This is a genomic window from Psychroserpens sp. S379A, assembly GCF_049800755.1.
In the GTDB taxonomy this organism is placed as follows: Bacteria; Bacteroidota; Bacteroidia; order Flavobacteriales; family Flavobacteriaceae; genus Psychroserpens.
In genome coordinates, this window is the sequence record NZ_JBNAFQ010000003.1 from 1 (window position 1) to 57671 (window position 57671).

The 57671-nt window shown below is 32.5% G+C and carries 62 protein-coding genes (1 of these 62 running past the window's edge); 34 read left to right on the forward strand and 28 right to left on the reverse strand.

Annotated elements, in window-relative coordinates:
- From ACP15M_RS09065 to ACP15M_RS09105, 9 genes are all read left to right on the forward strand, one after another.
- Positions 1 to 492 (forward strand): hypothetical protein (locus ACP15M_RS09065; protein ID WP_425076889.1); only part of this gene is annotated, 492 nt, incomplete at its 5' end.
- Between the two features lie 160 nt (positions 493 to 652).
- Positions 653 to 1573, forward strand: a complete 921-nt coding sequence (locus ACP15M_RS09070) for an MrcB family domain-containing protein (protein WP_425076890.1) — start codon at positions 653 to 655, stop codon at positions 1571 to 1573.
- Positions 1574 to 1713: 140 nt separating this feature from the next.
- Positions 1714 to 2106, forward strand: coding sequence for an SMI1/KNR4 family protein (locus ACP15M_RS09075; RefSeq protein ID WP_425076891.1), 393 nt, complete (start codon positions 1714 to 1716; stop codon positions 2104 to 2106).
- 9 nt (positions 2107 to 2115) lie between these two features.
- Positions 2116 to 2439, forward strand: a complete 324-nt coding sequence (locus ACP15M_RS09080; protein WP_425076892.1) for an HNH endonuclease — start codon at positions 2116 to 2118, stop codon at positions 2437 to 2439.
- Positions 2440 to 2604: 165 nt separating this feature from the next.
- Positions 2605 to 3177, forward strand: coding sequence for a hypothetical protein (locus ACP15M_RS09085; RefSeq protein WP_425076893.1), 573 nt, complete (start codon positions 2605 to 2607; stop codon positions 3175 to 3177).
- A 249-nt stretch (positions 3178 to 3426) separates the two neighbouring features.
- Entirely contained in the window at positions 3427 to 4869 is a 1443-nt protein-coding gene (locus ACP15M_RS09090) for a DUF6794 domain-containing protein (protein ID WP_425076894.1), read from the forward strand.
- Positions 4870 to 5175: 306 nt separating this feature from the next.
- On the forward strand, positions 5176 to 5901 hold the full coding sequence (locus ACP15M_RS09095) for an NAD(P)-dependent oxidoreductase (protein WP_425076895.1): 726 nt from the start codon (positions 5176 to 5178) through the stop codon (positions 5899 to 5901).
- Positions 5902 to 5944: 43 nt separating this feature from the next.
- Positions 5945 to 6325 (forward strand): Rid family detoxifying hydrolase, encoded by a 381-nt coding sequence (locus tag ACP15M_RS09100; protein ID WP_425076896.1) that lies wholly within the window; start codon positions 5945 to 5947, stop codon positions 6323 to 6325.
- A 12-nt stretch (positions 6326 to 6337) separates the two neighbouring features.
- On the forward strand, positions 6338 to 7120 hold the full coding sequence (locus tag ACP15M_RS09105; RefSeq protein ID WP_425076897.1) for a TIGR02757 family protein: 783 nt from the start codon (positions 6338 to 6340) through the stop codon (positions 7118 to 7120).
- A gap of 55 nt (positions 7121 to 7175) precedes the next feature.
- On the opposite strand, the gene ACP15M_RS09110 is transcribed toward ACP15M_RS09105, so the two are convergent.
- Positions 7176 to 9080 carry a peptidase M61 gene (locus ACP15M_RS09110; protein WP_425076898.1) on the reverse strand — a complete coding sequence of 635 codons (1905 nt, stop codon included), beginning with the start codon at positions 9078 to 9080 and terminating at the stop codon, positions 7176 to 7178.
- Positions 9081 to 9180: 100 nt separating this feature from the next.
- Here ACP15M_RS09110 and ACP15M_RS09115 point away from each other — a divergent pair, with 100 nt between their 5' ends.
- The 5 genes from ACP15M_RS09115 (at position 9181) to ACP15M_RS09135 (ending at position 18850) form a co-directional block, all read left to right on the forward strand.
- Positions 9181 to 10188 carry a glycosyltransferase family 2 protein gene (locus ACP15M_RS09115; protein WP_425076899.1) on the forward strand — a complete coding sequence of 336 codons (1008 nt, stop codon included), beginning with the start codon at positions 9181 to 9183 and terminating at the stop codon, positions 10186 to 10188.
- A gap of 66 nt (positions 10189 to 10254) precedes the next feature.
- Positions 10255 to 12540 carry a gliding motility-associated C-terminal domain-containing protein gene (locus ACP15M_RS09120; RefSeq protein ID WP_425076900.1) on the forward strand — a complete coding sequence of 762 codons (2286 nt, stop codon included), beginning with the start codon at positions 10255 to 10257 and terminating at the stop codon, positions 12538 to 12540.
- A gap of 23 nt (positions 12541 to 12563) precedes the next feature.
- Positions 12564 to 16370, forward strand: coding sequence for a T9SS type B sorting domain-containing protein (locus tag ACP15M_RS09125; protein ID WP_425076901.1), 3807 nt, complete (start codon positions 12564 to 12566; stop codon positions 16368 to 16370).
- Between the two features lie 35 nt (positions 16371 to 16405).
- Positions 16406 to 18412, forward strand: a complete 2007-nt coding sequence (uvrB, locus tag ACP15M_RS09130) for an excinuclease ABC subunit UvrB (RefSeq protein ID WP_425076902.1) — start codon at positions 16406 to 16408, stop codon at positions 18410 to 18412.
- Positions 18413 to 18850: an SRPBCC family protein gene (locus ACP15M_RS09135; protein WP_425076903.1), complete on the forward strand. Its 438-nt coding sequence runs from the start codon at positions 18413 to 18415 to the stop codon at positions 18848 to 18850.
- 84 nt (positions 18851 to 18934) lie between these two features.
- On the opposite strand, the gene ACP15M_RS09140 is transcribed toward ACP15M_RS09135, so the two are convergent.
- On the reverse strand, positions 18935 to 19336 hold the full coding sequence (locus ACP15M_RS09140) for a TerB family tellurite resistance protein (RefSeq protein ID WP_425076904.1): 402 nt from the start codon (positions 19334 to 19336) through the stop codon (positions 18935 to 18937).
- A 274-nt stretch (positions 19337 to 19610) separates the two neighbouring features.
- On the opposite strand from ACP15M_RS09140, the gene ACP15M_RS09145 reads away from it, so the two are divergent.
- Both ACP15M_RS09145 and ACP15M_RS09150 read left to right on the forward strand, forming a co-directional pair.
- Complete coding sequence (locus ACP15M_RS09145; RefSeq protein ID WP_425076905.1) at positions 19611 to 19877, forward strand: DUF1456 family protein; 267 nt, start codon at positions 19611 to 19613, stop codon at positions 19875 to 19877.
- Between the two features lie 70 nt (positions 19878 to 19947).
- Positions 19948 to 20649: a phosphoadenylyl-sulfate reductase gene (locus ACP15M_RS09150; protein WP_425076906.1), complete on the forward strand. Its 702-nt coding sequence runs from the start codon at positions 19948 to 19950 to the stop codon at positions 20647 to 20649.
- Between the two features lie 227 nt (positions 20650 to 20876).
- Here the strand turns inward: ACP15M_RS09150 and sucC are convergent, their stop codons facing one another.
- A complete protein-coding gene (sucC, locus tag ACP15M_RS09155) occupies positions 20877 to 22067 on the reverse strand; it encodes an ADP-forming succinate--CoA ligase subunit beta (RefSeq protein WP_425076907.1) in 1191 nt (396 codons plus the stop codon).
- A gap of 245 nt (positions 22068 to 22312) precedes the next feature.
- On the opposite strand from sucC, the gene ACP15M_RS09160 reads away from it, so the two are divergent.
- The 8 genes from ACP15M_RS09160 (at position 22313) to ACP15M_RS09195 (ending at position 29330) form a co-directional block, all read left to right on the forward strand.
- The gene (locus ACP15M_RS09160; RefSeq protein ID WP_425076908.1) at positions 22313 to 24196 is read left to right on the forward strand and encodes a histidine kinase dimerization/phosphoacceptor domain -containing protein; all 1884 of its coding nucleotides are present in this window, start codon (positions 22313 to 22315) and stop codon (positions 24194 to 24196) included.
- Positions 24196 to 24945 carry a LytR/AlgR family response regulator transcription factor gene (locus tag ACP15M_RS09165; protein WP_425076909.1) on the forward strand — a complete coding sequence of 250 codons (750 nt, stop codon included), beginning with the start codon at positions 24196 to 24198 and terminating at the stop codon, positions 24943 to 24945. The genes ACP15M_RS09160 and ACP15M_RS09165 overlap by 1 nt, the downstream gene beginning before the upstream one ends.
- A gap of 138 nt (positions 24946 to 25083) precedes the next feature.
- Entirely contained in the window at positions 25084 to 25824 is a 741-nt protein-coding gene (locus ACP15M_RS09170) for a hypothetical protein (protein WP_425076910.1), read from the forward strand.
- A gap of 23 nt (positions 25825 to 25847) precedes the next feature.
- Positions 25848 to 26387 (forward strand): nuclear transport factor 2 family protein, encoded by a 540-nt coding sequence (locus ACP15M_RS09175; RefSeq protein ID WP_425076911.1) that lies wholly within the window; start codon positions 25848 to 25850, stop codon positions 26385 to 26387.
- Between the two features lie 157 nt (positions 26388 to 26544).
- Positions 26545 to 26805, forward strand: a complete 261-nt coding sequence (locus tag ACP15M_RS09180) for a lactate/malate family dehydrogenase (RefSeq protein WP_425076912.1) — start codon at positions 26545 to 26547, stop codon at positions 26803 to 26805.
- A gap of 74 nt (positions 26806 to 26879) precedes the next feature.
- Entirely contained in the window at positions 26880 to 27422 is a 543-nt protein-coding gene (locus ACP15M_RS09185) for an acyl-CoA thioesterase (protein WP_425076913.1), read from the forward strand.
- A 140-nt stretch (positions 27423 to 27562) separates the two neighbouring features.
- Positions 27563 to 28960 (forward strand): short-chain fatty acid transporter, encoded by a 1398-nt coding sequence (locus tag ACP15M_RS09190; RefSeq protein ID WP_425076914.1) that lies wholly within the window; start codon positions 27563 to 27565, stop codon positions 28958 to 28960.
- A gap of 1 nt (position 28961) precedes the next feature.
- The gene (locus ACP15M_RS09195; protein WP_425076915.1) at positions 28962 to 29330 is read left to right on the forward strand and encodes a cupin domain-containing protein; all 369 of its coding nucleotides are present in this window, start codon (positions 28962 to 28964) and stop codon (positions 29328 to 29330) included.
- Between the two features lie 17 nt (positions 29331 to 29347).
- Here the strand turns inward: ACP15M_RS09195 and ACP15M_RS09200 are convergent, their stop codons facing one another.
- Positions 29348 to 29731, reverse strand: coding sequence for a VOC family protein (locus ACP15M_RS09200; protein ID WP_425076916.1), 384 nt, complete (start codon positions 29729 to 29731; stop codon positions 29348 to 29350).
- A gap of 55 nt (positions 29732 to 29786) precedes the next feature.
- Here ACP15M_RS09200 and ACP15M_RS09205 point away from each other — a divergent pair, with 55 nt between their 5' ends.
- Positions 29787 to 30596 carry a M23 family metallopeptidase gene (locus tag ACP15M_RS09205; RefSeq protein ID WP_425076917.1) on the forward strand — a complete coding sequence of 270 codons (810 nt, stop codon included), beginning with the start codon at positions 29787 to 29789 and terminating at the stop codon, positions 30594 to 30596.
- On the opposite strand, the gene ACP15M_RS09210 is transcribed toward ACP15M_RS09205, so the two are convergent.
- The 10 genes from ACP15M_RS09210 to ACP15M_RS09255 form a co-directional block, all read right to left on the reverse strand.
- Positions 30597 to 31163 carry a hypothetical protein gene (locus ACP15M_RS09210; RefSeq protein ID WP_425076918.1) on the reverse strand — a complete coding sequence of 189 codons (567 nt, stop codon included), beginning with the start codon at positions 31161 to 31163 and terminating at the stop codon, positions 30597 to 30599. It lies immediately after the preceding gene.
- 1 nt (position 31164) lies between these two features.
- The gene (locus ACP15M_RS09215) at positions 31165 to 31488 is read right to left on the reverse strand and encodes a hypothetical protein (protein WP_425076919.1); all 324 of its coding nucleotides are present in this window, start codon (positions 31486 to 31488) and stop codon (positions 31165 to 31167) included.
- Between the two features lie 9 nt (positions 31489 to 31497).
- The gene (locus ACP15M_RS09220; RefSeq protein WP_425076920.1) at positions 31498 to 32901 is read right to left on the reverse strand and encodes a M20/M25/M40 family metallo-hydrolase; all 1404 of its coding nucleotides are present in this window, start codon (positions 32899 to 32901) and stop codon (positions 31498 to 31500) included.
- Between the two features lie 72 nt (positions 32902 to 32973).
- Positions 32974 to 33852, reverse strand: a complete 879-nt coding sequence (locus ACP15M_RS09225; protein ID WP_425076921.1) for a PPK2 family polyphosphate kinase — start codon at positions 33850 to 33852, stop codon at positions 32974 to 32976.
- Positions 33853 to 33858: 6 nt separating this feature from the next.
- A complete protein-coding gene (locus ACP15M_RS09230) occupies positions 33859 to 35022 on the reverse strand; it encodes a sigma-54-dependent transcriptional regulator (RefSeq protein ID WP_425076922.1) in 1164 nt (387 codons plus the stop codon).
- A gap of 25 nt (positions 35023 to 35047) precedes the next feature.
- Positions 35048 to 35923, reverse strand: a complete 876-nt coding sequence (locus ACP15M_RS09235; RefSeq protein ID WP_425077189.1) for a mechanosensitive ion channel family protein — start codon at positions 35921 to 35923, stop codon at positions 35048 to 35050.
- 5 nt (positions 35924 to 35928) lie between these two features.
- Positions 35929 to 37242 (reverse strand): ABC transporter permease, encoded by a 1314-nt coding sequence (locus tag ACP15M_RS09240; RefSeq protein ID WP_425076923.1) that lies wholly within the window; start codon positions 37240 to 37242, stop codon positions 35929 to 35931.
- Position 37243: 1 nt separating this feature from the next.
- On the reverse strand, positions 37244 to 38170 hold the full coding sequence (locus ACP15M_RS09245; RefSeq protein WP_425076924.1) for an ABC transporter ATP-binding protein: 927 nt from the start codon (positions 38168 to 38170) through the stop codon (positions 37244 to 37246).
- 277 nt (positions 38171 to 38447) lie between these two features.
- The gene (gene dnaJ, locus ACP15M_RS09250) at positions 38448 to 39575 is read right to left on the reverse strand and encodes a molecular chaperone DnaJ (RefSeq protein ID WP_425076925.1); all 1128 of its coding nucleotides are present in this window, start codon (positions 39573 to 39575) and stop codon (positions 38448 to 38450) included.
- A gap of 48 nt (positions 39576 to 39623) precedes the next feature.
- Complete coding sequence (locus ACP15M_RS09255; protein WP_425076926.1) at positions 39624 to 40160, reverse strand: nucleotide exchange factor GrpE; 537 nt, start codon at positions 40158 to 40160, stop codon at positions 39624 to 39626.
- 154 nt (positions 40161 to 40314) lie between these two features.
- On the opposite strand from ACP15M_RS09255, the gene ACP15M_RS09260 reads away from it, so the two are divergent.
- A complete protein-coding gene (locus ACP15M_RS09260; protein ID WP_425076927.1) occupies positions 40315 to 40986 on the forward strand; it encodes a YceI family protein in 672 nt (223 codons plus the stop codon).
- 52 nt (positions 40987 to 41038) lie between these two features.
- On the opposite strand, the gene ACP15M_RS09265 is transcribed toward ACP15M_RS09260, so the two are convergent.
- Genes ACP15M_RS09265 through ACP15M_RS09280 form a run of 4 tightly spaced genes read right to left on the reverse strand, consistent with a single transcriptional unit; the run spans position 41039 to position 43654 of the window.
- Entirely contained in the window at positions 41039 to 41947 is a 909-nt protein-coding gene (locus tag ACP15M_RS09265; RefSeq protein WP_425076928.1) for a TIGR01777 family oxidoreductase, read from the reverse strand.
- A gap of 53 nt (positions 41948 to 42000) precedes the next feature.
- Positions 42001 to 42669, reverse strand: coding sequence for a tRNA (5-methylaminomethyl-2-thiouridine)(34)-methyltransferase MnmD (mnmD, locus tag ACP15M_RS09270; RefSeq protein WP_425076929.1), 669 nt, complete (start codon positions 42667 to 42669; stop codon positions 42001 to 42003).
- A 2-nt stretch (positions 42670 to 42671) separates the two neighbouring features.
- Positions 42672 to 43130 (reverse strand): hypothetical protein, encoded by a 459-nt coding sequence (locus ACP15M_RS09275; RefSeq protein ID WP_425076930.1) that lies wholly within the window; start codon positions 43128 to 43130, stop codon positions 42672 to 42674.
- Positions 43130 to 43654, reverse strand: coding sequence for a DUF4920 domain-containing protein (locus ACP15M_RS09280; RefSeq protein WP_425076931.1), 525 nt, complete (start codon positions 43652 to 43654; stop codon positions 43130 to 43132). Before ACP15M_RS09280 ends, ACP15M_RS09275 begins: the two co-directional genes overlap by 1 nt.
- 119 nt (positions 43655 to 43773) lie before the next feature.
- Here ACP15M_RS09280 and ACP15M_RS09285 point away from each other — a divergent pair, with 119 nt between their 5' ends.
- Positions 43774 to 44847: a branched-chain amino acid aminotransferase gene (locus tag ACP15M_RS09285; protein WP_425076932.1), complete on the forward strand. Its 1074-nt coding sequence runs from the start codon at positions 43774 to 43776 to the stop codon at positions 44845 to 44847.
- A 29-nt stretch (positions 44848 to 44876) separates the two neighbouring features.
- On the opposite strand, the gene ACP15M_RS09290 is transcribed toward ACP15M_RS09285, so the two are convergent.
- On the reverse strand, positions 44877 to 45263 hold the full coding sequence (locus tag ACP15M_RS09290) for a hypothetical protein (protein ID WP_425076933.1): 387 nt from the start codon (positions 45261 to 45263) through the stop codon (positions 44877 to 44879).
- Between the two features lie 413 nt (positions 45264 to 45676).
- On the opposite strand from ACP15M_RS09290, the gene ACP15M_RS09295 reads away from it, so the two are divergent.
- The 4 genes from ACP15M_RS09295 (at position 45677) to ACP15M_RS09310 (ending at position 49733) form a co-directional block, all read left to right on the forward strand.
- A complete protein-coding gene (locus tag ACP15M_RS09295; RefSeq protein WP_425076934.1) occupies positions 45677 to 46696 on the forward strand; it encodes an SRPBCC family protein in 1020 nt (339 codons plus the stop codon).
- Complete coding sequence (gene crcB / locus ACP15M_RS09300) at positions 46696 to 47064, forward strand: fluoride efflux transporter CrcB (protein ID WP_425076935.1); 369 nt, start codon at positions 46696 to 46698, stop codon at positions 47062 to 47064. Before ACP15M_RS09295 ends, crcB begins: the two co-directional genes overlap by 1 nt.
- A gap of 90 nt (positions 47065 to 47154) precedes the next feature.
- Complete coding sequence (locus tag ACP15M_RS09305) at positions 47155 to 48255, forward strand: hypothetical protein (RefSeq protein WP_425076936.1); 1101 nt, start codon at positions 47155 to 47157, stop codon at positions 48253 to 48255.
- Positions 48256 to 48275: 20 nt separating this feature from the next.
- Complete coding sequence (locus tag ACP15M_RS09310; RefSeq protein WP_425076937.1) at positions 48276 to 49733, forward strand: T9SS type A sorting domain-containing protein; 1458 nt, start codon at positions 48276 to 48278, stop codon at positions 49731 to 49733.
- A gap of 31 nt (positions 49734 to 49764) precedes the next feature.
- On the opposite strand, the gene ACP15M_RS09315 is transcribed toward ACP15M_RS09310, so the two are convergent.
- Positions 49765 to 50364: a DUF1684 domain-containing protein gene (locus ACP15M_RS09315; RefSeq protein ID WP_425076938.1), complete on the reverse strand. Its 600-nt coding sequence runs from the start codon at positions 50362 to 50364 to the stop codon at positions 49765 to 49767.
- A 227-nt stretch (positions 50365 to 50591) separates the two neighbouring features.
- Here ACP15M_RS09315 and ACP15M_RS09320 point away from each other — a divergent pair, with 227 nt between their 5' ends.
- Entirely contained in the window at positions 50592 to 51803 is a 1212-nt protein-coding gene (locus tag ACP15M_RS09320; RefSeq protein ID WP_425076939.1) for an MDR family MFS transporter, read from the forward strand.
- 50 nt (positions 51804 to 51853) lie between these two features.
- The gene (locus ACP15M_RS09325; RefSeq protein ID WP_425076940.1) at positions 51854 to 52636 is read left to right on the forward strand and encodes a DJ-1/PfpI family protein; all 783 of its coding nucleotides are present in this window, start codon (positions 51854 to 51856) and stop codon (positions 52634 to 52636) included.
- Here the strand turns inward: ACP15M_RS09325 and ACP15M_RS09330 are convergent, their stop codons facing one another.
- Positions 52637 to 53080: an Lrp/AsnC family transcriptional regulator gene (locus ACP15M_RS09330; RefSeq protein ID WP_425076941.1), complete on the reverse strand. Its 444-nt coding sequence runs from the start codon at positions 53078 to 53080 to the stop codon at positions 52637 to 52639.
- A gap of 116 nt (positions 53081 to 53196) precedes the next feature.
- On the opposite strand from ACP15M_RS09330, the gene ACP15M_RS09335 reads away from it, so the two are divergent.
- Positions 53197 to 53592 (forward strand): hypothetical protein, encoded by a 396-nt coding sequence (locus ACP15M_RS09335; RefSeq protein WP_425076942.1) that lies wholly within the window; start codon positions 53197 to 53199, stop codon positions 53590 to 53592.
- A gap of 3 nt (positions 53593 to 53595) precedes the next feature.
- Here ACP15M_RS09335 and ACP15M_RS09340 read toward each other — a convergent pair whose 3' ends face one another.
- From ACP15M_RS09340 to ACP15M_RS09370, 7 genes are all read right to left on the reverse strand, one after another.
- Entirely contained in the window at positions 53596 to 54138 is a 543-nt protein-coding gene (locus ACP15M_RS09340) for a sigma-70 family RNA polymerase sigma factor (protein WP_425076943.1), read from the reverse strand.
- A gap of 305 nt (positions 54139 to 54443) precedes the next feature.
- Positions 54444 to 54974 (reverse strand): NADPH-dependent FMN reductase, encoded by a 531-nt coding sequence (locus ACP15M_RS09345; protein ID WP_425076944.1) that lies wholly within the window; start codon positions 54972 to 54974, stop codon positions 54444 to 54446.
- A gap of 2 nt (positions 54975 to 54976) precedes the next feature.
- Positions 54977 to 55432 carry a DoxX family protein gene (locus ACP15M_RS09350; RefSeq protein WP_425076945.1) on the reverse strand — a complete coding sequence of 152 codons (456 nt, stop codon included), beginning with the start codon at positions 55430 to 55432 and terminating at the stop codon, positions 54977 to 54979.
- Between the two features lie 21 nt (positions 55433 to 55453).
- Positions 55454 to 56098, reverse strand: coding sequence for a hypothetical protein (locus ACP15M_RS09355; RefSeq protein ID WP_425076946.1), 645 nt, complete (start codon positions 56096 to 56098; stop codon positions 55454 to 55456).
- Positions 56099 to 56151: 53 nt separating this feature from the next.
- Entirely contained in the window at positions 56152 to 56772 is a 621-nt protein-coding gene (locus tag ACP15M_RS09360) for a Crp/Fnr family transcriptional regulator (RefSeq protein ID WP_425076947.1), read from the reverse strand.
- Positions 56773 to 56833: 61 nt separating this feature from the next.
- Entirely contained in the window at positions 56834 to 57286 is a 453-nt protein-coding gene (locus ACP15M_RS09365; RefSeq protein ID WP_425076948.1) for a DoxX family protein, read from the reverse strand.
- 63 nt (positions 57287 to 57349) lie between these two features.
- Positions 57350 to 57671, reverse strand: the 3' portion of a protein-coding gene (locus tag ACP15M_RS09370; protein WP_425076949.1) for a Crp/Fnr family transcriptional regulator. 245 nt of this gene lie beyond the right edge of the window; the window shows 322 of its 567 coding nt (coding positions 246–567); the start codon falls outside the window, past its right edge; it ends in the stop codon at positions 57350 to 57352.

The following is a 57671-nucleotide window of genomic DNA, read 5'->3' on the forward strand; positions in this document are numbered from 1 at the left end:
CGTTGTACCCAATTTGAGAAAATGAACGAACTAACATTTCATATTAATTCTAACGAGGAAATTTGGGAACTTTTTGACAAAGAACTGAATACCATTTTCATTCACAAGTTTGTGCCAAATGAAATCATTGAATGGTGGAAAACGGATTTAAAAACTCAAAGCGGAACCGAATTCAAAAACATGTCTGTTCGACAAATGGAAATGGATATTCAAACAGATTTGAACGGATTGAAAAAAATACTCGAACTTAACACAAAACAATTAAGAATATATCAATTCAATAAACCGATTTCGGATACACTCGAAATTGACAGATTACCTAAAAATAATAGAAAACAGATTTTAATGCAAAACGGATTAAAACACTACTTTTTTGTAAACTTTGAGTTTATAACGATTGGAAGCTTTGAATCTGAATTTATAAGCGGAATTGGATCAAATCCAAAATTTGAAAAACGAATTACGGAAAGAAAACAAAAATTATCTGAATAAAAAACTGGGTACAACACCGTGTATAATTCATTGTTCGATTCGTGTGTACTCGGAAAATTCCTGTGGAATTTTCCTCTGGTTTGGTTTCTTTTTGTTAACTTAGTCCTTGCCAACACAACGTAATCATACACAAACACGTTGTGTACAATTTAAAAACTGAATGGAAAATATTTTAAACGAACCAATTGAAAGCTATTTAAATGAAAAGTCAAAAAACTTTGGCGGAAATGAATTAGCTGGAAAATTCCGAAATGATTTCCCATCAGAAATTGACAAACTTCTAATTGATAAAGCTAGATATAAAACTATTGGCTCACCAGGTAAAGGAAATTGGACAGATTGTCCTTGGATTGCAATCCTTGACACTTTAATAACAGAAACACCTCAGAAAGGATATTATCCAGTCTTTCTATTCAAATCTGATATGACTGGAGTTTATTTATCGTTAAACCAAGGAGTAACTGATGTAATTGAAAATTACAAAAGAAATGCAAAAGAAGTTTTAAAATTAAGAGCAGAAGATTTTAGAGCAAAAATCAACTATAAATCTTCTGAATTTCTAACTAAAATAAAACTAGAATCTAATACTAAAAATGCAAAACATTATGAAGCTGGAAATATAATTGCCAAATACTACCCAAGTGATAATCTTCCAAGTTCATTTGACCTAAAATCAGACATAACAAAATTTCTTAATTTATATGAAAGTTTAGCTTATTCAGACAATTCTTTCAGTGATCATACAGAAAAAAACCATTTTGAAACTAAACAAATCAGACTTCATTGGAGAATAGAAAGAAATACAAGTTTAGGAAATAAAGTAAAAAAATTAAAAGGTTATACTTGCGAAGCTTGTGATATGAGCTTCAAAGAAAAATATGGAGTTTTAGGAGAAAAATTTATTGAGGCACATCATTTAAAGCCAATTTCGGAATTAGGTATCGGAAAATTTAAAGTGGATTTGGAAAATGATTTTGCTGTTTTATGTAGTAATTGCCATAGTATGATACATAAATTAGAAGATCCAAGCGATTTGAATAAACTAAGAAAAATAATAAAAACTGTACACAACAATGTATAACTGCAATTACGGCGGATTCGACTACGTCCGAATCCACTCGGAATTGCTAAGGCTAGTGTTTAATCCGAAAATAATCGCTAATTTAACCCGTAACTGACGGTTATACGAGACCGTTGTGCATAATTTAACCAACCTGCAAAATGCCATTTCCATTAGACGAAAAATATATAAAAGAAACTGAATCAGAATTGAACGTAAAATTCCCTACTGAATTTAAAAACCGTATGATTAAATCAAATGGTGGCGAATTGGTTACGGACGAATTTGAATTTGAACTTTTTCCTTTTTTTGATAAATCTGACCGAAAAAGAATAAGTCGCACTTGTAATCACATCGGACTTGAAACAAAAAATTCTTGTAATTGGATTGGATTTCCAGAAAACGGAATTGCAATTGGTTCTGACGGATTTGGAAATTTAATAATCTTGACTCACAATGGAGACGGAATTTTAACTGACGAAATTTACTTTTGGAATCACGAAATTGGAGAAACGGAAAAAATAGCGGAATCTATAATCGAATTGGATGAATAAATAGGAATTATGGCAAACAAATGGGGAATTCCGATTGAAGTTGAAAATTTAGTATTATCAAGAGATAAATCCTGTGTTTATTGCGGAGTGATTTTTAATCAAAATGACAATTCAAGAAAAACAAAACAATCTTGGGAGCATATAGTAAATGACATTAGAATAAATGGAGCTGACAATATTGCTCTTTGTTGTATGTCCTGCAATGCGAGCAAAGGTGCTAAATTATTAGAAATATGGCTCGAAAGTAAGTATTGCAAAGACAAGGGAATTACAAAAGATACAGTTGCTTTAGTTGTTAAAGAAGCGATTGAAAATAAACCTAAACTGAGATAAAAAACTATGCACAACAATGTATAACCGCAATTACGGCGGATTCGACTACGTCCGAATCCACTCGAAATTGCTAACGTCAGTTCCTAACCGAAAATTATTAACTTTAATCCCATAACTGACGGTTATACGAGACCGTTAGCTACAATTTAAACCAAACTTTACGAAATGAAAAAATTAAACTTACTATTTGGAATCTTAATCGGATTAATCATTTTTTCTTGCTCATCTGATGATGATAATCAAAATGACACGCCACAAGCAGAATCTGAATTCACTATTAACGGAACTGAATATTCTATTTCTAACGGGTTTATTTTATCAGCATTTGACGGAACAAACAATAGTCGACACGCTATTTATTTGCTCAATGGAACAATACTAAATAACGAATGGTTTGGAGAAGGATGTGATTTCTCAAATAATTTAACACAAGGAGTGATTTTTAACATCACGTCAAGCTCTATTTCTGAATTAGCAAATGGAACTTATACGTATGAATTGTTTACCAATGAGCCATCCTTGAACGAAACAAACATTTCAACCAATGTTGTTGTGGAAAACAACTGTGTGACGAGTTCTAACGACATTGATGAAGACCAAATAAACTCTGGTAGTCTGACAATCGAAAGTGCAAATAATATTTATACTTTGAATTTCTCATTTGAAACGAATGATTTCGGAACAGTCAGCGGAAGTTATGTTGGAGAACTACAATTAACTCAAGATTTATCTGACTAAAAAACTGTTTGTAACACCGTATATAATTTATTGCTAGTTCTAGTCTACTTACGAAAATCCTCGCGGATTTTCTATTCGGTTTTTATTTGTTAAATTAGGTGCTTAAACCACGCAACAAACCATATACAAACACGTTGGCTGTAATTATGGAGTCGCTAACTCAATCAGACAATTATTTTACTAATTAGACATTTTCAAACATTAACAAATGAAATATATTCGGCAAAAACAGTTATTAATCAATTTCAAATGCTAAGAAAATTAATCTACTTATTACCTATCATTTTTTGGAATATTGGTTACGCACAAATTTTAACTCAAAGAGTACCAATCTCTGAAACCTATTCTTATAATGGTAAGTTCAAATTAAAGTCAATTTCCTTCGACGATGAATTCCCAAATACAAAAGGTGAATCTCAAGTCTCATATAATAAAAAATATGAAAGTTTTGGAGTGAAAAAAAAGTTCTATAAAATAAATCGCTCTTTTGATTTATATGATGGCTACCCTTTTTTTGTCGCAATTAGTAACGATGGAAAGAAAATTATTTACATAAAAGACAAAGTATATTACGATGGCAAAGAACACCAAAATGTAACCTACTATATTAATGGAGAACTAAAGAAAGTATTCAACACAGATGAGTTTATCAATTGTGACAGCGATAAAGAAAAATGTCATATGTTTTATAATAATCAATATAAAGTTTATGAAAGGACAACACCAACTTTAAAAAAATACAAAAAAGACATAACCGAAAAGGATAAATTTTTAAGACATAATTTTGTTTTTAATAATAACGACACTATTTATGTCATAGATTCAAGAAAAAAAGTCACCTTGTTTGACTTGAATAAAGGAGAAATCTTAAAATCAAAAATCGATTTTGATTCAATTTATCCAAGGATTAAAAGATTTGAATCGGTTAAAAGCAATATCGATTACTATGATTATCCTTATAAATATGTCATCGACATTGAAAATTCAATTTCAAACGAAAAATTATCCAAGAGTATAAGTAATTTATCCAATCTTAAATTTATTTCTATTGGAGATTCAACTTTTCATAAATACAAACTTTTTAGAATAGATTTGACAGGTTATCTCGATAGAAATGGAACATTTGAAATTGAAAAATTTAAGCTTGACGAGAATTTTGACAAGGAAAAAATCAAGGACTATCTATTAAACACAAAATTCAAAACTGACTTCATTCCTCGTCAAGTTGATAAAATATATTTAGACAATTTTTTTGGTGGCTACAGAAGTTTTAATGATAGTATTGCTCAGCAAGAAACTTTAAAAGAAAAAGAAAGACGAGCTGAAGAATATAAAAAACGTCTGACCTTGTCTGAAATAGATGGGATTTTTATTCCAAAAAATCTTTACGAATGTATGGTCGAATTAGACAAAAAACTAAACTTCGAGAACAAAAAACAACTTCGAGAAGCCAAAAACAGTTGGGAATTTAATTCTCATATGGGTGGACTTGGAATGTGGATAAGAAATAATTGGGGAATTAATGGTGGTTCAAGGTTGCTAAAATATTTTTATGATAGAGATTTCGGAAATGAGATGTTTGGAAGAGATGAAATTTCAGGTTTAATTATTGACCACTACATTGAATGGTTAAATGGAAATAAAAAAGAATGGGAAAAATGGGAAAGGAAAAACCCAATCAAAAATAAATAACTACAGCCAACAACGTGTATAATTCATTGTTCAATTTGTGCATACTCGGAAAATTCCTGCGGAATTGTTCTCTGGTTCGTTTTATTTTTGCTAACTTAGTCCTAGCCAACACAACGAAATTATACCAGACATGATGAAAATACATTGATTAAAGGCAAGCTTTAATCTGTCGCTTCGGAGACAAAACATCTTAAAGTAAATGTGTTCTCATCTCAAGTTTAACAATGATTTACAAATAAGTTAGTGTAGTTGTAACATATAAACTTATATATCGTCTACTAAATATCAATTTCTTAAAAAAAATATATGACAGTATTAGTAGTAGGTGCAAGTGGAGCAACAGGAAGACAGTTAGTTGAACAGCTTTTATTTCAAGGAAATAATGTTAAAGCAGTGGTTAGGAATCCTGAAAAATTGCCAGAATCATGGAAAAGTAATAAGTGTATTGAAATTATCTCTGCAAGTCTTTTAGATTTAAGTGATATTGAAATGAAGGAATTGACATATGGCTGCCATTCAATCGCCTCTTGCCTTGGTCATAATTTGAATTGGAAAGGAATTTATGGACATCCTAGAAGACTAGTAACTGATGCTGTTCGTAGACTATGTAATGCGATTGAAACAAACAAACCTGAAAGCACCATTAAATTTGTTTTAATGAATACTACAGGCAATCAAAATCGTGATTTAAACGAATCTATTTCGTTTGCTCAAAAATGTGTCATTGGACTTTTAAGGCTTCTCTTACCTCCTCACGTTGATAATGAAAAAGCTGCAGATTATTTACGAACCCAAGTTGGAAAGGATAATAAATTTATTGAATGGGCTGCTGTTAGACCAGACAGTTTAATTAATAATGATAAAGTAACCGATTACGAAATACATCCATCTCCAATTAGAAGCGCAATCTTTAATTCTGGTAAAACTAGCCGTATAAATGTAGGTCATTTCATGGCTAACCTAATTAACGATGGTGATTTATGGAATAAATGGAAAGGACAAATGCCTGTAATTTATAATAAGTCTCAATAGTTTTAACTAATTTCGCTTCATTAAGATTTAAACCTATACTACTTTGAAAACAATCATAAACACATCTAAAGCACCTGCTCCTATTGGACCTTATAATCAAGCTGTTTTAACTGGAAACACTTTATACACTTCTGGTCAAATTGCTTTAAATGTTGATACAGGAGAATTGGTTATGGATTCAATTCAAACTGAAACCAAACAGGTCATGGAAAATTTAAAAGCAGTTTTAGAAGCTGCTGAAATGACATTTAGCAACGTAATTAAAACGTCAATCTTTATTAGTGATATGCACAATTTTTCACAAATTAATGACGTATATGCTACATATTTTGATGCCAACTCTGCTCCTGCTCGTGAAACGGTTGAAGTTGCTAATCTTCCAAAATTTGTCAATGTAGAAATTAGCATGATTGCTGTAAAATAAGTCCAGCTAGTGTTGTCTAAAGCATTACAATTTTCAAAAAAAGAGCTTAAAGAATTTCTTGATACTAAGGTCGAACAATACAATCATCCTAGATTTATTGAAAGTGATCCCATTCAAGTACCACATCTGTTTTCAAAAAAAGAAGACATTGAAATTGCTGGATTTTTAACAGCGACTATTGCTTGGGGAAATCGAAAAAGCATCATTAAAAATGCGCATAAAATGATGCAATTGCTTGACCATTCGCCTTATGATTTTGTTTGTAATCATCAAGCATCCGATTTAGAAAGCCTATCTGATTTTGTACATCGTACGTTTAACGGACAAGATTTTATTCAGTTTATTAAAAGTTTACATCATATATACAATCATCATAACGGATTAGAAGCTGTGTTTTCAACATATAGTAAAACGCAAACACTTCAATATGCTATTCATCAATTTAAAAATCACTTTTTCGAAATTGAACATTTATCAAGAACTCAAAAACACGTGAGTGATCCTTTAAAAAATTCAGCAGCAAAGCGATTAAATATGATGCTTAGATGGTTTGTTCGTCATGATAATTCTGGTGTAGATTTTGGGATTTGGAAAACTATTAGTCCTTCCCTACTATCGTGTCCCTTAGATGTACATTCTGGAAATGTTGCTCGCAAATTGGGATTATTAAAACGTAAACAAAATGACAGTAAAGCTTTAACCGAATTAGATAAAGCTCTCAGAAAATTAGATGCTAACGATCCTGTAAAATACGATTTTGCTTTATTTGGCTTAGGTGTCTTTGAAGGCTTTTAAATAAAAAAGCTGCTTGAAAACACAAACAGCTTTTTAATTAACACTCTATCAATTATTAGGATTCATCACTAATATTTAACCAAGCTTTACGTAATTTTATTTGAGCTGAAGTTGCATTCTCATCTTCTACAATTGATTTTACTTTAGTATAAGCTTGAGCATACTTTGTTTTGACAACAACCTCTTCTCCATTACGCTCTAATACAACGTGAACATCATCTCCTATTTTAGCACTATACATTTGCATTAAAATAGCTCTTGCATTGGCAATCGTTGCTTCAGTTCCATTTACAGATTTAATAATGTCGTTTGGTAGCACACCATTATCTGTCCAAAAACTATTATCTTTTACATTATTCGAAAAGAAAACAATATCCTTAGCTTCATCTGCTTCAAATATTGAGCCTTTACCAGATTGTATAAATCCTGTTTCGATACGAGTTTCTTTAAATATCAATCCTACTTTTTGGAAAAACTCGCTGTAATTTATTGGAGTTTCACCTATAACATGCGTATTTAAAAATTCACCTACTGAAGGATAAGTCATTCCTACAATTTCTTCAATTAACGATTCATCTTCAAATGGTTTATGCACTCCATATTTACTAGATAACTCCTTCATTAAACTCAACATACTTCTATGTCCATCACTTTCTTCACGCAATAAGATATCAACACACATACCTATTAAAGCACCTTTTTGATACACATTGGCATAGTTTTCTTTAAACGGACTTTCTAAAACGTTCTCACTCATTTCTGTAAAGCTCATCGCATCATTGTAATAATTTTGAGAAATTAGTATCTGTCTATTAATCGCTTCATAATAGTCTTCAGTAGTAACTAATCCTTCATAAACTTGAAAATGTTGTGCAAAATATTCAGTTACACCTTCATACATCCATAAATGCTTTGAAAATGTTGGCTGATTGTAATCAAAGTAATGCACATCTTCAGAATGAACAGTTAATGGTGTTACTATATGAAAAAACTCATGAGCAATGACATCTGTAATCGATTTTGAAAGTCGCTCAAGACTACTAGATTCGCTCAAAACAGCTACAGTAGATGTATGATGCTCTAATGCGCCTAAACCTTTCGGTTCACCTTCGCCTCGAGTAGTTAAATAAAGATAAATATCGTAACGTGGTGTACTATTTATATCTCCTAAGTATGCTTTTTGAGCTTCCATCATTTTATACACAACATCTTTTAAAGTAGATGCTTTATGCTTTTTATTTGGTGAATAGACACTTAATACAATTTTAATATCACCAACCATAAACTCTTCAACATCTAATTTACCATACATCATTGGGTTATCTGTAATATCAAAATAACGAGGAGCAAAATAGCTTGTTGTAATTTTTGTCCCATCAGGACTCGACTTCATATTTGTATTTTGTAATGCAGATGTACGTTCAAAATTTGCAGGAGCAGTAACGTCTAAGGTATATTGTGCGTTTTTAAGTGAATCAAAATATCCAATAAACCCATGTAAATTTAACACGTAATTTTCAGGAGAAATATTTGTTCCTCCAGGAGAAAAAGGAATCTCTTCTCCAATTCCGCCTTGAACCTCCAGATCAAAAGTGTCATTCACATAATACTCTAATTTATCTAACTGCTTTGCATTAGTAATTTGCCAAGTATTGTCATCTAATTTAGATACAGGAAGTAAGTTTCCATTGTAATCAAGAGCTTTTAGGTTGTCAATATACTTACCAAAATCATTTACAGCATAACTACCTTGAATAATTCTTGGTAGTCTGTAAATAACTGTATCTTCTGTAAAACGACCTGGATTTATAACAACTGGTGCTTTATCATCTACAACTTGAGTTAAATCAATTGCAGTTGCTATTGGGTTTGCTGATGCTAAATCGTTTACACCATTTTTTGAGGCTCCACAAGCAAAAAGCAAAGCACTTAATACTGTAATAGAAAGGATTTGTTTCATAATAAAAATTTAATTTCCTTTTAAAAGACGCACAAAACTACAATTGGTTACATATAATTTAGCAAAGGTTTTGTTAAAATAGATGTTGTATTTTTGTCTTATGTCTCAAGCATTGATTAGTATTCTTACGCCTTTTAAAAATACATCTGAGTTTTTACCAGAATGCTTAGATTCAATCATTCAACAAAGCTATACACATTGGGAATTATTAATTATAGACGATCATTCTTCAGATAATAGCTATGCGATTGTTAATGAATATGCTCAAAACGATGCTCGCATTAAGCTATTTAAAAATTCAGGCTCAGGAATTATCAATGCTTTGCGATTAGCTTTTGAAAAAAGTTCTGGAACTTACATTACGAGGATGGATAGCGATGATATTATGCATCCTAAAAAGTTAGAATTCATGCTGAATGACTTACAGACTCATGGAAAGCAACATATTGCTTTAGGACATGTAAAATACTTTAGCAAAACAGGTATTGGTGATGGTTATGCTAAATACGAAACATGGTTAAATAAACTGACTTCTAAAGGCAAAAACTATTCTGAAATTTATAAAGAATGTGTGATTCCTTCACCTTGCTGGATGATACATCGAGAGGATTTAATGACTTGCGAAGCGTTTCAACCAAATCGTTATCCTGAAGATTACGACCTTACATTTCGGTTTTACAAGCACCATATAAAATGTATTCCGAGTAATCATCTGTTACATTATTGGAGAGATTACAGTACCAGAGCCTCTCGAACAGATAGTAACTATGCTGAAAATCATTTTTTAGATATAAAACTGCACTATTTTTTAGAACTTAATTATAATCCGTCAAGACCTCTTACAATTTGGGGAGCTGGAAAAAAAGGAAAAACCATAGCAAAGCTTTTACAAGAAAAAAATATCGATTTTATATGGATTTGTGATAACCCAAAAAAAATAGGCAAGCACATTTATAATGTTAAACTATTTAACTTCAATCATTTAAAAACGCTTAAAAATCCGCAAAGTATTATTACAGTTGCCAACTCAAAAGAGCAGCAAATCATCAAATCATATTTTAAGTCTATTGATATGATAGTTATGAAAGATTTCTTTTTCTTTTGTTAATTAAAGTAACACTTCCATAACATGTAGAATAATAATATTTGTTTAATTTGCACCACATTTATAATTATGAAGACACCTATTTACATCTTATTTTTAATAAGTTTTTTTTTGCCATTTAAAGACGTTAATGCTAAAGTAGCGTTAAACAATACAGTTACACTTTGTCCTGCTCCAATCGTCTCATCCTTTTCACCATTATCTGGACCTAAAAACACTATTGTAACAATCGTTGGATCTAATTTTTTAGATGTTACCACTGCTCAAATGAATGGTGTTACAGTAAACTTTAATACGATTAGTGATACAGAATTAACAGTAACCATTCCAACCAATTTAAGTTCTGATTCTCAAATAACACTTATTAGTTCTGGAGGTTGCTCTGAAACATCAGCACAAACATTTTCACTAATTACTTCTGAATGTGATGCGGTTTCAGATGAAATATTTATTTCAGAAGTGTACGATTCTGATGGTGGAAGCTATGGTATTATAGAACTTTACAATCCTACAAATACAGCAATTAACTTAGATGGTATCTACGAGATAGAACGTTATGGAGATATTGGAAATCCGACTCCAAGTGCTACAATTCCATTAACAGGAACAATAAACCCTTCTCAAACGTATATAATCGAAATGGGAAGCACAGGAAACACCTGTAATAACTTTACTCCTAATATTAATATTGGATCTGGTATTAATGAGAATGATGAAATTGTACTTCTAAAAAACACCAATCGTATAGATGTTTTACATACAGATATTAATATTGGTTACACATTTATAAGAAATGCTGATGCAAATGCACCATCAACTACTTTTGATATTAATGATTGGATGTTTTCAGACATTGAAAATTGTTCAGACATTGGAATGCATACCTCTAATGGAGGCTCTACTCCAAACATCACTCAGCCAATATCTCAAAATATTTGCGAAAATGATTCTACAAGTTTTTCTGTTTCAGTCGATACTGGAACCTATACTTATCAATGGAAAATTCTTGACAATTCTGGTAATTGGATTAATGTGACTGATGATGCGATCTATTCTGGAGCCACAACCAATACACTCTCATTAAATAATGTTCCATTTAGTTTTAACAATAATCAATACTATTGTGAAATGGTATCTGCAACCTGTAACCTAACAAGTGACACAGTTCAATTGCAAGTTAATATTACTGAAGTAGATACTTTAACAGATCAAAATACTTGTGATAATTATACATTACCAACTTTAACAAACGGATTATACTTTACTGGTCCAAATGGTACTGGTTCTCTACTTAATCCAGGAAATGTGATTACAGCATCTCAAACTATTTATATTTTTAATAGTGTAGGTACTTGTACTAACGAGTCTAGTTTTACTGTAACAATTACAGATAGTCCACTTGTAGATGTATTACAAAATCAAACTGCTTGTACTGAATTTACATTACCAACACTAACTAATGGTAATTACTTCACTGCTTCTGGTGGCAACGGAACTGCTTTAAATGCTGGAGACATCATAACAACATCACAAACGATTTTTATTTATAATGAAGTAAATACTAGTACTCTAAGTTGTTCTAATGAAAGTAGCTTTGAAATCACCATTTCTGGAACGCCTTCTGTTGATACTTTAAGTAATCAAGCCGAATGTTCTGAATTTATTTTACCTGCTTTAACTAACGGAAATTATTTTACTGGATCTAATGGTACTGGAACACAACTAAATGCTAATGATAGCATTTCAACATCACAAACGATTTTTATCTACAATGAAGTTGGAACTGCTCCTGATATTTGTACTAACGAATCTAGTTTTTTAGTTACAATTTATCCTGCTATTGATTTTTCACTAACAGATAATAATATTTCTATAAGTGAAAACAATGTAACAGTTACTATGAGTGACACTTCAATAAACTATATTTACGCTATTGATAATCAAGATTTTCAAACCAACAACATATTTTCAAACCTTTCAAATGGTACACATACATTATATGTAAGTGATGACAATGGCTGTGTTGTTAAATCATTACTTTTCAATATTTCACTTATTGCTCAAGAATTAGTTATTCCTAATGGATTTTCACCAAATGATGATGGAAAAAACGACTGGTTTAACATTCAAGGATTATATGATGTTTTTCCTAACCACAAATTAGAAATCTATAATAGATATGGAACATTAGTATTTCAAGGAAATAATAACAAAAAATGGTATGGTAAAGCCAATAAAGGATTACTAAAAACAAGTAACACACTACCTGTTGGTACTTATTTTTATGTTCTAAATCTTAACGATAACAATACAAGTAAACAATCTTATTCAGGTTGGGTTTATCTTAATAAATAAAATTAGTACAACTCATTATTGCTTTGAAACAGTTTAAACTTATAATTACGTTAACATGCATATTTTTAATATGTTATAAAAGCATTGCTCTAACAAGCAATTACAGAGCATGTCCTGCTCCTATACTTACAAGTTTCAATCCATCAAGTGGTCCTGAAAACACCTTGATAACAATTACTGGTAATAATTTCAACGATGCCTCAATAGTAGAGTTTAATGGCATCAATGCTGCGTTTACTATCGTAAACGATAATGAAATTACTGTTTTGGTTCCGTCAGGTATTATGGTTTCAACTGCTAATATTTCAATTACATCTAATGGTGGATGCTCAGGTAATTCTGCAACAGATTTCATTTATATTATTTCCGAATGTAATACTAGTACAAATAATGAAATTTACATTTCAGAAGTTTACGATTCAGATGGTGGAAGTTATGGTGTTATCGAACTTTACAATCCAACCAATAATGTAATTACTTTAGATGGTGTTTATCAAATAGATCGTTATGGTGATATAGGAAACGTTACACCTAGTTATTCAATATTACTAACAGGTTCAATAAACCCATTAGACACATTTATTATAGAAATGGGAAGCACAGGAAACACTTGTAGTGGTTTGTCTAGCGATTTAAATCAAGGTGCTGGAATTAATGCTAATGATGAAATTGTACTCCTTAAAAATTCCTCAGCTATTGATGTCATGCATACTGATGTAAATATAGGTTACACTTTTACGAGAAATTCTGATGCTGTTGCACCTTCAACTACATTTGATATTAGTGAATGGATGTTTTCAGATACTGAAGACTGTTCGGACTTAGATATGCATTCTGAAGACACCATTATGCCTCCTAATATTACACAACCTAATCCTCAAATTGTTTGCGAAAATTCTACTACAACCTTTTCTGTTTCAGTAGATACAGGAACTTACAACTATCAATGGAACGTTCTAGATGCTTCAGGCAATTGGATGAATATTACAAATGATGCAATCTATTCAGGAGCAACCACGAACACATTAACGCTAAACAACATTCCTGCAAATTTTAATGAAAATCAATATTATTGTGAAATCACGTCTACCTCTTGCGATCTGACAAGTATTGCTGTTCAGCTTCAAGTTCTAAGTCCTGAAGTTGACACTATTGCTAATCAAACGGTTTGTTCAGACTATACCTTACCTGCTTTAACTAACGGAAACTATTTTACAAGTACGAATGGTAGCGGAACACAACTAAATGCTGGTGATATCATTTCAACATCACAAACCATTTTTATTTACAATGAAGTCGGAACTCCTCCTGATACTTGTTCTAATGAATCTAGTTTTACGGTAACTGTATCTGGAACACCTCCTGTAGATACCATTGCTAACCAAACGGTTTGTTCAGATTATACCTTACCTACTTTAACTAACGGAAACTATTTCACTGGAACCAATGGTAGTGGAACACAACTTAATGCTGGTGATATTATTTCAACATCACAAACGATTTTTATTTACAATGAAGTCGGAACTGCACCTGATACTTGTTCTAATGAGTCTAGTTTTTCAGTGACTGTATCTGGAACACCTCCTGTAGATACCATTGCTAATCAAACGGTTTGTTCAGATTATACCTTACTTGCTTTGACCAACGGAAACTATTTTACGGGAACTAATGGTAGTGGTACACAACTAAATGCTGGTGATATTATTTCAACATCGCAAACCATTTTTATCTATAATGAAGTCGGAACTGCGCCTAATATTTGTTCTAACGAATCTAGTTTTACAGTAACCGTTTCAGGAACACCTCCTGTAGATACCATTGCTAATCAAACCGTTTGTTCAGATTATACCTTACCGGCTTTAACCAACGGAAACTATTTTACGGGAACTAATGGTAGTGGAACACAACTAAATGCTGGTGAAGTTATTTCGGCTACGCAAACTATTTTTATCTATAATGAAGTCGGAATTGCTCCTGATACTTGTTCGAATGAATCTAGTTTTACAGTAACCGTTTCAGGAACGCCTTTAGTTGATACGATTGCTAACCAAACGGTTTGTTCAGATTACACCTTACCTGCTTTAACCAACGGAAACTATTTTACGGGAACCAATGGTAGTGGAACACAACTAAATGCTGGTGAAGTTATTTCGGCTACGCAAACGATTTTTATCTATAATGAAGTTGGAATTGCTCCTGATACTTGTTCGAATGAATCTAGTTTTACAGTAACCGTTTCAGGAACGCCTTTAGTTGATACGATTGCTAACCAAACGGTTTGTTCAGATTACACCTTACCTGCTTTAACCAACGGAAACTATTTTACGGGAACGAATGGTAGTGGAACACAACTAAATGCTGGTGAAGTTATTTCGGCTACGCAAACGATTTTTATTTATAATGAAGTCGGAACTCCTCCTGATGCTTGTTCTAACGAATCTAGTTTTACAATAACTATTTCCGCAACACCTTTAGTTGATACGATTGCAAATCAAGATGTATGTACAGATTATACTTTACCAAATTTAACTAATGGAAACTATTTTACAGGAACTAATGGTAGTGGAACACAACTTAATGCTGGTGATATCATTGCAACATCGCAAACCATTTTTATCTACAATGAAGTTGGAACTGCGCCTGATACTTGTGCTAACGAATCTAGCTTTTCAGTGACTGTATCTGGAACACCTCCTGTAGATACCATTGCTAATCAAACGGTTTGTTCAGATTATACCTTACTTGCTTTGACCAACGGAAACTATTTTACGGGAACTAATGGTAGTGGTACACAACTAAATGCTGGTGATATTATTTCAACATCGCAAACCATTTTTATCTATAATGAAGTCGGAACTGCGCCTAATATTTGTTCTAACGAATCTAGTTTTACAGTAACCGTTTCAGGAACACCTCCTGTAGATACCATTGCTAATCAAACCGTTTGTTCAGATTATACCTTACCTGCTTTAACCAACGGAAACTATTTTACGGGAACAAATGGTAGTGGAATACAACTAAATGCTGGTGATGTTATTTCGACTACGCAAACCATTTTTATTTACAATGAAGTCGGAACTGCGCCTAATATTTGTTCTAACGAATCTAGTTTTTCGGTAACTGTCTCTGGAACACCTTTAGTTGACACGATTGCTAATCAAACGGTTTGTTCAGATTATACCTTACCTGCTTTAACCAACGGAAACTATTTTACGGGAACAAATGGTAGTGGAATACAACTAAATGCTGGTGATGTTATTTCGACTACGCAAACCATTTTTATTTACAATGAAGTCGGAACTGCTCCTGATATCTGTTCTAACGAATCTAGTTTTTCTATAACGATTAATACTTCAACTGATTTTACACTTTCTGAATCCGATATCGATATTCTAAACGGAACAATAACCGTAAGTATGAGTGATCAAACACTTAATTACGAATACTCGATTAATAATGTGAATTTTCAAACTAGTCCTGTATTTTCTAATTTACCTGTAGGTTTTTATACTCTGTATGTTAGAGAAATTGGAGGTTGTATTACCAAACATATTGTCTTTGAAATCAATATAGATTTATTTATTCCGAAGTTTTTCACACCAAATGGAGATACCTTTAAAGACACTTGGAAAATTATTGATAGAAACAATGTCATCGAAGAGGTTTTTATTTTTGATCGTTACGGAAAACTTTTAAAACACGTCTTAGGAAATGCAGTATATTGGGATGGTACTTACAACGGAAAAGCGCTTGAAGCTAATGATTACTGGTATTTAATTAACTTAAGAAATGGTCAACAACTCAAAGGTCATTTCGCACTAAAACGATAGCATTAATTACACAAAAGTTTATGTAACTTTGTAAGATGCGTTTTAAAGTACAATCCGAATTTAAGCCAACAGGAGATCAACCTCAAGCCATTCAACAATTGGTTGATGGTTTAAACACAAACGAAAAATATCAAACCTTACTTGGTGTTACTGGTTCTGGTAAAACATTTACGGTTGCGAATGTCATTCAAGAAGTGCAAAAACCAACCTTGGTTTTAGCGCATAATAAAACCTTAGCTGCGCAATTGTACTCAGAGTTTAAACAGTTTTTTCCTGATAATGCTGTAGAGTATTTTGTGTCTTATTATGATTACTACCAACCTGAAGCCTACATTCCTGTTTCTGGTGTTTATATAGAAAAAGACTTATCTATTAACGAAGAAATTGAAAAGATGCGTTTGAGTACGACCTCTTCTCTACTTTCTGGTCGTCGTGATGTGATTGTAGTCGCTTCGGTGTCTTGTTTGTATGGTATTGGTAATCCTGTGGAGTTTCAAAAGAACGTCATCTCACTAGAAGTCGATCAGGAAATTTCTAGAACCGATTTATTACATCGACTCGTACAAAGCTTGTACTCTAGGACTGAAGCCGATTTTAATCATGGAAATTTCAGAATAAAAGGTGATACAGTAGATGTATTTCCTAGTTATGCAGATGATGCTTTTCGTATTCATTTTTTTGGTGATGAGATTGAAGATATTGAACAGTTCAATATTCAAACTAATGAGGTCATTGAGCATTATGACCGACTCAATATTTATCCAGCCAACATGTTTGTAACCTCACCTGATGTGCTTCAAAATGCTATCAAAGACATTCAGGATGATTTAGTGAAACAACATGATTATTTTAAAGAGATAGGAAAACACTTAGAAGCCAAACGCTTAAAAGAACGTACCGAATTTGATTTAGAAATGATTCGTGAACTCGGTTACTGTTCGGGAATTGAAAATTACTCTCGATACCTTGACGGAAGACAACCAGGAACACGACCATTCTGCTTGTTAGATTATTTTCCAGAAGATTATTTAATGGTTGTTGATGAAAGTCATGTCACCATTTCTCAAGTACATGCCATGTATGGAGGTGATCGAAGTCGAAAAGAAAATTTGGTTGAATATGGTTTTCGTTTACCAGCTGCAATGGATAACAGACCTTTAAAATTTGAAGAATTTGAAATGCTTCAGAACCAAGTTATTTATGTGAGTGCTACTCCAGCTGATTATGAACTTCAAAAAACAGATGGTGTTTATGTAGAACAAGTGATTAGACCTACTGGACTTTTAGATCCTGTAATTGAAGTACGACCAAGTTTAAATCAGATTGATGATTTAATTGAAGAAATTCAGCAACGTGTAGAAAAAGACGAACGTACTTTGGTGACTACCTTAACTAAACGTATGGCTGAAGAATTGACCAAATATCTTGATCGTATTCAAATTAGATGTCGTTACATTCACAGTGATGTAGACACCTTAGAACGTGTAGAAATTATGCAAGATTTACGTAAAGGATTATTTGATGTATTGGTTGGTGTAAATTTACTTCGTGAAGGTTTAGATTTACCTGAAGTATCTCTCGTCGCGATTATTGATGCTGATAAAGAAGGGTTTTTACGTTCAGCACGTTCTCTAACTCAAACTGTTGGTAGAGCTGCGCGAAACTTAAATGGTAAAGCCATTATGTATGCTGATAAAATCACAAAAAGCATGCAAAAAACAATTGATGAAACAGAATACAGACGTGAAAAACAAATTGCCTACAATACTAAACATAAGATTGCACCAAAGGCTTTAAATAAAAGCTTAGACAATGCTTTGTCTAAAAACTCTGTAAGCACGTATAGTTATGAATTGGAAGCTGCAAAAGCTGCCGAACCAGAAAGTGAATACCTAACTAAGAGTCAGTTAGAAAAGAAAATTCGCGAAAAACGCAAACTTATGGAACAAGCTGCTAAAGCTTTAGATTTTATTGTAGCTGCTCAACTTCGCGATGAAATAAAAGTATATCAACAAAAATTAGAAAAAGTAAACCTGTCGTAAATGAAAGTTAATGAACCTTCAGTTATTGTAAAACAAGAGTTTAAGCAACCAATTGAAATCGTATGGAACGCTATAACTGATGTTACTCAAATGCGACTATGGTTTTTTGATAATATTCCTGCTTTTGAAGCTAGAGTTGGATTTAAAACGGAGTTTGATGTTGCAACTGAGCATCACACTTTTCCACATCTTTGGAAAATCACTGAAGTCATTCCACAACAAAAAATTGTGTATAACTGGACATATAAAGGCTTTCAAGGTGATTCCTATGTTACATTTCAATTATCAGAAAAAAACAATCAAACACAATTAACACTAACAACAAAAGTTGTTAAAGATTTTCCTGATGATATTCCAGAGTTTAAAAGAGAAAGTTGTCTCGCTGGTTGGAATTATTTTATAAAAACGAGTCTTGTTAACTACTTGAGTAACCTATAACACTTATAAGATTCCGCTTTTCAGCAGAATAAGCTCTATTGGTTAAATTGAATGCGTGAAAAACTTTTCAATTTATAGTTTTATTTAATTATACTGGACTTTAAAAATGTCGATTAAAAAGTCTGGTGGTACTATTTTATTAGGAAAGCTATCCATTAAATCAAGAACTCTATTAATAGATTCATGACTCAAACCCATTCTAAGTCCGAAATTATGTAATTTCACTAATTCTTTTGAAGAAATTTCGTGATCTAAATTCATTAATAATACTAACCTATGAAATTGAACAATGCGTTCACTATGAGATTTAAGATGCACATAGGTAACAGGATGTTCTATTAGGTAGTCAAAATCTTCTTTTGAGATGTCTAGTTGTTTAGCGACTCCAAAAAGGAATTTATATTCAATAGACTTTATGTTTTCATCTTTTTGAGCAAAGGCAATCATTTCTGAAAGTAAACTCAATTTTTCAACGCGATTTATCATGACGAGGGATTATAATTTTTAGTTTTTTAAAGTTAATAAGTTTAATTTGCCGTAAACCTTGATATCATGTCGCTTATCGAAAAATTATTTGCGTTTCATCGGTTTTTTCCTACTTTCATACAAAATCAAAAATTAAACAACTGATTATCAACACGTTAAAATAAACATGTATTTCATCGACTTTTAAGTCGTTGAAAATTATTATCGATGAAATACACATGAAGAAATCGTTAAATTTTATGTACATTCGTTTTCAACAGATTTGAACACAAAAATGACTAATAACGATATATTTAAAAAACTAAGAGTCGCACATAAACTTCGTGACGATGATATTGTGAAAATTTTAGCCTTAGTAGATTTTAGAATCACTAAAAGTGAACTTGGTGCATTTTTTAGACGAGAAGATCATCCTAAGTATATGGAATGTGGTGACCAAATTTTAAGAAATTTTCTTAACGGATTAATCATACATCTTCGTGGTCCGATGCCTAAAAAAGAAGCTAAAGCACCTTCAACTAGTAAACGCAAAAAAAGTTAAAAATTGGTATAGTTTTTGAATAATATTCTTAAATTGCACTAAATAAGACAATTTAGTCCTAAATAAAACTATGCCTAACATTCAAACTACATTATGTTCGTCTGAAATCTCAGACGATAGACTATCTATTCTAAATAAGACATACAATTCTCTATCTGTAAGAGATCGCATCAAACAGTTATACCTAGATTTTGATGTCAATGATGTGATGCTTACAAGTTCATTTGCTGCTACCTCAGCATTATTATTAAAGCTATTTTCTGATATAAACACCAAACAAGAAGTATTCTTTATTGATACAGGATATCATTTTAATGACACCTTAACATATAAAGAACAACTAACCAAACAATACGGACTTAATGTCACTTCGATTAGTGCTTTAAAAGAAGAACATGAGTTTACTACTAAAGATGAAACTTGGGCAAAAAACCCTGATTTTTGTTGTAGTATTAACAAGGTAAAGCCTTTAGACAGTATTAAAAAAAACTATAAAGTTTGGGTGTCTGGATTAATGAAATGGCAAAGTGATCATCGTGCAACTCTTGATATTTTTGAACGTCGTGGTGACATCATTAAATTTTACCCTTTATTAGATATCACAAAAAAAGAGCGTGATGCTTTCATTAAAAAACATAAGTTACCATTCCATCCTTTAGTTGCTAAAGGTTATCATTCTATAGGTTGTAAGCATTGTACAGTTCCTGGTAGTGATGATCGTAGTGGTCGTTGGAATAATAATCCGAAGACAGAATGCGGATTACATTTGTAAAGTATTTCTCAAAGCTCTATACTTAAACAGGTTTCTCGATAAACACTACAAATTCTATATTCCATTGTCATTCCGACCGAAGTGGAGGAATCTTTATAAAGTGTAAAGATTTCTCGACGAGCTCGAAATGACAACTAATTACATTTATAGCATAAAAAAGCTCTCAAAATTGAGAGCTTTTTGTATTTAGTGATCCTTTGCTTACGCTCAGAATAACATATATAATATTAAGACAATACTTGTTGTACTTTATCTGCTGCTTCTTGAAACTCTGTAGCACTCATTACATCTAAACCAGAATTATCAATTAATTCTTTAGCAATGTCTGCATTGGTTCCTTGTAAACGAACAATAATTGGCACTTCAATATTACCCATATTTTTATAAGCATCAATTACACCTTGAGCAACGCGATCACAACGAACAATTCCTCCAAAGATGTTAATTAAAATCGCCTTTACAGCTGGATCTTTTAATATGATTTTAAATGCCGCTTCAACACGAGCAGCATCAGCAGTACCACCAACATCTAAGAAGTTTGCTGGCTCTCCTCCTGCTTGTTTAATCAAATCCATCGTAGCCATTGCTAGTCCAGCTCCATTTACCATACAACCAACATTTCCATCAAGGTCAACATAGTTTAATCCTAATTCTCCTGCTTCAACTTCAATAGGATTTTCTTCACGTAAATCACGTAAAGCTGCAAGGTCTTTATGTCTAAATAAAGCGTTGTCGTCTAAAGATACTTTAGCATCAACAGCCATAATTTTATCATCACTCGTTTTCAACACTGGATTGATTTCAAACAAAGAAGAATCAGATGCTGAATAGGCTTTATATAATGATGTTACAAACTTTGTCATTTCTTTAAAAGCAACACCAGACAATCCTAAATTGAAAGCTACTTTACGTGCTTGAAATGGTAAAATACCTGTTGCTGGATCAATTTCTTCAGTAAAAATCAAATGAGGTGTTTCTTCAGCAACCGTTTCAATATCCATTCCACCTTCAGTAGAATACATAATCATATTACGACCATTAGAACGATTTAGTAAAACTGACATGTAATATTCTTCAGGTTCAGAATCTCCAGGATAGTATACATCTTCGGCAACTAAAACTTGATGAACACGTTTTCCTTCGGCAGAAGTTTGAGGTGTAACTAAATCCATTCCAATAATCTCTCCTGCAATCGTTTTAACCTCATCTAAATTTTTGGCAAGCTTTACTCCTCCACCTTTACCACGTCCACCTGCGTGAACTTGCGCTTTAATAACATGCCAACCAGTACCTGTATCTTCAGTTAGTTGTTTAGCTGCTGCTACTGCTTCATCTGCAGTTTGAGCAACAATACCACGTTGAATACGTACGCCAAAACTGTTTAATAATTCTTTTCCTTGATATTCGTGTAAATTCATTTGGTCTTGAAATTTATTGTTAGTCTTCGAATACGTTTTCGAAGTAATTTTTTACGTGCACAAAAGTAAACATACTTAAGGTTTTTACCAATATTTTTTAAAAGGATTAAGACCTTTTAAAATGACATTATGAAATAAAAACAGATTCAAAACCTATACAAATCGTATTTGTTAACTTTAATTTATTAAAAATCACTATCTTTAATATTCCCTAAAGTCTTTATAATAGCTATTAAAAAAGACTAATGACGAAAATACTAGCCATACTATTGGTACTATTTAGTACATATTTTTTGTATGCTCAAAACTCACAAGAAATTCAATTAGAATCTTCTCTTGATTGGTTAGACAAACACATCTCTATTCCTAAAGATTCCTCTAACTTGTTTACTAAAGCACATGAAACGATACAGCTTTCAAAAGCATTAGATAACTCAACCTCTTTAGCACAATCTTATCGCTATTTGGCAGAATACCATAAAGAATATGCGTCTTTAGATTCGGCATTATATTATTACAATTCTGCCAAAGATATTTACCAAAAAGCATCTAACAATATACTACTTGCAGATACCTATATTGATCTAAAAGCGTATTACACAGTCAAAGCAGATTACAACAAAGCCAAAGCTAGTGTTTACAAAGCTTTAGAATTATATGAAAGTAATGCTCATAAAAAAGGCATAGCCAATTGTTATGCTAACATAGGTGATTTATTATATTATGAAAACAATTATAATGAAGCCATAGTGTATTGCAACAAAGCCATTGCAATACAAAAAGACATTGGAGATAAAGTTTCGCTTGCTCAATCTTACAGATTTAAATCTAATAGTCAATTATTTACAGGATTTGATTTAGATAGTGCATTGGTTTCAATAAACGCTTCTATTTCTCTATATGAAGACTTAAATGAAGTAGGTATTCCGATGATGGCTTCGATAAATTGGAGAGGTAACATCTATAAATATATGGAACGCTATGATGAAGCTATTGATGATTACCAAGCTAACTTTGATAATTCAAAAGCTATGGGATTAGAACGCTATCTCATTCCTTCACTCGGAAACATTGGGCATGTTTATATCATGCAAGGTCGATATAAAGAAGCCTTACCATATAATCTTCAAGCCGTTGAGCTTATAAAAAAAACAGGACGCACTAGAAATTTATGGGAAAACTACATGCATATTTCTGAAATTTATGAAACCCTTGGAGATCTTAAAAACGCATTGTACTATCATCAACTATATGCTTCTGAGCAAGAATTATTTAAAGATAATATTATTTTAAGCCTTGAGAGAGAATCACAATCTAAATATGAAATTGGACAAAAAAATGCGACGATTTTATTTCAGGACGAAAAAATAAATCAACAAAAACGCACAAAAATCTTATACTTAATTCTTACTGGTTTACTCGCTTTAATTTTATTTGGATTGCTTTATAATTACCAAAAACGAAAAAAACGCAATCAACAATTATTAATTTTAAATCAAGAGTTAGATCAAAAAAATAAGCAAAACGAATTATTACTTAAAGAGATTCACCATCGTGTAAAAAACAATCTCGAATTGGTAAAAAGCCTAATCGCATTACAATCGGCTCAACTTGAAGATTCGGTAACAAAAGATGCCATGATTGCCAGTCAGAATCGTGTACAATCTATGGGAATTATTCATCAAAAATTGTATCAAGGTGAAAATTTAGGCAGTATAGACATGAAAGATTATTTCATAAATCTAGGCGATGGTATTTTAGACACTTTTGATGCTGAAAACAAAGTAAACATTGAATGCGCTATGGATCAATTAGAATTAGACGTCGATACTGCCATACCAATTGGTTTAATTGTAAATGAACTCCTAACTAATGCTTTAAAATACGCATTTCCAAATGACAGAAATGGTAACATAAAAATAAGTATGAGTCGAGCTTCTTCTGAAATATTGACCTTAAAAGTAGTCGATAATGGTATTGGAAAAACCACAGAAACTGCACCTAAAGGAACTGGTTTTGGTTCTCAATTAGTGCAACTACTTACACAACAACTCAATGGCAAAATGAAGGAAAAGCATGATGATGGAACTGCTATAACATTCGAATTTAAAATTAAATCAGCTGCATAATGAAAACGCCTGTTAAAATATTAATTGTTGAAGATGAAATGGTCATAGGAGCCAACATATCTTTACAGCTTACAGGACTTGGATATGATGTGGTTGGCATTGTTCCTCGAGCTGAAGAAGCTATCGCTTGCGTAGAACAAGAATGTCCAGATATTATATTGATGGATATCAACCTTAAAGGTGATCTTGATGGCATTGAAACTAGTAAACTCATTCAAAAAGATCATGATGTAGCTATTATCTACCTTACCGCAAATGCAGATGATGACAATTTTAATCGTGCAAAAAGCACACATCCTTATGGTTTTATTTCTAAACCATTCAAAAAATTAGATTTACAACGTGCTATTGAACTAGCCATAGATAGATTAAATCATAAACCAGAAAGTGATGCTTCAGAGAACCATTCAACTCCAGAAACTGATCCTTTTATTTTAAGCAATTGCATCTTTGTAAGGTATCATGAAAAAATGGTAAAGGTCAACATTAAAGACATTTTGTACATTGAAGCTGAACGTAATTATTGTCGTATTCATTCAAAAAACAAAGAATACTTATTAGTCATAACTTTAAAAGACATTGATGAAAAATTACCTAGCAAACACTTTTTAAGAGTGCATCGATCTTTTATTGTAAATCTTTCGCAAATTGAAGAAATTGCAACAAGCCACATCGTTATTGGTAAAAAGGCAATTCCTGTCAGTAAATCTCTTAAAGAAGAACTTCTAAAACGACTTCAAACCATTTAATTAGAAAAACTTCCGATAAAGAAACATTATCCTTCGGACAAAAATTAGTTGCATTCGTCCTAGATGAATTTCATAAACCTATAGTTATCACGTACTTGAAGCTAAATTAATTAGTCAACCATTTTAAAAACTATTATTATGAAAACATTAAAATCAATCTTAGTAGCAACTTGTTTATTAGTAATGCTACCAACAACAACTCAAGCTCAAGAAGAAAATGAAAGCTTTATTTTAAGTCTTACAGGATTTACCATCAAATTTGGCCATGATACTAATTTTACTGATGGCGTAAAAAAATGGAACAAATGTTATAAAGACAATGGTGGAAAAGACACTTGGAATGTTTGGAATCGTTTACAAGGTAAAGGTAACGTCTATATTTTAGCTTCACGAATGAATAATTGGGCAGAAATGGATAAAAAAGATCCCGCTGCAAAATCTTGTAGAACCATAGCAGTAAGCTCTATCATACCTCATATTGAAAACATTGAATATAATACTGCTCGTTATATGCCAAAAATTAGTAAAAAAGAAGGTTTAGGTGATAACACAATTGTATGGGTTACTAGTTTTAAGGTAAATAACTCATTAGAGTTTAATAGAATTGTGAATGAAGTATCATCTACAATTAGTAAAAAAGAAGGTGGTAGTAGAGCTTATTGGTATAGATATATGGGAGGCGAAGCTGGAGATTATTTTGTATCGTCGCCATATAAAGACTTTGCAGATTTAGATAAAGATGTTGAAGGTGTTTGGGAAGTTTATGAAAGTGTTCATGGTGAGGCAAAAACAAAAGAAATCAGAAAATCATTCAGTGAATGCTTAGACGATGCTTGGAGCTATACTTACACTTTAGCTAAAGATTTAAGCATGAATTAAGAAATAATTTAAATTCTAATCTAATGAAAAATATTGTAATCATAGTCATGGCTGTAATTTGCTTTACAGCCTGTCAACCAAACGAAAAAAGATACACACAACAATCGCCAGAGATTGAAATTGTTAAAAAACACATAGAAAACTATAATACCAAAAATTATGATATTTCTATTATGGCAGATACCGCAAAGAGCTTTTTTAATAACTCCAAAAATCCAATACTTAGAAAAGATCTGATAGCCTATCATAAAGAAAATGATAAAATCTATTCTAGTAGAGGATTTACAGGTGAAGATCCAGAATATGAAATGGTCGTAACCGATGAAGGAAAAACTTGGGTTAATTGTTGGTTAGACTGGAAATGTGTTATGAAAGGTAATGGCAAAGAAATTGAAATTCCTATTCACTTAACGTATCAATTTATTGATGGTAAAATTGTTAGAGAAGTTGGTATGTGGAACTCTACTGAAATTGTCTTAAACCTTCAAGAAATTGAAGCTACAAAACAGAAACTTACTGAAGATGAAGAAGAAAGTGATGCTTTAGAAGAACCCTCATTATAAAATTTTATAACAGGCAGAATTGATTTTTTGTGGAGAAAATCAAAGTAATTACGAGGACTACATTTTAGTGTTAACATTTAGTAAATCAACCAACTTAATTGCTAACTGCCTGTTTTTTTTCAAACTATTTATAGTACAAAAGTCTACTTCTTTAACCATGAAAAAAGTTGGAGTCATAGGAGGATCAGGATTTATTGAAAGTGAAATCATTTCATTGTTATTACAAAAGCAATTTGATGTGAAAGTATCTACCGAAGACATTTCAAAAAAAGAAAACTATCAGCATCTTATGGAATTAGATCATGCTGAACATTTGCATGTTTGTGAAATCAATTCTACTACCAAATCAGATATACAGCAGTTTTCAAAAGACTGCGATTATGTGATTTTTATAAATTCTTCAGATATAAAGTTCTAATAAGTAAACACAAAATAACCAAGCAAGTTCTACTTATTACATACTTGATAGCTAAATGTAATGAAAGCACTAATATGATATACTATATCCTTCATCTTCTATACATTTTTATTGGTTCAAAGTTATTTTGGAGTAAAACAGATCTCACTTCTAATCTCAGTAGAAAACGATTTGTAAACCTCTTAGATTGTGACACGTTTAGATATATGGCAAATTCTAAATACTCCTATTACATGGATTTCATCAGATTTGAAAAAATGTTTCGATCTAAACTTTATGACAATACCGTAAAAAAAGGAATATATGCCGTTTTAGGATCCCAAAAGGTGATTTATAAAAAACCCTTAAAACGATGGTCAACTTTTACCATTACACTCGTTCTAGAAGGTTGGAATGACAAATGGGTGTATCACAAACAAATTTTTGAGCAAAACAATCAGATAGCAGCCATTGGCTATACAAAAGCTGCATTTTGGAAACATAAAAAAGCTCAAAGCATACGAACAATTCTTAAAAACAGTGGTGTTACTCAGTCTGAAATGCCAGTGTCTGAAGATGTGCTTTCTGTTTTTAAAAGTGATTACACACTGTTAAAAGCAAATACGATTCCAAAATAGCCTTAATTCTAACTCCTAGTTTAAATCAAAGGTATACGTTTAGTTTAGTTAGATTTGCTTTTATTGTCGACAAATTTGTAGTTTTAAAACGCACTTTTGTTACACCTCATGTAATAAAAGATTAATGAAATGTTATTCTTATGCTAACCAAACTAGGTGAACGATTTACCCTTTTATTTCAAAAGTATATGCCTGATGCTTTTGTATTTGCTATTATACTTACACTAATTACTGTAATATCTGCTAAAATCTGGACAGATACAGATGCTATAAATATTATTGTGGCATGGTATGACGGATTTTGGTCTTTACTAGAATTCGGAATGCAAATCATCCTTATCATTGTTACAGGCTATGCTATTGCACTGTCGTCTACTGTTAATAAAGGCATTGACAAACTTACCAAGTTTATAAAAACACCTACTCAAGTGTATTTTTTTGTCGTTTTTATTGGTGTCTTGCTATCGCTTATAAGTTTTGGTTGGGTTGTTATAACTTGTGTACTAGCTAGAGCTTTGGCACAACGTATTCAAGGCATCAATTATCCGTTTTTGGTGGCTTGTGTCTATTTTAGTTTTTGTGCTTGGGTGTGCGGATTATCAAGTTCAATACCTTTACTCTTAGGAACTGACAATAATTATTTAATAAAATCTGGTGTTTTATCTGAAACTATTCCAACAATATACACATTAGGTTCTACCTTAAACATTGTAACGATTTTACTATTCTTGGTTTTTGCACCTTTTTTCATCCTAGTTATAGCTCCAAGAATTAAAAACTTTAAAGAGTTGAAAGATATGAGTGATGGTTCAGCATTAGAAGATTCTATTTCTATAAAAGAAGAAGCCCAAAACTCTAAACTTCAAATTGGTGCAGTTTCTGATACTTTGAACAATGGAATGCTACTTCAAATCTTTATCGTATTAATGGGATTGACCTACATCATTTATCATTTTTATAAAAATGGATTCAATCTCAATTTTAATATTATGATTTTCATTTTCCTAATCGTTGGATTAGCGCTTCATAAAACACCAATGCGATACGTGATTGCAATGAAACGTTCTAGTAGTAATATTTCTGGAATTTTGTACCAATATCCTTTTTATGCAGGAATTATGGGCATTATGTTAACTACAGGATTAGGAGAGCAACTGGCAGATATTATTGCATCTGTAGCAACCATAGACACCTATCCGTTTTTTGCATTTGTTACAGGAGGCTTAATCAACTTTGCAATTCCTTCGGCTGGAGGTGAATTTGCAGTGGTTGGTCCGAGTGTGATTAATGCTGTTACAGAGATTGGCTCTGGACTTCCAGAAACTGAAGTGACTGCAATGATAGCCAGAGCATCTCTTTCGATCGCTTATGGTGAAAGTCTAACCAATTTATTACAACCCTTTTTTCTTCTTTTAGTCTTTCCTATTATGGGAAAAGGCTTAAAAATTCAAGCACGTGATGTGATGGGCTATTTTGTAATTCCGTTTCTCGTATTTTTCATCATTCAAGCTTTACTTGTAACTTATATTCCGTTATAAAATGAAATTCAAATATTGTGTATTTATTTGCTTCGGAATCGTTCTGAATTGTAATCATAAGACTTCTCTTCCAGATCCATTAGAAGCTGGCTGGAATAATCAAGCTGTTTGCGACGTTTTAGAAGACAATGAAAAATTAAGAACTTTAAAATGCACCTTTCCTCCTAATGTTGGACACGAACGTCATTACCACGACACACATTTCGGTTACACGTTACAAGGAGGAACTTTTAGAATTACTGATACCACAGGAACACGAGAAGTGACTATTCCAACAGGTTATAGCTTTTACAACGAAAAAGTAGAATGGCATGAAGTCCTAAATATTGGCGACAATACTGCTGTTTTTTTAATTATGGAACCTAAATGATTCAGTCCATAATTAAATTATTCGTGATTTAAATCTCTGTAAAAAATAAGTCCGTTACTGTATAAGTCATAAATACCAAACTCTCTCGTTCCCCAAGCCGTATCTCTTAACTGCGTGTTTTTATGAAAAACGTTTTTGGTTTTATATTCGTCAAATAAAGCATCTACATTGTCAACATAAATTCTAAGCAAAGGTCTGTCAAATCCATTTTCCCATTCTACTTCATCATGCCATTGCAAATGAATTTCAATACCATCACGTCCAACACCTCCATATTTTGGATCTTCTCCTTGATCTTTAAAATGTAATTTAAAATTCAGTTTTTGAGTGTAATAGTTTATCGCTTCAGTAACATTTTTTACTGGAAGTACAGGATGAATGTGTTTTAAATACGCTTTCATGACTTTTTTTATCTTTATAAATGTAACAATTTAATTAAAGAACACTCTTTCTTTTATGAAGCAATTTATATTAGTTATAAGCGTATTGCTGTTTTTTCAATTTGTAAATGCTCAAAAATTACAGCGCTCAAAACAGGTTCAAAATGATTCGATATATCTTGGACTCATCAATCCGTTTATGGTTCCTATAGAAATTAAACTATCGGCTTTAGATTCGGTAAAATCGTATGTAAAAGTTAATCCTTATGGTATATTAAAAGAAGGCGACACCTTAAAACAAGCGCTCGTAATTCCGTTAAACAAACTTCAAGACTCCTCGAAAATAGATTTTAAGAACTATCTAAATTTTAGTGCAAAATTTGGTAATCCTAACGAAACTTACGATACAGATTTTGAATATGAATTACCTTTTCAAAAAGGAAAAAAGTATAAAATTATTCAATCCTTTGGTGGTAAGTTTTCGCACAACAAACCACATTCAAGATATGCCATTGATATAGGACTAGCCATTGGTGATACAATTACTGCAGCTAGAAAAGGAAAAGTGTATTTTGTGAAGGAAGATTCCAAAGAGCACTGTCGTACTCGGAAATGTATTGACATGGCTAATAAAATTTACATCTTACATGAGGATGGCACAATGGCACATTATGTGCATTTAGATTTTGAAGGCGCTTTGGTTGATGTTGGAGATACAGTTGAAGCTAATCAGCCTATTGGAATTTCTGGTATGACAGGTTTTACTACGATTCCGCATTTGCACTTTGTGCTATACAAATCTAGAAGTATTTCTATTCCTTTTAAATTTCGAGGAATGAAATACAGCAAACTAAAACCTGGTCGTTATTACAAACGCAAAAATTAGCTATTGCTTTACAGTACCTGTAAAATGACTAATGTTTGAATTGATTGGATTTCCTGAGGTTCTTCTAAATGATGCTAACTGACCGCAATGCCAAATCGCATCAGCAATTGGTCCATTGATTTGATTCCAAAACGGAAACTCACGTTCTCCAAATCTAATTTTGAATTGAGAAATATCATCGCTATCTCGTAAAATATCTGCAGCAGTCTTCAGATTTATTAAAGCTTGTGCTCTTTTCTTAGCGTAACTCATTTTAGAGTGATCAACCTTTCCATTAGTTTGCTTTAATGTTGAATTTACAATGATGTATGACAAGTCTAAAATATGATCAATCGTTTCTTCAGTACTTCTCACATCATCATTGGGTTTGTATTTCAAATCTATTTCAGACAAACCTTCAGTAGCCCAATAAAATCGAAATCCTAAACCATCAACCATTCGAGCTGCAACAGTTCCTGCTGTGAAATTTTCAGAATATTCTGGAACTTCATAATAAGGCAATTCTTCAGTTTGTGCTTGAATATATACTGAAAAAACTATAGCTAGTAAAAGTAGAATGTGCTTCATTTTATTTGGGTTCTAAAGTCATGACATAGTCATAACTTTCATTTAAATATTCTGCCAATTTATCTAAGTCTGAAAGCATTGCATCTGGAATTAACACATAACCTTTCATAGTTGCTCCATACGATTTGAATAATGATGAATTGAATTCCTTTATATATTTTTCTTGAACTTCTTTTGAAAATCTAAAACCAAGTTCACCATCTTTATTTAACAACGAAAACATATAGCCATTAGCTGATGTGTAAGGCATGGTTTTACCTTTACGTTCAAAACGCGAACATTTATCTACTATTTTATCATAAAGTTCTAGTCGTTCTTTATACATAACACTATGCTAATCTTTTAGTTGAACTTCGGCATTTATGGTATCAGTTCCGTATTTATCAATGAGATAAATTAAGGCTGTCATTGACGCAGCTCCTAATTCTAATTCGCGCTTATTCACATGCTCAAAGGTGTCGTTTGCAGCATGATGATGGTCGAAATAGCGTTGCGAATCTGGACGAAGACCTGCTAAAACAATATTGTCATTTTTTAACGGACTAATATCTGCTCCACTGTAACCTTCTTCAAAGTAGTGAATTAAATACGGTTTAAATAATGGTCGCCAACTTTGAATTTTAGTTAACATAGCTTCACTCGACTGAAAACTAAATCCTCTAGGTGTAAATCCACCAGAATCACTTTCTAATGCAAAAATGTGATTTTCGCCTTTGCTTTTAGCAACTTCAGCATACTTCTTTCCGCCTCGTAACCCATTTTCTTCATTCATAAATAACACAACTCTAATAGTTCGTTTAGGACGAATACCACTTTCTTTTAGTAATCGTAGCACATCCATTGACTGCACGACTCCTGCTCCATCATCATGAGAACCATCGCCTAAATCCCAAGAATCTAAATGACCACCAACTACAATTATTTCGTTTGGAAACTCACTACCTGTAATTTCACCAATCACATTATACGATTGTACATCTGCTAGTTTCTTGCAGTGCTGACTAAAATAAAACTTAATATTCTCATCAAGCGCTAGCATTCCGCTTAATAACTCAGCATCGTTTGTGCTAATAGCTGCTGAAGGAATTCGCATCGAATTAGGCAAATCACCATAACTCATACTTCCAGTATGAGGATAATCGTCTAATCTCAAATTTAAAGAACGAACAATCACACCAACAGCTCCATATTTGGCAGCTTCTTGAGCACCTCTATAACGCTCTGAAGAACAACCTCCATACGCTTCAAACGTATTGATTAAATTAGCTTGCATTGGTCTGTTGATGAACACAATCTTTCCTTTAATTTTAGCTTCGCCAAGAGCTTCTAAATCTTTATACGTTGCGACTTCTATAATATTTGCCTTAACACCTCCTTCAGGAGTCGCTATTGAACCTCCTAAAGCACAAATATTAACGTTTGTAGTCTTTCCTGGTGAAGTCTCTATATAAGCAAATTCTGGTGCTCCTCTCACCCAACGTGGTACCATTACTGGCTGTAACCATACCTTATCTAAGCCTAGTGTTTCAAACTCTTCTTTAGTATATTGAACTGCTTTTTCTGCATTTAGAGATCCAGATAGTCGTCCACCAATTTGATTAGACAAGTGATCTAACCATTGATAGCTCATGCCATTAGTTAAAGAATTATCATAGATTTTTTTAAGGTTTTCAGCATCAGTTTGTGCTGATATTTGAACAGTAACTACTATTAAAAGTAATAGAAATATTCGCTTCATGTGGAGAATTTTATAATCGAAGCTAAATATACTATTTAAAACAATGGCGATTTATAATTAAATCATAAAAAACTATTCACTTTCGAGTGTTTTAATATAAGTATCTAAATTAGCTAAAATATCATCATCGAGCTCAGGTTCTTCGATATCTTTATATTGAATAAGTGTATCATATAAAATTCTAGCCACAATATATCTTGCTGTTGGCTTATCGTCTGCTGGAATTGTAAACCAAGGCGCGTGTGGTTTAGAAGTTCGGTTTATGGCATCTTCGTAACAAGCTTGATAGTTGTCCCAAAGTTTACGTTCTTTTAAATCACCTGGAGAAAACTTCCAGTTCTTACTTGGTTTTTCTAAGCGACGTAATAATCTGTTTTTTTGCTCATCTTTAGATAAATGAAGAAAGAATTTAAAAATAATGGTTCCGTTTTCAGCTATATGCTTTTCAAAATTATTGATTTGCTCAAAACGCTTATCCCAAAAGGCTTCATTAACATCATCAACACTATTTACATCAGGTAGGTTTTCGCCTAAAATATAACTAGGATGCACACGAGTAACCAATACGTTTTCGTAATGTGTTCTGTTAAATACGCTAAATTTTCCTCGTGCTGGCAAAGCAATATAATGCCTCCATAAGTAGTCGTGATCACGTTCTAATTCAGTTGGAACTTTAAAACTATGTACTACAATTCCTCTGGTATTAAAATCCTTAAAAACTTCTCTAATCATACTATCTTTACCAGCAGTATCCATACCTTGAATACACACTAAAACAGCATATTTTCCATGTGCATATATGGTATTTTGAAAGTCACCTAATTTTTCACGAACGTCTTCTAACTCGTCTTCTATCTCTTTTTTATCAGCTTTTAAATCGAATGCAGTTGCTATATTTTTTAGCTGAATTGCTTCAGTAACCTTAAAATCTTCAATCTTAATATCTTTCATAAGCTTTTATTTTGAAGCAAACAGTTTGACATCTTTTTCACTAACCTCATTTCCACCTAAAATGATAAGACGTTCGACTACATTTCGAAGTTCACGAATGTTACCTGTCCAATCATAATCTTGAAGTAACTTTATGGCTTTATCTGAAAATTCCTTTTTTGCAGTACCTTGTTCTTCTGCAATTTTAGATGTAAAATGGTTAATTAACAACGGAATATCTTCGCGTCTATCATTTAAAGCTGGTACTTTAATTAGGATCACAGCCAACCTGTGATACAAATCCTCTCTAAACTTACCATCAGCAATTTCTTTTTTTAAGTCTTTGTTTGTCGCTGCAACAACACGAACATCGACCTTTATGTCTTTATCATTACCTACGCGCTGAATTTTATTTTCTTGTAATGCTCTTAACACTTTAGCTTGAGCAGATAGACTCATGTCTCCAATTTCATCTAAAAAAATAGTTCCTCCATTAGCCGCTTCAAATTTACCTGCTCTATCTTTTACAGCACTTGTAAATGCACCTTTTACATGACCAAACAATTCACTTTCGATAAGTTCTGCTGGAATAGCTGCACAATTCACTTCAATTAAAGGTCCTTTTGAACGTGCACTTTTTTGATGTAGCCAATGTGCTACAAGCTCTTTTCCTGTTCCGTTTGGTCCAATAATTAAAACTCTAGCATCTGTTGCTGACACTTTTTCAATCATGTCTTTGATATGCGTAATCGCATCGCTATCACCAATCATTTCATACTTCTTGCTGACTTTCTTTTTAAGCATTTTATTTTCAACAACAAGCGTTTTGGTATCTAATGCAATACGAACTGTATTGAGTAACCTATTTAAATCTGGTGGCTTCGATATGTAATCAAAAGCACCTAAACGCATGGTATTTACAGCTGTATCTAAATCGCCATGACCAGAGATCATCACCATAGGCGTTTCTGGTTTAATTTTTTTAACTGCTTCTAAAACTTCAACACCATCCATTTTAGGCATTTTAATATCGCAAAGTACGAGGTCGTAATCTTCTTTCTTTATTTTTTCAATGCCAACAAGACCATCTTCGGCTTCTTCAACTTTATAATTATCGCTCTCTTCAGACAATATTTTCACTAATACTCTACGAATGGCTGCTTCATCTTCAATGACTAAAATCTTTGACATATCTATATTTTATAATTAACAGGTATTAAGGTTGTTCCTTAATATGTACATCTCTTTGAGGAAATGGAATTGTTACGTTGTGTTCTCTAAATAGTTTATCGATTTCAAAACGAATATCACTTTTTGGAAATACAGCTTTAAAACTATCGTTTATTGTAAACACTAATTTAAAATCTAAAGCACTTTCACCAAAATTTGTAAAAAGAACAGTAGGTTCTGGATGGCTTAGCACTTCTGGATGAGAACTTGCCGCTTGCAGCAACAGTTTCTTAACCAACTGAACATCGCTACCATAAGCAACTCCAACTGAAACACTTTCTCTTGTTGTTGTTCCGTTTTGTGTCCAATTATACAGACTATTCTCTAGATATAAATGATTGGGAATAACCAATACTTTATTATCGATAGTTACTGCTCTTGTTGTTCTTAACTTAATCTCTTCAACACGACCAACTTTGCCATCAAGCTCTATAATATCTCCAACATGAACCGACTGATCTATTAGAATAAACACTCCTGAAATAATATCTTGAAATAAGGTTTGTAATGCTAAACCTATTCCAATCAACAAAGCTGCTGAAGCAGCAAAAACAGCTGTAACATTTACACCAACTGAATGTAATGTAATCAATAAAATAACAAGATAAATAAGCCATCTAAAGTAACCGTAAGCAGCATTAAATCTTACCTTATCTTCAGGAGGTAATTTTTTTGTAAAAGCTTTAAGTACTAATTTTAAAACAATGGTAGTAATAAAAATTACTGTAATTACAATTAAAACATCTAAAATAGATATACTAATGTTTTCAGATAAATCAAGGTGCATATTAAGAAAACCCTTAACCTTTTCCCAAGCAGTACTTTCTATTATCTTATCTTCTATTTTAGGTCTATTTTGAATCACAATCAATACTTAATCCATTTAAACAATTCTTTATAACTAGGTTTTTTCCCATACATCAAAATACCAACACGGTAAATTTTTGCAGCAAACCAAACTGTAAACACAAAAGTTCCCACTAAAATTACAAAGGATATTACTTGTTGCCAAATTGGAACTCCAAAAGGAATACGCATAAGCATCACTACAGGAGACGTAAATGGAATAAATGAAAACACAGTAGACACGGTTCCGTGAGGATCTTCAATAACCGTAAAAATACCAACATACACTGCCAAAATTAAAGGCATTAAAATTGGCATCATAAACTGTTGTGTATCTGTTTCATTATCTACAGCAGCACCAACAGCAGCATATAAAGAACTATACAGTAAATAACCTCCTATAAAAAAGAACATAAACGCTACAATCAAGTTTGCTATTGGTAAATTAAAAAACGATTGCATGGCTAGTTGCACTTCGTTGGCTACTTCAGGGTTTTGCATGGCTTGATTCATTAATTCTTGCTGTGGTGTTTGTAATTCTGCCATACTTATTCCAAAAATTGATGTAAATACAAGCATTAAAATACTTCCTAAAATTACCCAAATTGCAAATTGAGTAATACCAGCTAATGAAGTCCCTATAATTTTCCCCATCATAAGCTGAATAGGTTTTACCGAAGAAATAATGACTTCAATAATTCGGCTGGTTTTCTCTTCAATAACGCTTCGCATAATCATATTACCATAAATAATGATAAACATAAACAACAAGTAACCAGCTGCTCCACCAAAGGCTAGTTTTAAATAACTATCAATTTTAGAAGTTTTCTCGCCTGAAAATGTTTCTTGCGTAATATCAATATTCGTCTTAGCTGCTTGTATTTTTTCAATATCAACACCATCCTTTTCTAATCTAGCATCAGATAATTTCTTTTCAATCTTACGCTCTAAACTTGACATTATAGACAAGGAAGGTGATTCGTCTGAATAAAATTTTACTTGAGGTAAAACATTAGCAATATCTATACTATTCTCTATATATAACAACCCGAATTCTTCTTTTGCTTTCACTATTGCTTTAGCAGATTCTAAACTCTCATTGGTTAAAATTGTATATTTTGTATGCTCAGTATCGACAAATATGTCGCTTAAAACTCCTGTCTCGTCCAAAACAGAAATACTTCTATCTTTTTCATTATTAAGCTGAGACAAATATGCTACGAGTGCAATTAAGGCAACCATTATTAGCGGACTCACAAAGGTCATAATGATAAACGATTTATTTCTCACCTTGGTAAGGTATTCTCGCTTTATGATAAGTGGTAAATGGTTCATCTTAATTATTTTGTATTGTTTGAATAAAAATATCGTTTGCACTTGGAATCACTTCAACAAAATGATGCACCTCTGCTTTTGAAGTTAAAAATGACAATAAATCGTTAGACGAATCATTAGCGTTTAACTTTACATTCATCTTAACATCATCGTTTAAATTTTTGAATGTGGCTGGAAAGACTTCAAATTTTTCTTTTATAGCATTTGAAACACTTTCAATATTAGCTGTTTGAAGTCCGACCTCAAAGGTATTGGTTTTAAACTCTCGTTTTATATCTGTTAACTTACCATCAAGCACTTTATTCGATTTGTGTATTAAAGCAATATGATCGCAAAGCTCTTCAACAGATTCCATTCGATGTGTTGAAAAAATCACAGTTGCGCCTTCATCTCTAAGCTGAAGAATTTCATCTTTAATTAAATTAGCATTAATAGGATCAAAACCAGAAAAAGGTTCATCAAAGATCAACAATTTTGGTTGATGTAAAACCGTTACAATAAATTGAATTTTTTGGGCTTGACCTTTACTAAGTTCTTGAATTTTTTTGTTCCACCAATCACCAATTTCTAATTTTTCAAACCAATATTTTAGTCGCTTTCTAGCTTCTTGCTTGGTCAGACCTTTAAGTTGAGCTAAGTATAAGGCTTGTTCACCAACTTTCATAGACTTATACAAGCCACGTTCTTCAGGTAAATATCCAATATTTTGTATGTGCTCAGGTTTTAAAGCTTCACCATCTAAAAGTACACGACCAGTATCTGGCATTGTAATTTGATTAATGATACGTATTAGTGTTGTTTTACCTGCTCCATTAGGACCTAATAAACCAAAGATACTTCCTTTGGGAACTGAAACAGACACTGAGTTAAGTGCTTTAAACTCTCCAAAACTTTTAGACACTGAATCAGCAACTAAGAGGTTATTCATAAATTAAAATTGAAAGGTTATATTTTGAAACGTGTAAAGATAAAAATGTTACTGATGATTTGAATGCTTACACCTACTATTTTTTAGATTCAACATTAAAGTCAGACATATTAAAAAGATATACCAATCGTCTAACAAACTCATTAACTGTGCTTAAAAAACAAAACCCACCCTTAATAAATTAAGGATGGGAAAAAATTGCTATGAAAAAGAAAAATTACCACTAAAATAAATTAGTGATATTCAAATATAGTGTTTTTTATTAAAACACCCTTTTTTATGAAAACATATCTTTAACTTTTTCAAAAAAAGATTTATCACTACTTTCTGGTTTAGGATTGAAGTGCTCATCATCTTTCATGCGTTCAAAAAATTCTTTTTGTTGCTTATTTAAAGTTTTAGGTGTCCATACATTAACATGAACCAATAAGTCTCCTGTTCCGTAGCCATTAATACTAGGAATACCTTTTCCGCGTAAGCGCAAAATTTTACCAGACTGAACACCAGCTTCAACTTTAATTCTAACTTTACCAGTAACCGTATCAATTTCTTTTGAGGTTCCTAAAACAGCATCAGGTAAACTAACATAGAGATCATAATGCAAATTATCACCTTCTCGTTTAAGTGTGTCGTGTTCTTTTTCTTCAATAACGACTAATAAATCTCCAGAAATACCATTACCAGGAGCTTCATTACCTTTACCAGTTACTTTTAATTGCATCCCGTCTACAACTCCAGCAGGAATTTTAACAGACACAGTTTCTTCTTGAACTTTAAGTCCTTGAGCATCTGCATCACTAGGCTTTTTATCAATACTTTGTCCTGCTCCACCACAGGTAGGACAAGCCGCAGAGGTTTGCATTCTTCCTAGAATCGTATTTGTAACTCTAGTAACTTGACCAGTTCCATTACAGGTACTACATGTTTTGTATGTAGTTCCAGGCGCTTGTATTTTTCGTTTTACTTTAATTTTCTTTTCAACACCATTAGCAATTTCATCTAGGGTAAGTGCTACACGTATACGAAGATTGCTGCCTTTAACACGTCTTTGACCTCCACCAAAGCCACCTCCAAAACCAGAGAAACCTCCTCCACCTCCAAAAGCACCTCCGAAAATATCACCAAACTGACTGAATATGTCATCCATATTCATGCCACCTCCACCAAAGCCTCCTGCACCATCAAATGCTTGGTGACCAAACTGGTCGTATCTCGCTTTTTTATCGGCATTACTCAATACTTCGTAAGCTTCGGCAGCTTCTTTAAACTTTGCTTCAGCGTCTTTATCGTCTGGGTTTTTATCTGGATGGTATTTAATTGCCATCTTACGATAGGCTTTCTTTATCTCAGATTCTGAGGCATTTTTATTGATACCTAATATGTCGTAATAATCTCTTTTTGCCATGTTAGTTTAACTGTTCTTCAGAAGAAAAACAGAGTTTTAAATTAATGTTTATTGTCCTATGACTACTTTCGGAAAACGAATCACTTTATCTCCAAGTTTATATCCTTTTTCAACCACATCAACAATTTTACCTTTTAAATCTTCGGAAGGTGCAGGAATTTGAGTAATGGCTTCATGCATGTCTGCATCAAAAACATCACCAGAATTTACTTCTAGTTTTTGTAACCCTTTTTGGTTAAGTGTGGTTAATAATTTATTATAAATTAAAAGCACTCCTTTGCGAAGTTCTTCGGCTTCTTTATCGTCTTCAATATGAGTTAATGCGCGTTCAAAATCATCTAACACAGGAAGCATTGCCAACATGACATCTTCACTTGCTGTTTTAAATAGTTCTACACGTTCTTTTGAAGTTCTCTTCTTATAATTTTCAAATTCAGCAAATAAACGTAAGAACTTTTCTTTTTCTTTACCAAGTTCTTCTTGTAATTGCTCTTCAACAGAAAGTTCTTCTACTTGTGTTTCATTATTAGAAGTGTCTTTAACTTCTGTATCTTTAATAGCTTCGTTTTTATCTTTTTTACCCATTATTGGTTATTTTTTGTAAATCTTAGATTTAAGATTGGCAAAAGTACTGCCATTATTATTAAAATGTCAAAATGTCATCAAAAAAAATTAATGTTTGAGGTCTATTCAGAAATGATTAATTTTGGAAAATTAACACTAAAACTTATTTTAAAAGATGAAAAACATATTACCTATTGCATTATCACTAGTATTTACTCTTTCAATTGTTGGATGTAAAGACAAAGCTGAAGAAGCTAACACAAGTGATGCTGAAGCAGCAGCGATTAGCAAAAGTACTTCTGAAAAGTACACAGTAAACGTTGCAGAGTCTACCATTGAATGGAAAGGTTTTAAACCAACAGGTACTCATAATGGAACTATAAGTCTCGATAATGGTGTATTTAAAACCGATGATGGTAAGTTACAAAGTGGTACCTTTTTAATTGACATGACTAGTATTATTGTAACCGATTTAGAGGCTGGCGATGGAAAAGAAGATCTTGAAGCACATTTAAAAGGAACTGTTGAAGAAAAAGAAGACCATTTCTTTGATGTTACTAAGTTTCCTACTGCTGCATTTGAAATAACAGGCACAGAATCGTTAGCTGCAGGAAAAACGAAATTATCTGGTAACCTATCTATTAAAGGTCAAAAGCACAATATCTCATTTCCAGTGACGATTACTAACAATGGTGACCAAATAACTATTGAAAGTGAGCCTTTTACAATTGATAGAACAAAATGGAATGTTAATTACGGTTCTAAATCAATTTTTGATAATTTAGGAGATCGTTTTATTAATGATGACATTGAGCTAAAAATTAATATCAAAGCAAAAAAGGCTTAGGAATTGATTTTGTATAAAAAAGGACTAAAGTCACTCGCTTAGAGTGGCTTTTTTAGTTTAACATAGCTCTAATAGCTGGTTCTAAATGATGATATTTAAACTCAAAACCTGTATTTTCAACTTTTTGAGAACTCACACGCTGACTCTCAAATAATAAAATATGCATCTCACCTAAAACTAATTTCATTATAAATTTAGGAATGTTTGGTAACATAAGAGGCTTATTTAATACTCTAGCAACGGTTTTAGTCAATTCTAAATTACTTACAGGGTTTGGAGCTACTCCATTGTAAATTCCCTCTAAGTTATTTTTTATAATGTGTACAAAAAGCTGAGCTAAATCTTCAATATGTATCCAAGATTGCCAATGTTGTCCATTACCAAAAGCTGCTCCTGCTCCAAATCGTATTGGCTTAACTAATTCTGGTAAAGCTCCTCCTTTTTCAGAAAGCACTAAACCTATTCTTATTTTTGATACTTTAATTCCTAAAGGCGAAAATTGATCAACTGCACTTTCCCATTGTTCTACAACCTGACCTAAAAACGATTGAGAAGTGTTTTGAAAATCTTCTTCATAATAATTGGTTTGAGAACTAGGATAGATTCCTATAGCACTAGCAGACACAATATGCTTTATAGAAAAGTTATTAGCCTGAATCGTTTCAAATAAAAACTTAGCAGTTTCGGTTCTACTTCTAATGATTTCTTGTTTGTAATCTGAAGTCCATCGCTTTGAAATCGTAGCACCAACTAAATTTATAATAGTATCAACTCCTTCAAAGCAAGAAAGATCAATGGTTTGGTTTTTATAATTCCAGTAAAACCCTTTATAATTCTCTTTGTTTAATAGCTTTTCTTTTGAAGTGGTTAAGTAATGAACTGTCCAATTATTATCATGACAAAGCTTCACAATTTCTTGTCCGATTAATCCTGTAGCTCCTGTTATCAACACTGTTTTCATCGCATATTAAAAGTAATAAAACTCTTATTAATCAACTAATATTTAGGAATGGTTTAACGTTTAATTGCTCTTAGCATATGTCGTTTTCCAGGAGGTCCATCGAGACGTTCTATAGAAAAACCAACAGCCTTTAACGCGCGTTTTACGCTTCCTTTTGCCGAATAGGTTACCAAAACACCATGTTGCTTTAAAGCTTTATACATCTTTTCAAAAATTACTTCGGTCCATAACTCAGGCTGTACTCTAGCTCCAAAAGCATCAAAATAGATGATGTCGTAGCAATTTATATCATCTATATCTGTAAAGAATTTTTGCTGTTTTGTTAATCTGAAATGCTCTGTGATTGCATGTGAAGTTTCCCAATCACAATTATGAATATTTTTAAAAGAATCATCTGTAATGTTTAATGCTTCAGTATAATTAAGAAGCTGTAATTCTTGAGAAGATACAGGATAAGCTTCAACTCCAAAATAATTAACCTCTAAGTTAAGTTTTTCAGAAGCTTGTAACGTAAGAATGGTATTTAATCCTGTACCAAAGCCAATTTCTAAAACAGAAATAGAGTTTTTTGGAAATTCGCTAACATAAAAAAGCAAACCTTGTTGTATGTACACATAGTTTGCTTCTTGTATGGCACCATGAACAGAATGGTATTGTTCGTTCCATTCTTCAATTTGAATGGTTTTAGAACCGTCTGCTGTGGTTATTATGTTACGCTTCAAGCTTATGGTTTAATCAGTAATTTTTTAATCTTCGGAATTGGACCTGTACATTCGGTTTGATGGCAGGTTATACACAAGTTAATGGCATTATTGTATCGTTGAGCAAGTGACTCGTTAGAGTCATTAGTAAATACCAACTTTTGTGCTTCAATGAATTGTCCCGAATAATGATCGAAGGTTTTATTTCTTGATTTTGATTCTGAAAATTCAGCAGAATGAATTTTTAAAAATTCTTCAGGAAATTCAGATGTAACATTTCCATCAATAACCTCTTGCTTTAGCTGCACATTAAAAGCATGCATGCCTCTCATAAGGTTAGCCATTTCTGAACCTCGATACACATCGTAGCGTTCTGCACCATCAACAATCGTTACCTCTGTTTCTTTTTTCGTTTTTTCTTCAGAAGAATTACAACTAAAAAACAAACTTAATAAGCAGAAAAAAGCAATGTGTTTTATCATTATTCTTCTTTTAACAACACACCATCAGCAACAAATGAAAATGTTTTTTTAGGCTCAGTAATCTTAGCAATCTCTTCGGCAGATTTCCCAGCATCTTCAGCATAGTGACGTTGCTCATCAACAGGTACTTCATTAACAAAAGCTTTACCATTTATAACAACTTCTCTACCTGCAATATCTTTAGGCATAAAAAAACCGTAATCTTTAAACTTCACCATGGCTTGCTCACCATTTTCGAGATTAACTTTCATCCAACAACCTTTAGCTTGACAAACCTCATCAACTTTAGCAATCACTTTAGTATCAATAGAATCACCAACACTCATCCCTTCAAAACGTGTTGCCATATGTTCTGCCGAAAGTGCATCATCAGCATTAATTTTCTTTCCAAAAGAACTGTAAGACAACTCTTGTTTAGTTGATACTTCTTGAGCAATATCATTATTTTCTTTAACCTCTTTATTCTCATTTTTACAAGAAAAAACAAAGACTGTAAGCATTAACATTAAAAAAATACGTGTCATAATTTAGTGTAATTTTTAGATAAATTTTTAAGCTACTAAGATACGTATTTTTTAGCTAATTTTTATGCTTTTTTTAAAGCTGAAATGATTAATTTTGCATAATCAAATTTTCAAATAAAATGAGTAAAGTTTCAACTTACGACATCGATATAGTAAAAAGGGAATCTTCTAAAATTCACGATGTAGATTTTGACAATATCCCTTTTGGACGAGTGTTTACAGATCATATGTTTTATTGCGATTTTATTGATGGCAAATGGCAGCAACCCAAAATAGAACCTTATGGTCCTATGCAAATTGATCCATCTGCTCGTGTATTTCATTATGGTCAAGCTGTATTTGAAGGTATGAAGGCTTACAAAGATGATAATGATGATGTTTTTTTATTTAGACCAGATGAAAACTTTGCACGTATTAACAAATCGGCAAAACGATTAGCCATTCCCGAATTTCCTGAAGCATACTTTTTTGAAGGTCTTACTGCACTATTAAATCTAGATCGAGCATGGATTCAATCTGGAAAAGGCAACTCATTATACATTAGACCTTTTGTGATTGCTACAGACTCTGCCATTGCAGCTGCGCCTTCACAAAATTATAGGTTTATGATTATTTGCTCTCCTGTTAAGGCGTATTACAAAGGTACTGTAAAGGTTTCTATTGCTAGTAAGTATAGCCGTTCTGCTAATGGAGGTGTTGGATTTGCAAAGGCTGCAGGTAATTACGCAGCTCAATTTTACCCAACAGGTTTGGTTCAAGAAAAAGGATACCAACAAGTGATTTGGACTGATGCTGATACACATACCTTTTTAGAAGAAGCAGGAACGATGAATGTATTTTTTAGAATTGATGACACCTTAATTACTGCTCCAACTAGTGATCGTATTTTAGATGGTGTTACACGTAAAAGCTTAATACAATTGGCCGAAGACAACAACATTACATGTGAAGTTAGACCAATTAAAGTTGATGAAATTATTGAAGCATCAAAAAATGGACGCTTAAAAGAAATATTTGGTGCAGGAACAGCAGCAGTAATAAGTCCAGTTTCTGCTTTTGAATATCATGGTGTAGAATATGAACTTCCTGAAATTAATGAACAATCTTATTCAACAACCTTAAAACAAAATATGCTTTCCATTCAGCATAATCTAGCTGAAGATAAACATGGTTGGAGATATGAAATAAAGTAAAAAAAAGGAAGCCAAATGGCTTCCTTTTTTTAGGATTCTAAAATCGCTTTTATATGTGGTTTAAAATAGTTTGGACCTTTTAAAACTTTACCATCTTCTCTATAAATAGGCTCACCATCTTCACCTAGTTTACTCATATTACTGCGTTGAATTTCATCAAAAACTTCTTCAATTTTGTATTGTAAGCCATGTTCTATAATCGTTCCACATAAAATATAAAGCATATCACCTAAAGCATCTGCAACTTCTACTAAATCATTTTCATTTGCTGCTTCAAGATATTCTTCATTTTCTTCGCGCATTAATTTATAACGCAACATATTCTTTTCAATACCCAAATCTGCTTTAGGTGTTTCTCTATGTCCAATTTTAAAAGCAGTGTGAAACGCTTTTACTGCATCTATTTTATTTTTCATTTTTAGTAGTTTATTGAGTTCGTGGAACTTATTAAAAATTCACAAATATTAACGTGATTTTATCAGAATTTTGCAATAGTATTAGTTATTTTTGCATAAAAATAGCTATATGTTTACTAATGGTCAATTGATTTTTGGAATTTTATTTGCGATAGCATTTATTATCTTCATTTACTTTGCCTACCGAAAAGATTTTAAACTTCATCAAAAGTATTACAGAGGTAGTGTTTGGATATTAATTGCCTTTGTATCGTTTATTGCTTTTATAGCAACTATCAAGTTTATATTTGTGTAACCATTCAATTTATAATCTTTTTTAACTTCTTTTTCCTTAATTAGGGTTTCATATCTTCTAAAATTAAGATCATCTAAAATTGATTATCTTTGATTATACAATCAAAAATCTTCAAAAGATGAAAGCACTCAAATACATTTCATTTTTAATCCTAATCCTAATCATAGGCTTTGCCATTTATATTGCTGTACAACCCAATGCATTTAAAGTAGAACGAAGCCGAACAATAAATGCACCTGCTGCTGTGGTATACGATAATATCATAGATTTTAAAAACTGGGAAGCTTGGTCGTCTTGGGTTGAAGAGAAACCTGAAACAATGATCTCACTTTCCGACCAAACCAAAGGCATTGGTGGTTCTTATTCTTGGGAAGATGAAGATGGTGTTGGCACAATGAAAACTGTTGATACAAAACCTAATTCTTCAATATCACAAAAAATGCAATTTGCAGATTTTCCTGAAAACGATATCAATTGGTTTCTAAAATCTAATGAAGATGGTACGACAGATGTCACATGGACTATTGAAGGCAAAGACATGCCTTTTGGGTTTAAAGCATATACTACTGCAATGGGAGGCATGGAAAAATTGATTGGTCCACATTACGAGCGTGGCCTTGAATTGTTAGATAGTGTTTTAGTTGCAGATATGAAACGCTATTCTATTTCTGTAGAAGGTGTAACACAGCATAGTGGTGGTTTTTATCTCTATAATACTACCTCATGTAAAATGGATAACTTCAAAGAAAAAATGCAAGAGATGTTTCCAAAAATTGGTGGTTATGCCATTGCTAATAATATCAAGATGGCTGGAAGTCCTTTTGTGATTTACCACAAATGGGATGAAGCCAATAATGCAGTCATGTTTTCATGTGCTGTTCCTACCTCATCAAAATTTGAAACCACAGATCCAGAAGTACTTACTGGTCAGTTAGAATCGTTTAAAGCTGTTAAAACTGTTTTAAATGGCAATTATGAGCATCTAAAAGAAGCTTGGGATAAAACCATGTCATACATCCAAACTAATAATTTGGAATTTACTCAAGATGGACCAATGCTAGAATCGTACCTCACAGATCCAATGGAAACTCCAAATCCAGCCAATTGGGTTACAGAAATCTTTATTGCTGTAAAATAATGGTCAAACAATTAGTACTTGTATTTATTGGTGGTGGCTTTGGAAGTGTATTAAGGTTTGCTATTGGCAAATTTCTTAATACTACTGAAAACGGAATCCCTTACGGAACCTTTGCTGCTAATATCATCGGCAGCTTATTAATTGGAATCATTTTAGGCATGGCTGCCAAAAACGACACCATATCATCCAACCAAACTTTATTATTAGCCACAGGTTTTTGTGGTGGTTTTACGACATTTTCGACCTTTGCCTACGAAAATCATGTGTTTTTAAAATCGGGAGATTTTACCTCGTTTGCTATATATACCATTGCTAGTTTTGTTATAGGTTTTCTATCGGTTTTTGCTGGAATTTACCTAGCTAAATAATAAACTTTTTAAATATACGACATTTGACGTATGTACTCACGTTGAATTAATTAGGACTTTTGATTCATTAATCATTAAAGCCTAATTATCATGAAAAAATTATTTACTTTATTAACTATTTTTGTGCTGAGCTATGCACAAGCACAAAACATTTTAATTGTCGACAACGATCCTGTAATCGACACCTCTCCATCTCATATGTTTGATAACATTACTGATGCTATTGCTGCAGCAAATAATGGTGACATCATTTATGTACAGCCATCTATAACAGGGTATGGCGCTATAACAATCGACAAAGAAATCACGTTATTTGGTTCTGGTCACTCTCCTATTTTAAATGATGGCAGAAGAACCGAATTAACTAGCGTAAGAATTGATGCCGATAACATTAAAATTAGCGGCTTCTATATAAGTACTTTCATCTCATACGCTTCTAATTCATCGACCTCTAATAATATCATAATCGAAGACAATTACGTCAACCAAACTATTTTTGTAGGTGCTACTAATGCTACTCTCGCAACAACAAATAACAATTGGATTATTAGAGGAAATGTTATTAATTACGGTATTTCTTTACATGCAGATCCAACAAAATCTGTTAATACAGTAATTACGAACAATCACATTACACTTTTAAACGGAAGCACCTCAGCTGCCTACGCATTACGCTACTTTAACGATACTACTGTATTTAACAATAATGTTGTTAGAATTAATTTTACTTGGGGTAACGTTAACATTTTCCCTAATATGACAGGAGATGTAACGGTTTTCAACAACATTTTCATTTCTAATGGTGTAAATACATTGTTTGCGCCTACCGCTGGGAGAACACTAACTATCAATAATTCTATTAGCTACATGTCTACAGGAGGCACCATAAGTCTTACGATGTCTGGTGTTGGAAACTTTGATAGCCAGAATCCTTTTTTCGAAGGTGTTGCCTCAACGTTATTCGACATTGCTCCTGAAGATGATTTCACCCTATCTCCTAGCTCTCCAGGTCTAAATGCTGGTGCTGATGGTAACGATATTGGTATTCATAATGGAGATTACGATTTTGATATGCGTGGTTACCCAACCGAATTACCTTACCTTACAAACTTCACAATCAGTAACAATCTAATTAATGCTGGTGAAAACATAAATGTAAACGTTCAAGCTAATGCCAATAAGTCTAACTAATAATCACAAATACAATGATTATGAAGCGACTTATTTACATAACATTTATACTTGCATCATACTTAATGTCTGCTCAAAGTGATATTTCTGAATTAGAATATTACTTTAATACTGATCCTGGTGTTGGCAATGGTACAAGTATAGCTATAGACCCAAATGTTGAATTACTTGATCAAAACTTCAACATTCCTACAGCTGGACTACCTTCGGGCAATCACAAACTGTTTGTTCGTGCGGTTAAAGATGACGGATCTGTTGGTTATTATTATTCGCAAAGTTTCAGTATTAGAAATGCAAATGCCACATTTAACTCTGCAAACATTGATGGGTTTGAATATTATTTTAACACAGATCCTGGAATTGGCAATGGCACACAACTCTCTGTTACTGAGGCTGAAGATGTAAACCAATCGTTTAATATTTCTACGACCTCACTTGGTGCTGGAAATCACAAATTATTTATTCGCACAATAAACAGTGATGGCACTTATAGTACTTATGATAATGTTACGTTTAGTATTATGCATGCGCCTGCTGTTTTTAATACGAGTAACATAACTGCTGCCGAATACTACCTTAACACAGATCCTGGTGTTGGAAACGCTGTAAACATCGCTATTTCTAATGGAGAACTTTTGAATGAAAACTTAGCATTTATTACAAATACACTTACACAAGGAAGTTATCGTGCTTTTTTGAGAGTTAAAAATGCTGATGATGTTTGGTCAATGTATGATCGTGTGTCTTTTTCTGTAGTTCCTTTAGCTGATATAAACACCGCAGACATCAATAGCATAGAATACTTTTTTGATAATGACCCTGGAGTTGGCATGGGAAGTCAAATTAACTTAACCGACACAGAAATCGTCAATCAAAATCTAGCAATTCCAACGACTGGTTTGACCACAGGTAGTCATAGATTATTTGTTCGCGTGGGTAACACCAATGGCACCTACAGCTTGTATACTCATACAGTTATAGCTGTCAAGACACCAGCATTTTTTAATAATGCTTCTATTGTAGCAGCAGAATACTTTATTGATACCGATCCTGGACTTGGAAACGGAACTCAAATTGCTGCTTCTGGTGATGGCATAGATGAAAATCTAATTATCTCTACTTCTGGAAGTATGGCTCAAGGTGATCATTATGTTTATATTAGAGTTCAAAATACTGATGGTTCATGGTCTCTTTATGAAAGAGCACACTTTGAAGTGAGCAGTACTTTAGGTCTGGAAACTGAAACGTTAAATGAAATAAGCATGTTTCCTAATCCAACACATGATAACATACATTTAAAACTACCTGAAAGTGTCATTCTTGAAACCGTTCAGTTAATAGATTTAAATGGCAAAGTAGTTTTCTATACCCAAGAGCAGTTACATAAAATAGATTTATCTAAGCTCTCAAATGGTGTCTATTTATTACAATTGAAAACTAATGTTGGTGAAATCTCTAAACGCATCATAAAACAATAATACTGTAAAAGCGTCAGGTAACATGGCGCTTTTACTTTTTAAAAGCTTTTACACCAGCTTCAATTCGTAATGCTAAATAGTTTGCTCTAGGTACAATCGGACAAGAATATTTTTCATTGTAGGCACAATACGGATTATAAGCTTTGTTAAAATCGATTTCAATCGTATCGCCTTCAGGAATTCTTAAATCAATATAGCGTCCACCTCCATAACTTTCGTCACCATTAGTATCATCTAAAAACGGAAGAAACAAATAGTCTTCAAATCCTTCTTGCTTCATAGTGTCCTTGCCTTGATAGACATTTAATGTAAACGTTTGACCTTTCAGTTCAAAGGTTAAAACTCCGTAAATACGTTCTGGAGATACACGACTTGTGGTAGTCTTCATATCAAACCATTCTGTATTTGGAGTAGCTTTTAAATGAGCAGTAACAACATAAGTTGAATCAAACTTAAAAAAGTCTAAACCCGTAAAGTGCTTTCTGTCTTTATCCTTTAATGGTGACTTTGACGCATCTTTAAATTCGGCATTCACTTTTCGTTGATAATCAGTATCTCCTAAAATGGGTTGTTTTTCATCATTACAGCTCAATAACAATACTAATATCAATAAGCTTATAACATATTTCATAGCTAAAATTTGAATCTCAAAAATACAACTTAAATAATTTTTTTATAGATTTGATGCTTAATAAAAACAGATCATGAAAAACTGCGTCGTAACATATTCACAAAAACAGACTTCTTTTTTAAAGAGTCGGACTTGCCATATGCTATGATAATATAAATATATTACTAATCAATCATAAAAAGTCCGACATTATTGTCGGACTTTTTACTTTTATACATCAACCAAAAATGAAAACACTATTTAAAAACTATATCAATACGTTTAAAGGACTCTCTAAAGAGGTCTGGTGGCTCGCGCTTATGACTTTTATTAATCGGTCTGGAACAATGGTCATTCCTTTTTTAACCATTTATCTAAAATCTGACCTTAAATTTTCAAATTCTGAAATTAGTTGGATTATGGCTTGCTTTGGTTTAGGCTCTGTTGTTGGCACTTGGCTTGGAGGAAAACTAACAGATTCCATAGGCTATTACAAAGTTATGGTAAGGAGCTTACTATCTACAGGGATTCTTTTTATTGCATTACAATATCTTAATACTTTTGCTTCAATTTGCATTGGTATTTTTTTAGTAATGCTAGTTGCAGACACCTTTAGACCTGCCATGTTTGTAGCAATGAGCGTGTATAGCAAACCTGAAAACAAAACACGTTCTGTAACGTTAATTCGTTTAGCTATTAATCTCGGCTTTTCTGCTGGACCAGCAATTGGTGGACTCATAATTACTACAATTGGCTATTCTGGTTTATTCTGGATAGATGGTATTACGTGCATTTTAGCAACCTTGCTTCTAGTTATGGTGTTAAACCCTAAAAGAGCTAAACCTATTGACGATGTGGTTGCAGAAAATCCTGTTTCGGTATATAAAGACAAACCCTTTTGGGTGTTCTTTGCAGCAATGCTAATCTTTGGTATTATATTCCTTCAGTATTTTTCAACCGTTCCATTATTTTATAAAGAGGTTCATGCTTTAACAGAATTAGACATTGGTTTGCTATTAGGACTTAACGGTTTTATCATTTTTATTTTAGAAATGCCTCTCATAAAATATTTAGAAGACAGTCGTTATACTAAAATTGGCTTAGTTCTATTTGGATTGCTACTGACTGCTATTAGTTTTTATGTATTAAACCTTACCTCATGGGTTGGCATTTTAATTATCGGAATGCTTTTTATGACTATAGGAGAAATGATTGCGTTTCCGTTTTCTAATGCCTTTGCAATGGAACGCGCTAAAAAAGGAAAACAAGGCGAATACCTAGCCATGTATGTCATGGCATTTTCTATAACTCATATTTTTGGTCATTCTTTCGGTTTGCGCTTAGTAGATATACTTGGCTATGAAAACACTTGGTATATTATGATCGCTTTAGGAGGCATTGGTGTATTATTATTGTTATACTTAAAAACCATGCTTGTTAAGAAAAATGAATTGTCCTAAATAAAAACCTGCAAGGTTTTCAATACCTTGTAGGTTTAAATTTTTAACCTATGAAATCAGTTCTACTATTCCTTTCAATACTGTTACTCGTAAGCTGTAACTCTTCCGAAGATAAAAAAGTAAAGCAAAATAATGAGATGCTGAAACATACTTCGACTAAGCTCAGTACAGGAGTTCAGCATGACGAAAGGGAATTTCCTAAACTCGAACCCAATCGCTACAATGTAGCATTTCTTATCATGGATGGTGTTTATAATACCGAACTCACTGCGCCTTTTGATATTTTTCAACATACTATATTTAGAGATGGCATTAAAGCAATGAATGTCTTTACAGTAGCAAATACTAACAATCCTATTATGTCTTTTGAAGGCATGCGAATTATTCCAGATTTTAATTATTTGAAGGATGATTTACCCAAAATCGATATTCTAGTTGTGCCAAGTGCAGAACATCATTTGGATACCGATTTAGAAGATGAAGCCATGCTGAATTTTGTTAGAAAAACTGATGCCGAAGCGCAATTTATAACCTCACATTGCGATGGAGCCTTTGTATTAGCACAAGCTGGATTGCTTAACAACTCGGTTTCTACAACCTTTCCTAGTGATATTGACACCATGAGAGAGCGATTTCCTAAATTAGATATTAGAAAAGAGGTCTTGTTTGTTCACGACGGAAAGTATATTACTTCAGCTGGAGGTGCAAAATCATTTGAAGCAGCTTTATACCTATGCGAACATCTTTACGGAAAAGATGTTGCCAAACGTTTAGCTAATGGTTTAGTCATTGATTGGAATTTAAACAATGTACCGCATTTAATAATAGAGTAACTACTTCAAAGGTTTTACTTCATTGTGTTTAACAACATGCGATAATACAATTTGGGTCTTGGTTTCGCCATATACAATGAGTTGATCGATAAACGACTCTAAGTGCTTTTGGTTTTTTAACACCACTTCCATAACAATGTTTTCATTACCAGTAATACGATAACAATTAATCACTTCATTATAGGTTTTTACTTTTTCTAAAAAGGGTTTGAGCATACCCATAAAAGCACGAAGTGTAATTAATGCTTTAAGCTGATAACCAACTTCAAACGGACTTACCAAAGTGTTATAACTTTGTATAATACCTGCATCTTCCATCTTTTTAATACGCTCAGAAACTGCTGGAGAGCTAATACCCACTTGCCGACCAATTTCTGCATTAGATAAACGAGCATTTAGTTGCAAGCATTTTAAAATCTTCCAATTTAAGCTATCCATATTCATTTAAAGAATTTTCACAATATACATTAATAATTAAATCAAATATACATTTTTACCTTAATACCTAAAGTAAAAATTCAAAACTAGTCACTAATTTTGTTACAATTGCTATTAAAAAAATGAATTATAATATCCCATCTCACTTATCTGAACTGCCTATATATCAAAAGGCTATGGATATTCTTGTGCTATCAAGAAGTATCTCTACATACATTGGTCAAGATTTATCGTATTTAAGGTCTGATGGTTCTGAAGACACCAACATTTATTTTTCAGGTGATATTGTTCAGCAATCACAATCTTTAGCGCCCGAAATTGAAAAAGTTCAAGCCGAACATTGCGCTGTAAAAAAACACAAACATTTAGCTGCACTAGAACGATTAGTGCATCGCTTACATTTAAATTGTAATCGCTTACAGCATTGTAATAGTAATGGAAAAGACTACTTACCTATACTTCAAAATGAGTTAAAAAAATTCAAACGTTTACAACGTCATTGGATGATGACACTTTAAGATTTAATTGCAAACTTTACAATCGGCTTTTTCTTTGAGTTCTCCAACAAGAAAACCATTGTCGTTAACTTTAAAATCGCAACAATCTATAAAACCTTGAGCAATCAATTTTCGTCCACGTTGTATTTGAGATTTTACAGTAGGTAAAGGCAGTTGTAGTTGTTTTGATACCTGAGCTTGCTTCATTCCTTTAATATCACTTAAAAAGAGTGGATCTCTATATTTTTTTGGCAACCGCTTAATAATACCATGCAAGCAATCCATTTCAGTGTGTTCTAATTTTTGGTCTTCAAAAGCAAAATCTTCATCAGTCATTTCATAAACGATATCGCGTGTTCTAAAATAATCTAAAACCGTATATCTTGCAATTGAAAACAACCATGATTTGGCCTTATCATCATGCTTTAAGGTTTCTAATTTTGTATGGGCTTTTATAAAGGTGTCTTGCAGTAAATCATCGGCAACCGAAGCATCTTTAACCTTACTTAAAATAAAGTATTTGATATCATCAGCATGATGGTTCCAAAGCGCTTTTGTTGTGGTCATAATATATGAGCAAATAATGCCTCCTTTAGTATAAAGATACCAAAACAGACATTAAATCTTTTAATTTTAATACTACTTAACAGTTACAATTGTTACAGGTGCAATTTTCGCAAGTACAATTATTGCAGTTTCCATCTTTACAACCTTTACAATCGCATACGCATTCAGGGGTTTTCATAATTTATGTTTTTTTAAGTTCACATAATAGACGAGAAACCTTAAAAAAAGATGCATATTGCAAAAACTATTTGTAATTGTTCCAAGAAACAAACCTATAACTCATTGGTTTAAAATTAAATACTATTTTATAAAGCTTGTTCAAAAAGCAATACTTTTTGGTTCAATTCTTTACTCAATTCTTCATCAACAATTTTACCTTCAGAAAACTTATCATAAAATTTTGGCAGTGAATAATCTGCTACTATCGTAGCACCCAAATAAGGAAAGTAGGCTTTAGCAGACTGTAAAACGGTTGCTCCTCCTCTACTACCTGGTGACGTTGCCATTAAGAGCATTGGTTTTGTTCTCCATATGCTTATATTAGCTCGCGACAACCAATCTATAGTATTTTTAAATACTGCTGCATAAGACCCATTATGTTCCGCAAGGGCTACGATAAAACCATCTGCTTGGTCTAATAATTCGTCTAGTCGTTTAATGGCTGTAGGTATGCCATTTTCAGCTTCATAATCTACACCATAAACAGGCAATATATAATCGTTTAAATCAATTGAAATAATGTCAACTTTTTCTAACAGTCCTGAAGTATAATAGATTAAACTTTTATTGATGGAATCTTGACTGTTACTTCCTGCGATTGTGATTATTGTTTTCATGCTTATTGTGTTTTTGTAATGAATGTATCAAGTGACCATTTTCCGCTTCCGTTAACAACTATGCTTATTGCAAGACCTATTACTAAAAGTGAAAATTCGTATCCTTCACCTGCTTGGTTTCCATACCAATTCATAAAAAAACCATGGTCTATCTGTGTGGTGTAAATAATACCTACAAACATAACTGCTAGCGATAATGACCAAAACCTACTAAAGAAACCTAAAATTAATGAGATAGCGCCAAAAAACTCAATCATAATAACTAAAAAGGCTACCATACTAGGCAATCCCAATTGAGTAGTTAATACATCCATGGTTGCTGAATAACCATAACCGCCAAAAAGTCCTAATAATTTTTGTGCGCCATGCGGAAAGATCACCAGCCCAAGTGTTAATCGTGAAATACTAAATCCAATATTTGGAGACGTTGCTAAAAGTGTTTTTACTAAATTTTTCATACTATTTAAGATTTAAATTGTTTATAAGGTGTTTCGGTAATACACACCGAAAGATGTTTGTTCTATAGGGTTAGGGCCATACTGGTCAAAGTCTAAGCCTATTCCAAATTGATGATCATTAATTGACACGCCCGAACGCAATTGCTGAAAGCTTCTAGAATGCGTTTTAAACTCGTCCCAAACCGATAAAAATTGTCCATTTAACCAAAGAGACAGTTTATCGTTTATTGGTTTGTTTATTTGAAACTGAGCAAACAATTCGGTATAACTAGCTTGCTTTTGCTCAGAATGAGCAACTGTTGGCATAACAACAAATAAAATTCTAGATGTTTTTAGTGTGTACTTAACCGAAAAGCGTTCTGAATAGCCAGAAAAACTGTTGTAATATATTGATGGACCAATAGCAATATGCTTATTAATAGTCCAAAATAATGTTGGTTGTACACCAACCTCATCAAAGTCCTTATGAGCTTCTTTTCTAAACTTCTGAAAGAAAGCCAAAGTAGTAAGATTAAGCGTTTCACCTCTATTGAGAGTATAACTGGAGTATAATGTAAAATCGGTTTTATCTAAACCCGTAAACAGTTCTACTTGTGTAAATTGTGCTTGCAAATTGTTTGCAAAACCAATAGTTAGATAAGCGCTTATGAGAATTATTTTTTTCATGCTTCAAAATTCCGATAGGAATACATGAAAAAAAATGAACTAGTTTAAGATTTTTACATTCTGTTGACTTTAGATATAATTTTACTCATAAACTCTGGCGTAATACCAATATAAGCTGCTAAATCTTTTTGAGTGACTCTATGAATAATTTCTGGATACTTTGTTTTAAAAGCCATATACCTTTCCTCTGCAGTTAATGATATACCATGATTAGAACGCCTTATATAGCTTACTAGCGAGCGTTGATAGAGGATGCGATAAAACCGTTCAAATTTAGGGATTTCTTGAAATAACAAATCATAATTAGCTTTAGAGATTCCTAATAATTCTGAAGATTCTATAGCCTTAATAAAATAGCGTGTTGGCGTTTTGGTCATAAAACTAGACATATCGCCTGTCCAATAATCTTCTACAGCAAACATAGAGATATGTGGCGCACCTTCTTCATCTAAAGTATATACCTTTAAACAGCCTTTGGTTATAAAATACTCATAAGTAGTAATATCACCTGCTTGCATCAAAAAATCCTTCTTCTTAACTTTTATTTCTGTAAGTAATGAGAGGTATTTTTGTTTTTCTAACTCAGTGAGTTCAATAAACCTTCCTATATTGTTAAGTATAAGTGTATGTGATTTGCTGTAATTCAATTCATTTTTTAGTTTGAAGAATTTCAAATTAAGGAATTAATACTACATAACAAAAAGCCGCTTGTTTCAATTATAACCCGTATTGTGATTATAATCTAATAGAACTAACATAAGTCCAAACTATAAAAACAATTTGTAACGGGATTCTAAACCACAAATACAAAAGGCCATTACCATTAAATGTCCCTTTTTGATAGTTCACATGATGCATTGAGGCATAAATATTAGCAGGTAACATGAGTAAAAGAAAAATAATTAATGCCCAGCCTGAAAGGGATTTAAATCTTGGTATTAATAGTCCTATTGCTACTAAAATTTCAAACACTCCTGTTACGTAAACCAAACCCTCTTTAAATGGAATACATTTAGGAATCATCATCGACATTCCTTTTGTAAACGCAAAATGCCCTATTGCTGTAAATAGAAGCATTGTAGCCATTGCGACTCTTGCTGCTAAGGTAAAATTATAGGTTGCTGTAATAGCTTTTATTAACAAAACTGAGATTATAAAACTTACTAATAGTACAATGAGTGGTTTCATGTTTTTTTTAATTACTAAAAAGCAAAGGTCTAAAAACACCAAAGTAAAACCAATGAACCTAAGTTAAGTAATTCGTCTTCGTATTCTGCTTAATGCCTGTGGCGTTACACCAATGTATGATGCAATATATTTTAAAGGGATGTGTTGTAATAATTTGGGACGTTCTAAAAATAAATCCAAATACCGTTCCTCTGCAGACTGACTTAATAAGGATAGTTCTCGTTTAGATTTTATAAGAAACATAGCCTCTGCCATCTTTCGTCCAATAACATTACCTGTGTTGGTCTGTGCATAAACTTCCTCTAAGTCTGCATATGAAATTCGCCATAAAGTTGTATCGGTTAAGGTTTCTATTTCATATTTTGAAGGACCTTGTGTTAAAAAG

What these genes read in the sequence shown, in the direction of transcription:
- ACP15M_RS09265 (WP_425076928.1), bottom strand. Translation starts at nt 41,947, where the DNA reads ATGAAAACAGTGTTGATAACAGGAGCTACAGGATTAATCGGACAAGAA.
- ACP15M_RS09195 (WP_425076915.1), top strand. Translation starts at nt 28,962, where the DNA reads ATGAAATTCAAATATTGTGTATTTATTTGCTTCGGAATCGTTCTGAAT.
- ACP15M_RS09090 (WP_425076894.1), top strand. Translation starts at nt 3,427, where the DNA reads ATGCTAAGAAAATTAATCTACTTATTACCTATCATTTTTTGGAATATT.
- ACP15M_RS09210 (WP_425076918.1), bottom strand. Translation starts at nt 31,163, where the DNA reads ATGAAGCACATTCTACTTTTACTAGCTATAGTTTTTTCAGTATATATT.
- ACP15M_RS09355 (WP_425076946.1), bottom strand. Translation starts at nt 56,098, where the DNA reads ATGAAAAAAATAATTCTCATAAGCGCTTATCTAACTATTGGTTTTGCA.
- ACP15M_RS09115 (WP_425076899.1), top strand. Translation starts at nt 9,181, where the DNA reads ATGTCTCAAGCATTGATTAGTATTCTTACGCCTTTTAAAAATACATCT.
- ACP15M_RS09290 (WP_425076933.1), bottom strand. Translation starts at nt 45,263, where the DNA reads ATGAAAAATAAAATAGATGCAGTAAAAGCGTTTCACACTGCTTTTAAA.
- ACP15M_RS09075 (WP_425076891.1), top strand. Translation starts at nt 1,714, where the DNA reads ATGCCATTTCCATTAGACGAAAAATATATAAAAGAAACTGAATCAGAA.
- ACP15M_RS09325 (WP_425076940.1), top strand. Translation starts at nt 51,854, where the DNA reads ATGAAATCAGTTCTACTATTCCTTTCAATACTGTTACTCGTAAGCTGT.
- uvrB (WP_425076902.1), top strand. Translation starts at nt 16,406, where the DNA reads ATGCGTTTTAAAGTACAATCCGAATTTAAGCCAACAGGAGATCAACCT.
- ACP15M_RS09260 (WP_425076927.1), top strand. Translation starts at nt 40,315, where the DNA reads ATGAAAAACATATTACCTATTGCATTATCACTAGTATTTACTCTTTCA.
- ACP15M_RS09145 (WP_425076905.1), top strand. Translation starts at nt 19,611, where the DNA reads ATGACTAATAACGATATATTTAAAAAACTAAGAGTCGCACATAAACTT.
- ACP15M_RS09335 (WP_425076942.1), top strand. Translation starts at nt 53,197, where the DNA reads ATGAATTATAATATCCCATCTCACTTATCTGAACTGCCTATATATCAA.
- dnaJ (WP_425076925.1), bottom strand. Translation starts at nt 39,575, where the DNA reads ATGGCAAAAAGAGATTATTACGACATATTAGGTATCAATAAAAATGCC.
- ACP15M_RS09140 (WP_425076904.1), bottom strand. Translation starts at nt 19,336, where the DNA reads ATGATAAATCGCGTTGAAAAATTGAGTTTACTTTCAGAAATGATTGCC.
- ACP15M_RS09120 (WP_425076900.1), top strand. Translation starts at nt 10,255, where the DNA reads ATGAAGACACCTATTTACATCTTATTTTTAATAAGTTTTTTTTTGCCA.
- ACP15M_RS09150 (WP_425076906.1), top strand. Translation starts at nt 19,948, where the DNA reads ATGCCTAACATTCAAACTACATTATGTTCGTCTGAAATCTCAGACGAT.
- ACP15M_RS09310 (WP_425076937.1), top strand. Translation starts at nt 48,276, where the DNA reads ATGAAGCGACTTATTTACATAACATTTATACTTGCATCATACTTAATG.
- ACP15M_RS09230 (WP_425076922.1), bottom strand. Translation starts at nt 35,022, where the DNA reads ATGTCAAAGATTTTAGTCATTGAAGATGAAGCAGCCATTCGTAGAGTA.
- ACP15M_RS09205 (WP_425076917.1), top strand. Translation starts at nt 29,787, where the DNA reads ATGAAGCAATTTATATTAGTTATAAGCGTATTGCTGTTTTTTCAATTT.
- ACP15M_RS09350 (WP_425076945.1), bottom strand. Translation starts at nt 55,432, where the DNA reads ATGAAAAATTTAGTAAAAACACTTTTAGCAACGTCTCCAAATATTGGA.
- ACP15M_RS09215 (WP_425076919.1), bottom strand. Translation starts at nt 31,488, where the DNA reads ATGTATAAAGAACGACTAGAACTTTATGATAAAATAGTAGATAAATGT.
- crcB (WP_425076935.1), top strand. Translation starts at nt 46,696, where the DNA reads ATGGTCAAACAATTAGTACTTGTATTTATTGGTGGTGGCTTTGGAAGT.
- ACP15M_RS09180 (WP_425076912.1), top strand. Translation starts at nt 26,545, where the DNA reads ATGAAAAAAGTTGGAGTCATAGGAGGATCAGGATTTATTGAAAGTGAA.
- ACP15M_RS09340 (WP_425076943.1), bottom strand. Translation starts at nt 54,138, where the DNA reads ATGACCACAACAAAAGCGCTTTGGAACCATCATGCTGATGATATCAAA.
- ACP15M_RS09320 (WP_425076939.1), top strand. Translation starts at nt 50,592, where the DNA reads ATGAAAACACTATTTAAAAACTATATCAATACGTTTAAAGGACTCTCT.
- ACP15M_RS09345 (WP_425076944.1), bottom strand. Translation starts at nt 54,974, where the DNA reads ATGAAAACAATAATCACAATCGCAGGAAGTAACAGTCAAGATTCCATC.
- ACP15M_RS09330 (WP_425076941.1), bottom strand. Translation starts at nt 53,080, where the DNA reads ATGAATATGGATAGCTTAAATTGGAAGATTTTAAAATGCTTGCAACTA.
- ACP15M_RS09085 (WP_425076893.1), top strand. Translation starts at nt 2,605, where the DNA reads ATGAAAAAATTAAACTTACTATTTGGAATCTTAATCGGATTAATCATT.
- ACP15M_RS09110 (WP_425076898.1), bottom strand. Translation starts at nt 9,080, where the DNA reads ATGAAACAAATCCTTTCTATTACAGTATTAAGTGCTTTGCTTTTTGCT.
- ACP15M_RS09190 (WP_425076914.1), top strand. Translation starts at nt 27,563, where the DNA reads ATGCTAACCAAACTAGGTGAACGATTTACCCTTTTATTTCAAAAGTAT.
- ACP15M_RS09240 (WP_425076923.1), bottom strand. Translation starts at nt 37,242, where the DNA reads ATGAACCATTTACCACTTATCATAAAGCGAGAATACCTTACCAAGGTG.
- ACP15M_RS09160 (WP_425076908.1), top strand. Translation starts at nt 22,313, where the DNA reads ATGACGAAAATACTAGCCATACTATTGGTACTATTTAGTACATATTTT.
- ACP15M_RS09280 (WP_425076931.1), bottom strand. Translation starts at nt 43,654, where the DNA reads ATGACACGTATTTTTTTAATGTTAATGCTTACAGTCTTTGTTTTTTCT.
- ACP15M_RS09070 (WP_425076890.1), top strand. Translation starts at nt 653, where the DNA reads ATGGAAAATATTTTAAACGAACCAATTGAAAGCTATTTAAATGAAAAG.
- ACP15M_RS09245 (WP_425076924.1), bottom strand. Translation starts at nt 38,170, where the DNA reads ATGAATAACCTCTTAGTTGCTGATTCAGTGTCTAAAAGTTTTGGAGAG.
- ACP15M_RS09135 (WP_425076903.1), top strand. Translation starts at nt 18,413, where the DNA reads ATGAAAGTTAATGAACCTTCAGTTATTGTAAAACAAGAGTTTAAGCAA.
- ACP15M_RS09295 (WP_425076934.1), top strand. Translation starts at nt 45,677, where the DNA reads ATGAAAGCACTCAAATACATTTCATTTTTAATCCTAATCCTAATCATA.
- ACP15M_RS09185 (WP_425076913.1), top strand. Translation starts at nt 26,880, where the DNA reads ATGATATACTATATCCTTCATCTTCTATACATTTTTATTGGTTCAAAG.
- ACP15M_RS09080 (WP_425076892.1), top strand. Translation starts at nt 2,116, where the DNA reads ATGGCAAACAAATGGGGAATTCCGATTGAAGTTGAAAATTTAGTATTA.
- ACP15M_RS09200 (WP_425076916.1), bottom strand. Translation starts at nt 29,731, where the DNA reads ATGAAAGCGTATTTAAAACACATTCATCCTGTACTTCCAGTAAAAAAT.
- ACP15M_RS09095 (WP_425076895.1), top strand. Translation starts at nt 5,176, where the DNA reads ATGACAGTATTAGTAGTAGGTGCAAGTGGAGCAACAGGAAGACAGTTA.
- ACP15M_RS09315 (WP_425076938.1), bottom strand. Translation starts at nt 50,364, where the DNA reads ATGAAATATGTTATAAGCTTATTGATATTAGTATTGTTATTGAGCTGT.
- ACP15M_RS09165 (WP_425076909.1), top strand. Translation starts at nt 24,196, where the DNA reads ATGAAAACGCCTGTTAAAATATTAATTGTTGAAGATGAAATGGTCATA.
- ACP15M_RS09305 (WP_425076936.1), top strand. Translation starts at nt 47,155, where the DNA reads ATGAAAAAATTATTTACTTTATTAACTATTTTTGTGCTGAGCTATGCA.
- ACP15M_RS09170 (WP_425076910.1), top strand. Translation starts at nt 25,084, where the DNA reads ATGAAAACATTAAAATCAATCTTAGTAGCAACTTGTTTATTAGTAATG.
- ACP15M_RS09225 (WP_425076921.1), bottom strand. Translation starts at nt 33,852, where the DNA reads ATGAAAGATATTAAGATTGAAGATTTTAAGGTTACTGAAGCAATTCAG.
- sucC (WP_425076907.1), bottom strand. Translation starts at nt 22,067, where the DNA reads ATGAATTTACACGAATATCAAGGAAAAGAATTATTAAACAGTTTTGGC.
- ACP15M_RS09175 (WP_425076911.1), top strand. Translation starts at nt 25,848, where the DNA reads ATGAAAAATATTGTAATCATAGTCATGGCTGTAATTTGCTTTACAGCC.
- ACP15M_RS09220 (WP_425076920.1), bottom strand. Translation starts at nt 32,901, where the DNA reads ATGAAGCGAATATTTCTATTACTTTTAATAGTAGTTACTGTTCAAATA.
- ACP15M_RS09255 (WP_425076926.1), bottom strand. Translation starts at nt 40,160, where the DNA reads ATGGGTAAAAAAGATAAAAACGAAGCTATTAAAGATACAGAAGTTAAA.
- ACP15M_RS09365 (WP_425076948.1), bottom strand. Translation starts at nt 57,286, where the DNA reads ATGAAACCACTCATTGTACTATTAGTAAGTTTTATAATCTCAGTTTTG.
- ACP15M_RS09285 (WP_425076932.1), top strand. Translation starts at nt 43,774, where the DNA reads ATGAGTAAAGTTTCAACTTACGACATCGATATAGTAAAAAGGGAATCT.
- ACP15M_RS09275 (WP_425076930.1), bottom strand. Translation starts at nt 43,130, where the DNA reads ATGATAAAACACATTGCTTTTTTCTGCTTATTAAGTTTGTTTTTTAGT.